The sequence below is a fragment of the Rhodococcus sp. no. 34 genome (genome assembly GCF_054589475.1).
The window spans coordinates 1-57,671 of sequence record NZ_BAAILK010000046.1 but is presented as its reverse complement, the minus strand read 5'-3'; the positions used below and the strand labels follow the sequence as shown (position 1 = coordinate 57,671).

Genomic DNA, 57,671 nt, shown 5'->3' with positions numbered 1-57,671 from the left:
CGGGCCGCTCTTCGCGGCGAGATCCAGTCAGCGCTCGACGCCGGTGGATTCTCGGAGACGAAGTGGGATCTGCGCACCACCGAGCACGACGGCGATCCGGTTACCGCGCTCGTCGACCTGGTCCACGACGCGGGTGTCGATCTCCTGATCGTCGGAACACGCCGGATGTCCCCCATCGGCAAGTTCCTCCTCGAACGCCCGCTGCAACGCCTGTTGCTCGAAGTCGAGGCTCCGATCCTCGTCGTCAAGGAGCCCCTCCCCGCCGAGTGACCGCGGTCACATCACTTTCGACTACTCGTTTGTAGGCTGGCTCCATGACTGGAACCTCGCCCGCCCGAGAACTCGACATCATCGTCTACGGAGCGAGCGGCTTCGTCGGTAAGCTTCTCGCCGACTACCTCGTCAAACATGCTCCCGAAGGCACGAAGATCGGCCTCGGTGGCCGCTCCCTCGAAAAGTTGGCAGCCACTCGCGCCGATCTGGGTACTGCCGCTGCCGATCTCCCCTTGATCATCGCCGACGCCGACGACGCAACCGCACTGAAGGCACTCGCCCAGCGAACCCGGGTCGTCGCCACCACGGTCGGCCCGTATGCCAAGTACGGCCACGCCCTTGTTCACGAATGCGCCTCCGCCGGAACTCATTACGTCGACCTGACCGGTGAGGTGCTGTTCCACCGCGAGAGCATCGACGACAACCATGAGCTGGCGGTCTCGACCGGTGCCAAGATCGTCCATTCCTGCGGATTCGATTCCATCCCTTCCGATCTCGGAGTTCACGTCCTGCACGAGAAGGTCGCCGCCGACGGCGCCGGCGAGCTCACCGACACCACCCTGGTGGTCACGGCCCTGCGCGGCGGCGTGAGCGGTGGCACCATCGATTCGCTTCGCAACCAAATCGACGTGTCGAAAGACGATGCGCGCCTGCGGAAACTTGCTGCCTCGCCGTACTCGCTGAGCCCCGATCGTGATCGGGAGCCCGAACTCGGACGCCAGAGCGACGTGAGCGTGGTCGACGGCAAGAAGATCGATCCGTCGTTGAAGGGGTGGAAAGCGCCGTTCGTGATGGCGTCGTACAACACACGAGTCGTCCGTCGCAGCAATGCGCTCCGAGAGTGGGCGTACGGCAAGAAGTTCAAGTACAGCGAGGTGATGAGTGTCGGTTCCTCGGTGGTGTCACCGGTAATCGCGGGCGGTGTCGCAGTCGGCCTCGGCGCGCTGGTCGCCGGACTCGCTCTTCCTCCAACGCGTTTCCTTCTCGACAAGGTATTGCCTGCGCCCGGCGAGGGCCCGAGCGAGAGCACCCAGAAGAAGGGGCACTTCACGCTCGATGTGTTCACCACGACCACGACCGGCGCTCGATACACCTCACGAGTGAAGGCGAAGGGCGACCCGGGATACAGCGCGACGGCGGTAATGCTCGGCGAATCTGCGTTGTCATTGGCGAAGGACCACAAGGATCTCCCCGCGGCCACCGGCGTTTTGACTCCATCGACAGCGCTCGGCGACGTCCTGGTCGAGCGTCTAACCAAGGCCGGTTTCGAGATTTCCGCGCGCAAACTCTAGACAGAACGAATTTCACTTGATCGTTTCAGCTCTTCGCGCCCGATTATCGCAGCTCAGGGCGCGGACAGCGGTGGGAATACTCCCAGGTAACATTGATGTTGGTTCATGGCATCCATATGTGATGCTCCGCTTTCGGAAAAGTGAGGCTATTCATGACTGAGCGCGTTCAGGTCGGCAGTCTTCAGGTTGCCAAGGTTCTCTACGACTTCGTGGTCGAGGAGGCTCTTCCCGGCACCGGTGTAGACGCCGAGACGTTCTGGGCCGGCGCCGACAAGGTCATCACCGAGCTCGCACCGAAGAACCGCGATTTGCTTGCCAAGCGTGACGATCTGCAGGCTCAGATCGATCAGTGGCATCGCGATCATGCCGGCGCTCCCATCGACGCCGCTGCATACAAGGCGTTCCTGCAGGCAATCGGCTACCTCCTGCCGACGCCTGCCGAATTCTCGGTCACCACCGCGAACGTCGACACCGAGATCACCTCGACGGCCGGCCCGCAGTTGGTCGTGCCGATCCTCAACGCGCGCTTCGCTCTCAACGCGTCCAACGCCCGCTGGGGTTCGTTGTACGACGCGCTGTACGGCACCAACGCCATCTCCGAGGAGAACGGCGCCGAGAAGGGTTCCGGCTACAACAAGGTCCGCGGCGACAAGGTCATCGCCTGGGCGCGTGAATTCCTCGATGCGGCAGCACCTCTCGCGTCGGGATCGCATGCAGATTCAACCAAGTACGTTGTCGACGGCAGTGAACTGAAGATCACGTTGGCAGACGGTGCGGTCACCACGCTCGCCCAGCCGGAGAAGTTCGTCGGCTACCTCGGCGAGAAGGACGCACCGACGAGCATCCTGCTGCTGAACAACGGATTGCACGCCGAGATCCAGATCGACGCCTCGTCCCCGATCGGGAGCACCGACGCCGCCGGCGTCAAGGACGTCGTTCTCGAATCCGCCGTCACCACGATCATGGACTTCGAGGACTCGGTCGCCGCTGTCGACGCCGACGACAAGGTTGTCGGCTACCGAAACTGGTTGGGTCTCAACCGCGGTGACTTGTCCGAGGAGATCAAGAAGGGCGCCAAGTCCTTCACCCGCACGCTCAACGGCGACCGTAAGTACACCGCAGTCGACGGCAGCGAACTCAGCCTGCACGGTCGTTCGCTCCTGTTCGTCCGCAACGTCGGTCACCTCATGACCAACCCCGCGATCCTCGACGCCGACGGCAACGAGGTCCCCGAGGGCATCCTCGACGCCTTGATCACCAGTGCCTGTGCAGTGCACGGCCTCTCGATCAGTGACGCCAACGGACCGCTCGACAACAGCCGCACCGGCTCGATCTACATCGTCAAGCCCAAGCAGCACGGTCCCGAGGAAGTTGCCTTCACCACCGAACTGTTCGGCCGTGTCGAGCAGGTCCTCGGGCTTCCGGAGAACACGCTCAAGGTCGGCATCATGGACGAGGAGCGTCGTACGACGGTCAACCTCGCCGCCTGCATCAAGGAAGCCAGCGACCGCGTCGTGTTCATCAACACCGGCTTCCTCGACCGCACCGGCGACGAGATCCACACCTCCATGGAAGCCGGCGCGATGGTGCGCAAGGGCGAGATGAAGAAGCAGAAGTGGATCGGCGCCTACGAGGACTGGAACGTCGACACCGGTCTGGCCTGCGGTCTGCAGGGCAAGGCCCAGATCGGCAAGGGCATGTGGGCCATGACCGAGTTGATGGCAGACATGCTCGAGCAGAAGATCGGCCACCCCAAGGCCGGCGCCAACACCGCGTGGGTTCCTTCGCCGACCGGCGCAACGCTGCACGCGACGCACTACCACCGCGTCGATGTGTTCGCAGTTCAGGACAGCCTGAAGGGCAAGCCGCGTGCGAGCGTCGACGACATCCTGACCATCCCGCTCGCTCCCAGCACCGACTGGACGGACGCGGAGAAGAAGGAAGAGCTCGACAACAACTGCCAGTCCATCCTCGGCTACGTCGTCCGCTGGATCGACGCGGGTGTCGGCTGCTCCAAGGTTCCCGACATCCACGATGTCGCGCTCATGGAGGACCGCGCCACCCTGCGCATCTCGAGCCAGCTGCTCGCCAACTGGCTGCGTCACGGCATCGTCAGCGAGAGCGACGTTGTCAGTGCACTCGAGCGCATGGCCCCGGTTGTCGACCGTCAGAACGAGGGCGACGCCGAGTACCGCAACATGGCACCTGATTTCGATTCCAACATCGCGTTCCAGGCTGCCAAGGAACTCATCCTCGAAGGCGCGAAGCAGCCCAGCGGATACACGGAGCCGATCCTGCATCGCCGCCGCCGCGAGTACAAGGCTGCCAACGCCTGATTTCACCTTCTTCGAACTCGAAGCTGAACCCGAACAGCCTCGGCACCGCTACCGGTGTCGAGGCTGTTCGCGTAGGCCCCGAAGATTCGTCACTAGACTGGCCGAGGACACAGTCCGTTCAACAGACATTCTTCGAGTGACCAAGGTAGGGCAAGGTACGTGGGCGAACATCGCGGCGGGTCAGGCGCCAGAGGTATCAGCAAGGGGCCGATTCTCGTCGTCGTGCTGATCGTCTTGATCGTTGCAGGCTTCTTCGGGTGGAAGGCCCTCAGCAACCGGATCGACGATCAGGGCCAGCAGGCAGCAGGTACGTGCGTCGAAGGCAACAAGACACTCGACGTCACCGCGGATCCGTCCATCGCCCCACAGATCGAGGAACTGGCCAAGCGGTACACCCAGACCTCTCCGGTCGTGCGCGATCACTGCATCACCGTCGTGGTGCACGGTGCGCCGTCCGCGTCGGTCTCGACGGCACTCGAAGCCGGTCCGGCGGCATCCTGGGACGACGCAGCATTGGGACCGCGTCCCTCCCTGTGGATCCCGACGAGCTCGTTCGAACTCGCGCCGCTGGCGGGCAAGGCCGTGATCAACGGTGATCCTCGCTCGCTCGCGAGTTCCCCGATCGTTCTGGCAACCGGCCCCGAGACCGCGGCAGCATTGGCCGGCGCAGCATCGAGTTGGAAGTCATTGCCTTCCGATCTGACGGTCGCCCTGCCGGTCGGAAGTACCGAAACCTCGATGGCCGCACAGGCAATCGCTGCCGACGTCGCCGATGCGGGTGCCGGTCCGGTCACGACGGATCAGGCGAAGTCCGCTCAGGTCAACGCTGCGCTCAGTGCACGGGCGTTGCAGTTCCAATCCTTGCCGACTCCCCCCTCGTCCACCGCCGAAGCCCTCGGAGCACTGAGCGCCGGAACACCGGATTCGGTGAAGGCCGTTCCGGCCACGGAACAGTCGATAGCGCAGAGCGCGAACGCGGCGATGACGACGTACTCCCCGGTTGGCGCAACGCCAGTCGCGGACTATCCGGCGGTCATCGTCTCGGGCAGCGGGATCGACGAAACCGCCTCGCGCGCAGCGGCACAGTTTGCCGATTTCATGCGTGAGCCGAATCAGTCACAGTTGTTCGTCGGCGCCGGTTTCCGGGTCGAGGGCCAAGACCTTCCCGATCTCGGAGCGGTGTCCCCGGCCAAGATCTCGTCCACGTTGAAACCGGCTTCGGCGGAGACCGCAGCGGCGCTCGGTGACATAGTCGCCAACCCTGTCTCGCCGCGTAGTGCCACCATCCTGATGGACACGTCGGCGTCGATGGGTACCGACGACGGTGGCACTACCCGCTTGGCGAACGTTGCCTCGGCGGTGAATACCCAATTGGGTCGCAGCCCTGACGCTTCGGACATCGGCCTTCGCGAGTTCAGCACGGGCACCGACGGAAAACCGTCCGAGCGCATCCTGGTTCCGGGCGGTTCACTGTCCGAGCCGAATCGGCGTGCCACGATCACCGATTTCCTCAACGGGCTTCGGGCCGGCGGAAAGACCTCCAAGTACCCGGCGCTTGCCAGCTCCTACAAATCCGCCGTGGACGGTTTCGACGCGGGACGAGTCAACTCGGTGCTGCTGATCACCTCGAGTACACCTGACGAATCCACCACGACGCGAGCCGAACTGCTCAGCGCGATCGCCGCTGCGGGCAATCCGTCGCGTCCGGTACAGGTCGACGTGATCGTCGTCGGTGCGGGCGACGACGTCTCCACACTCCAAGACGTCTCGGATCGGACGGGCGGAACATTGGTTCGGGTCGATTCGACGTCCGACCCCGCTCTCGCGGCCGCAGTGACCAAGATGCTGTCCTGATGGGGCGCGTCGCGGTTTTTGCAGTCCTTCTCGCCCTTCTGACCTGGTTCCTGCATCGCCGGCTCGTTCGCGCCACCGGCATCCCGAGGCGATGGGCTCGTCTCGCCGACACTGCGCTTGTCGTCTTGGCGGTCTCGACGCTCATCGGGGTCGGCAGCGGCGAAGTCTTTCCGACATCGTGGGCGCGACCGATCGGATTTGTCGGATGGGTCTGGCTGGCTTCGTGGCTGTATCTGATTCCCGGACTGCTCGTGATCGGCCTGTTCGCCGGGATCGGTCGACTACGTGCACGCCACACGGATACCACGACCGAAGTCGACCCAGCCAAGCGTCGTACGTTGCAGTTGGCTACAGCAGCAGTCACTCTCGCGGCGATCGGCACTGCCGGCTACGGCGTCTACGAGGCGTCGGGCCCCAAGATTTCCCGCGTCCGTGTGCCGCTCGCTCGCCTACCTGAGGGCTTCAACGGATACCGGATCGCCTTGATCACCGACCTGCACGTGGGACCGGCCCGCGGGGTCGACTTCACCCGCAAGGTGGTCGATATCGTGAACTCGCAGAATGTCGATCTGATCGCGATCGGCGGCGACCTCGTGGACGGAACCGTCGCGAAAGTTGCTCCCGATCTTGCTCCGCTCGCCGATCTTCGCGCGCCCGACGGAATCTTCGGAGTCAGCGGAAACCACGAGTTCTACGCCGATGACGGCGGCAAATGGCTCGACGTGTGGGAGACATTGGGGATCACCACACTTCGCAACAGCCGCACCTCGATCCAGCATGGCGGCGATACCATCGACATCGTGGGCATCCACGACTACACGTCGCCGGCCCCGTACGAGCCGAACCTGACTGCCGCGCTCGCAGGTCGCGATCCGAATACTTTCGCCTTGCTTCTCGCGCACGAACCGCGTCAAGCGATCGAGGCGTCCGAGATGGGTATCGATCTGCAACTGTCCGGGCACACTCACGGCGGTCAGATGTGGCCGCTGAGGTATCTTGTTCCGCTGCAGCAGCCTTCGGTGCAAGGCTTGGACAGGGTCGGAAACACAGTGCTGTACACGACGCGTGGCGCCGGGGCTTGGGGTCCGCCGGTACGCGTCGGCGCCCCGCCGGAGATCACTGTTCTCGAACTCGTACGCGAGAGGTGATGATCTCCGGCGGGCACACGCCTTAGTTGCCTGCGAACGCTTCGATCGGCGGGCAGGAGCAGACCAGGTTGCGGTCGCCATGTGCACCGTCGATACGACGCACGGACGGCCACACCTTCGGGCGAGCCTTGCCACGCGGGAAGACGGCGATCTCACGCGAGTACGGGTGATCCCACTGCGCTGCAATGCTTCCCGCAGTGTGGGGAGCACCGCGTAGCGGGTTGTCCTCCACCGTCCACTCGCCCGCTCCGACGCGATCGATTTCGCCGCGAATGGCGATCATCGCTTCGCAGAACTCGTCGATCTCTTCGAGGTTCTCGCTCTCGGTGGGCTCGACCATCAGTGTGCCGACCACGGGGAAGCTCATGGTCGGAGCATGGAAACCGTAGTCGGCCAGACGCTTTGCGACGTCGTCGACGGTGACGCCGGTGTCCTTGGTCAACCCACGGAGGTCGAGGATGCACTCGTGCGCGACCATGCCGTTCTCGCCGGTGTAGAGAACCGGGAAGTACTCGTCGAGTCGACGCGCGATGTAGTTGGCCGACGCGATGGCGGTCAGGCTGGCGCGGCGCAGGCCCGCAGCTCCCATCATCCGGATGTAGGTCCAGGTGATGGGCAGAATGGACGCACTGCCGTAGGGCGCTGCCGAGATCGTTCCTCTACCACCGAGTTCGGGCGCCATCGGGTGTCCGGGCAAAAATGGCGTCAAGTGTGAGCGCACACCGATCGGGCCGACGCCGGGTCCACCGCCGCCGTGCGGAATGCAGAAGGTCTTGTGCAGATTCAGGTGGCTGACGTCGCCGCCGAATCGGCCTGGACGGGCAAGGCCGACAAGCGCATTGAGGTTGGCGCCGTCGACGTACACCTGGCCACCGGCGTCGTGTACCGCTGCGCAGATGTCGGCGATCTCGTGCTCGTAGACACCGTGCGTGGACGGGTAGGTGATCATGATCGCGGCGAGACGCTCGGCGTGATCGGCGATCTTCGCGCGCAGATCGTCGACGTCGACGTCACCGTTGGGACGGCAGGCGACAACCTCGACGCGCATCCCGGCCATGACGGCAGAAGCCGCGTTGGTGCCGTGAGCACTCGACGGAATGAGACAGGTGTCGCGGTGGTCGTCGCCCCGGCTGAGGTGGTAGTTGCGGATCGCGAGCAAGCCCGCGTACTCCCCTTGGCTGCCGGCGTTGGGCTGGAGGCTCACGTTGTCATAGCCGGTGACCGCGACCAGCCAGTCTTCGAGATCCTTGATGATCTTCAGCAGACCGGGCGCATCCGACGTGGGCGCGAACGGGTGGATCGCGTTGAACGCGGGCCAGGTGATGGATTCCATCTCGGCGGTCGCGTTGAGCTTCATGGTGCACGAACCCAGCGGGATCATGCTGCGATCGAGCGCGATGTCCTTGTCGGACAGCGCGCGCAGGTAGCGAAGCATTGCCGTTTCCGTACGGTAACGGGTGAAGGCTTCGTGCTGCAGGTAGTCGGAGGTGCGCTCCTGAGCAGCCGGAACCGAATTGCCCTCGGCTTCGATGGCGACAACAGCATCCTCGATCCCGAACGCGTCGAGCACGGCAAGGACGTGGTCGGCGGTCGTGGCCTCGTCGCAGGAGATACCGACATGATCGGCATCGACCAGACGCAGGTTGATCCCGGATTCCTTGGCCGCAGCGACGACGTCGGCCGCCTTGCCCGGAACCTGAGCGAGCACGGTGTCGAAGAACGAATCGTGGACTACGGTCACGCCGCCTTCGCGCAGGCCGTTTGCCAACGCGTGTGCGCGGGCAGCGACGCGCAACGCAATCGCCTTGAGTCCCTCGGCGCCGTGGTAGCTCGCGTACATCGCAGCGAGGATGGCGAGGAGCACCTGAGCGGTACAGATGTTGGACGTCGCCTTCTCGCGGCGAATGTGCTGCTCACGTGTCTGCAGCGCCAGGCGGTATGCCTTGTCTCCGTCGGCGTCGATGGAGACGCCGACCAAGCGGCCGGGCAGCTGACGCGCATGCTTGGAGTGCACGGCCAGGTAACCGGCGTGCGGTCCGCCGTATCCCATGGGAACACCGAAACGCTGGGTGGTTCCGAAGCACGCATCCGCGCCGAGCTCACCGGGTGAGGTGATGAGCGTCATCGCGAGGAGGTCGGCGCCGACGGCAACCAGTGCGCCGCGCTCGTGAGCTTCCGCGATGATCGAGGTGTAATCGGCGACTCGTCCCGAGGCACCTGGGATCTGGGCGATGACGCCGAAGAAGTCACCTTCCGGAAGTCCAGCGGTGAGGTCCGCGGAGACGATCTCGATGCCGAGCGGCTCGGCGCGAGTCTCGATGACGGCGAGGGTCTGCGGGTAGAGATCGGCGTCGACGACAAATCGTGGGGACTTGCTGCGGTTCGCGCGGCGCAGGAGCGTCATGGCTTCGGCAGCGGCGGTGGCCTCGTCGAGCATCGACGAGTTTGCCAGTTCCATGCCGGAGAGATCGGCGACCATGGTCTGGAAGTTGAGGAGGGCTTCGAGACGGCCCTGGCTGATCTCCGGCTGATACGGGGTGTACGCGGTGTACCAGGCCGGGTTCTCGATGATGTTGCGCAACAACACCGGCGGCGTCAACGTGTCGAAGTAGCCGAGGCCGATCATCGACGTCGCGACGGTGTTCTGGGCTGCGAGTGCAGTCAGTTCGGCAAGTGCCTCGTGCTCTCCGACCGGAAGCGGCAGAGCGTCGAGTCCGGCAGCGATGCCGTTCGGGGCAGCGTCGAGGATGACGGAGGGAACGGCCTTGGTTGCCAGTTCGTCGAGTGAATCGACCCCGACGAGTTCGAGGATGCGCGCGAGTTCCGCGGCGTTCGGACCGACATGGCGGTCGGCAAATATACGGCTTGCAGCGTCGATCACGACAACTCCCAGACAGATCGGAGGATCAGGACACACACCGAACTGCGGTGTGTTCCTCCCCCTCTGTCGCATGCTCGATTCCCGAGCGCCTGAGAGATTCGGTAGTGATCCGCCGAAGGCGGAAGCCACAGCCTTTCCCCGTCGGCGGGTGGGTTGTCCCACCGCTTTCCAGAGGCGTCGGAGCCCGTACGGTCCTTGGTGCCTGAGAGATTGACGGGGAGGTATTGCTCCTTCGGCGCCCTGATCCCGCTCACGACTGACCTTTGAGACAAAGACTGAAACAAAGACAAGTTCGGTGAATCGGTATCCGAGGCTCTCCCGTACGCCGGCGACGCAGGCCCAGTCTAGTTGACCGAAACGCCTACCTGCACCGTGGCATCCTCCAAAGAGATGTGACGTACGTTATCCGGTTTTGCGGCTGGCGCGATTCTTGCGTCGCGAAGCCAACTCGTCTTCCGGGTTGGGATCACTTTCGCCGCCGTCGGCCCGCTCGGCGGGGAAGTCGGCGATCGTTCCGGTGAGTTCACGCATCGCGCCACTGACTGCGATGCCGAATACGCCCTGCCCACCCTGGAGGAGGTCGACGACCTCTTCGGGGGACGTGCATTCGTACACGGTGGTGCCGTCGGAGAACAGAGTGATGTTGGCAAGATCGCGGACGCCACGCTTACGGAGGTGATCGACGGCAACGCGGATGTTCTGCAGTGAGATGCCGGTATCGAGCAGACGCTTCACGATCTTCAGAACGAGAATGTCCTTGAAGGAGTACAGACGTTGGCTTCCGGATCCGGCAGCGCCACGGATCGACGGAACAACCAACGACGTCCGTGCCCAGTAGTCGAGTTGGCGGTACGTGATCCCGGCGATCTGGCACGCACTGGGTACTCGATATCCGACGAGGTCGTCGGGGATGGAATCGTCCGGGAACAAGCCCGGCTGCAGCTCTTCGGAAGACATTTCTGCAGTCGCGGCACTACCGGCTATGCCCGTCCCGCGCTCATTCGACTGTTCTTCCACTGCCGTCTCCCTCTCGCTTCGCCATCATGTAACCAACCTGTGCTATCAGCAGTCACGAGAATCCCGTGCCGACCGAACTTTCAGATGTGAATCCAAGGCAGGTAATTCCATGAGTGGACTTACCCAGAGTACGCCTCGATCGACAAGCCGAGAAGATCTCCACCGCACGCAACGGTAAGTCCAGGAGGGTGCATGGTCAACGCAACACGCCGACCGAGACTCAACCTCTACTTGAGAGTTGAAGACTAAAGTCCGCAACCAGTCAATTCAGGCTAACCATCAGTGGCTTTGAAATCGTCCGGCGAGATGGTGTCGAGGAATTCCTTGAACTTCTCGACCTCGTCTTCGCGCTCGTCGGGAATGACCAGACCGGCCTCGGCGAGAACAGCCTCCGACGCGAAGATCGGAACGCCGATGCGCAGGGCCAATGCAATCGAGTCCGACGGACGTGCCGAGACAGTGGTCTGCTCGTCGAAGACGAGATCCGCGTAGAAAGTGCCCTCTTGCAGGTCCACGATCCGAACTTCCTTGAGGCTCCGACCGAAAGATTCGATCAAGATCTTGATCAGGTCGTGAGTCAGCGGCCGCGCCGGCTCGACTCCCTGTTGTTCGAGAACAATCGCGGTAGCTTCGGTTTGCCCGATCCAGATCGGCAGGTACCGATCGCCGTCGGACTCTCGCAGCAACAGGACCGGCTGATTCTGAGGCTGCTCGACACGAACTCCGATCACACGCATTTCGCCCATCGAGCTTGCCTCCAACCTGACGTGATCCAGCCGACCGACTCCGATGCGGTCGTACTGAAATTCTATTCGAGTGTGCCCCGCTGATCGAGGAACTCAGCGATCGAGACTTCCCCGAACTGCCGATTTGACCAGACACGTGTGCAAAGTCAGTGACAGAGCGGCCAGCTCCCGCACCATTTCCTCGGCACGATCACGTGCTCCGGCGTCACGACCCTTGGCAACCGGTCCGGCGATCTGAGTCACCAGCCCCGCTTCGCGATCAGCAGCCAACTTGAACGCCCGCAGATGGCGAACCTCCAAGCCGTACTCGGACATCGCTTTAGCGGTGCGCGCCAACGTCACGGCATCCTCGTCGAAGAAGCCCGCCGCGCCGGGAACGACCAAACCGGTGCGGATCAGATCGGTCAGAAACCGATCGTCGATGTCGGCGCGCGCGAGAAGATCCTGACGACCGACTCGAACTTCGCGATCGACCCGGAACGCCTCGGGTGAGACATCGCCCGTAGCGATCGACAGGACGCGAGCACGACGAGGCGCAGGAACTTCTGCACTCACCGTCGCTGCGCCACTGTCGATCGCTTCGAGTTGTTCTTTGATCACTTTGAGCGGCAGGTACTGATCGCGTTGAGCGGTCAGCACGAAGCGAAGACGCTCGCAGTCCTCGACAGAGAATCTGCGGTATCCCGACGGTGTCCGTTGCGGGCTGATCAAGCCCTCGGACTCGAGGAAACGGATCTTCGAAATCGTCACGTCGGGAAAATCTGGACGCAACCGATCCAGCACGGAACCAATCGACATTCCGGGCTGGCTCTGCTGCCGCACTGCCGTCATTAGCTACCCGCACCTGCTGACGACTCGCCGACCTGCGAACCGCCGGCACGAGGGCCGGTGAGGAACACCAGACGGAACTTGCCGATCTGAACCTCGTCACCGTTCGCGAGAACTGCCGAATCGACAGGCTCACGGTTGACGTAGGTGCCGTTGAGGCTTCCGACGTCGACGACGTGGAAATCTGCATCTTCCTGACGGAACTCGGCGTGACGACGGCTGACGGTCACGTCGTCGAGGAAGATGTCGCTGTCCGGGTGCCGACCTGCCGACGTCGTCGGCTGATCGAGCAAGAAGCGGGATCCTGCATTCGGTCCCCGCTTGACCACCAGAAGTGCGGCTCCGGCGGGAAGGCCTTCCACGCCCGAAACCGGCTGCTCGGCGGCCGGTGCTGCAGAGGAGGTGTTGTCGAGCTCATTGAGGAAGTCCGCGCGGAAAACCGAAGTGGTCTCCGCCGGCGACTCCCCATAGCCCGCGTCGTTACCGTTCTCGCTCACTGTTTCTCCTCCTGGGTCAATCATCCAGATCATGAATCACTGGACTACGCAGTGCACTTTCTTCACGAGCATCTTTCACAGTCACGTTCGATACGGCCCTGCGCCCCGACTCGGCACATGCGTACCTAACGACCGTACCCTGCGCAGACCGCCGTGTGCAGCGAGACAGGCCGCGACACAACACGAGTTGGCCGGTCCACGCGCAGGTTTTCTACTCGGACGTGAGTCCCTTGTATGCCTCCGCGTCCAGAGTTGCCGCGAGTGCGGCGTCGAGTGTGGCCTCGTCGGCAACCTCAAGTTCGACCAACCAACCCGTGTCGTACGGGTCGGTGTTGACGAGGTCGGGCTGTCCGTCCAATTCACCGTTCGCTGCAAGAACTTTCGCAGTGAACGGAGCAAAGATGTCGGAGACGCTCTTGGTCGACTCGACCTCACCGAGCGATTCACCGGCGGTCACGTCTTCGTCGACAGCGGGAAGCTGGACGAACACGACGTCACCGAGCTGCGACTGAGCAAAGTCGGTGATACCGACTCGAACTGAGGTCGGGCCGGTTCGCTTCACCCACTCGTGCTCCGCGGTGTAGCGCAGATCGGTAGGTGTATCGAGCTCACTCACAGTGGCTTCCTTTCACAGGCCGTCCGAAAGTCGGACGCAAAAAGATCAATTTCCGGGTTGAGCGTATTGGCGCGGATTCAATTGTCGCAAGACGGAGATCGTGACCTGCTGCGATTGCTCGACGGACGACGTTCCGCCATTGCGTGCGACATTGTCGAAGACGCCTCCGGGAATGTTCAACGCTGCCGCCAATGTCGGCGGATCTCCGATCGCGGTCACAGTGTACGGCTGCTCGATCCGGGTTCCGTCCAATTCGATCTCGCCGCCGCGCCCACTCACCCACGAGTTCACGCCGATACGAATGGGTTCGCCGTTCGCACCTGCGATCGAGATGGCTTCGGCACCGGCAGCACGCAGTTCCTGGATGAGATCGAGAATCACTTCCGATCCGACGCCGCCCGCCGGATCTGTCAGGGTCATCGTCACACCCGGTCCAGTGGCCGGAGCGGTCCCCACTTGAATGGAGAGTGAGGTCAGCCGCGCCCGCGCCTCGTCCAGCGCTGCTCCCGTGTTGCCACCGGCTTCCAAAGTGGCAAGCGATTCCTGAAGATTCGCGACTTCCTGCCTCAGCGCGGCTTCGCGCCGATTCAAATTGTCGAGAACCACCAGGAGGTCGGCAGGGCGCGCGGCGTCGAGTGAATCTCCGGCCACTGTGCTGCGTACCTGTGTGGCAATCGCAACGCCGAGCACGCCCAACAGCACAGCAGCGAGGATTGCGAAGACGACGTTGGTGCGGTGTTTGGACGGTGAACGCAACTCGTGACGACCTTCACCCGCAGTGGTGACGGGAGGTTCTTCTTCCGGTTCGGTCGTGGAATGTTCCGCCATGACTCACGCTCCGAACAGTCGGCGTCGCAATGCCGCTGCGTTGCCGAAGATCCGGATACCCAACACGACGACGATCGCCGTCGAGAGTTGAGTACCGACACCCAACTGATCACCGAGCCAGACGATCAACGACGCGACGAGCACGTTGAAGACGAAGGAAACCACGAACACCTTCGCGTCGAAGATTTCGTCCAGATACGCGCGTAGTCCACCGAAGACGGCGTCGAGCGCCGCAACGACAGCGATCGGAAGATAGGGCTGGATCACGTCGGGCACCTGCGGGCTGAAAACTACGCCCAGGACGATGCCGACGACCAGTGCTGCGAGTCCGTACAGGGCGGAACCGGCCTTCATCGAACTCCTTCTGTCACTTGGGTTCTGTGGGTTCTGTTGCCACTCGGACGGCGCGAGGCGCCGCAGGCGGCAGAGTCAACGAATCGTCTTCGGCCACCGCGAAACCGACTCCGTACAGTTGCGAGACGCTAGACATTCTCACGTAGGCGTCGCTGACGACGAATTTCCGCTGCAGTGCTCGCGTGTCTCCGATCGCCTCGACGAGGTACGGGGAGAAAACAGGTTGGTTGTCGACGAGCATCGCGCCGCCCGCCTGACGAATGGTCACCGTCGGCCCGATTCGCACGCCGCCGACGGCGATCGCCTCCGCTCCCCCAGCCCACAGGGCGTTTACGACGGTCTGCAGATCGCGATCGAGGACAACTGTCTTACCGCCGACACTCCGTTGCGACGCATCCGAGAGGTTCGGGCGTCCGGCCGGGTCCGTCAACGTCACCACCAGCCCCTCCCCGTGAACAGCTTCGGCTCCTGCGCCGGATTCGACCGCTCGCAGTTGGTCGAGGACGGCGCTGCCGCGTGCATCGCCTTCGAGCGCCACGCCGCGCGCGGCGTCGACGGCTCCGCCGAGTGAATCGCGGGACGCGGCCAGTGAATCGATTCGATCCTCCGCATCACGGACCTTCGCCACCAACTCGCTTCGAACCTCTTCGGTGCCGGTCACCTGCTTCGTCGCCTGAACAGCCGAGACCGTGACGATGAACCCGATCAACAGTGCGCCGAGGGCCAGCCACGGCCCCGTCTTCGAGGATCTGTTCTTGGTGTGCTCGTGCTGGCGTTCGAATGCAGTTGCCTCATAGCCCGGGTCGAGATGTTCGGTCATGAGTGAGCGAAGCAGCGACGGTACCGGGTTACGACGGACGTCCTCCCCGGTCGACTTCATCGGGGCACGACCTCGTGGGTTCGCGCAACGTCAACGGCCTTGAGCACGTAGATCGCGGCAGTCCACACGTACAGGACGGTTCCCCAGATCAGGAAAGCGAAACCGAAGGCATGGGTGAACGGTCCGATGGCCCAGTCTCCGTGCCCGGCAAGAATCAACGGCAGAGCGAACATCAGTAGGAAGGTCGCAGCCTTGCCGAGATAAACCACCTCGGGCGGTGGCAGGCCACGCCTGCGGTAGATCGGCAGCGTCAGCGCAAGCAGAAGATCACGGCCGATGAGTATCGCTGCGACCCACCAGGGAATGAAATCGCGGGCGACGAAGGTGACCAGTGTCGTCACGACGTACAGACGATCGACCAGCGGGTCGAGAAGCGCTCCCAGACGCGAGGTCTGTCCGAGCACTCTGGCCAGCTTGCCGTCGAGCCAGTCGGTGAACCCGCTGAGCATCAGCAGCGCCAATGCCCAGCCGTCCGAGTGCGTGACGAGCAGCAGGTAGGCGAACAGCGGCAGAGCGAGTAGACGCACGATACTGAGCACGTTGGGAACAGTGAGAATCCGGTCCGTGGGGACCAGTTCTTGTTCGCCAGAGTTCACTGCACACACCTCGCGTCGTTCGATTGCCGTGCGGCCAGCTTTCCACAGCACGACGGACTATTCGCCGAGGCGCCGTAGCCTGAACTGTCCCGAGCGTGTCGAGCTGCCCTTATCTCCAGGCGAACACCGGCTGCTCGAGCTTGTCGATGCGCGTGTGCCGTCCGTTCAGCACTTCGCGGAACTGATAGATGACGGCTCCGGTCGGCGCATGGATCAGGCTCGTTCGGAACGGCCATTGGATCACCGGGTTCGGTGACTCCTCGATGGTGACGAAGCGCGAGTCCACGTCGAGCTCCTCCGACGTGACGGCATACACCTGGGCCACCTCGTCGGGATTGGGTACCAGTCCCCCGATGTCCTCGCCCGACCACATGACGAACGGCCGGATCACGAATCCCGAACGAGTGACGTAGTCGTCGAGCCGGCCGATGATCTTCGACTCGGGAACGTCGACACCCAGCTCCTCGGAAAGTTCCCGAACCGCTGCCTGTTCGGACGACTCGCCCGGGTCGACGCTTCCGCCCGGCAACGCGAATTGACCGGGGTGGGCGCGCATCTTGCTCGGCCGCTTCGTCACCGGGAACACTGGTGTTCCGTCCGCAGTCCGCATGACGACGATGACCACCGACGCCGAGCGCCTTCCGTCCAATTCGACCGACCGAGGTTCGAAAGCGGCAAGTGAGGCGACCACGTGGTCCCGATTCAGTAAATCTCCGTTCACCATGGCTCGACAGTAGCGCCACGAGACTGAGACCCTCAGCCAGTCTGGTCCATTTTGGCCGCTTCGCCTGATTATCGGTCTGTATTCCTGTCATGCTGAACAGGCAGAATCCACCGTGCGGCATGGCGAGAAGAGAACCTCGATGGCTGAGCAGTCCCAGACCCCCACCCCGCAGACCGACCGGAGCGCGCCGGGTGCGCCGAATCGGGCCTCTCGCTTTGCTTCCGACGCTCTGAGCGTCCTGCGGCGCGTGCCGTTCACTTCGATCGTCGTCCTCACCATCACCGTCGTCGGGATCGCGACCGGCGCCCTGTGGAATCACGTCCGTACCTACTCGTGGTTCGACGACATCGCCTACGGCGTTCCTGCCTTGCAGGAAGGCAAGTGGTGGACTCTCGTCACGGGGTGGTTCTTCGGATTGACACCGGGTCAGTATGTTTCGATCATCGTCGTTTTTGCCTTGGCGGTCGGCTGGTGCGAATGGCGCCTGGGAACCAAGAACGCGGCCATCGTCACGATCAGCGGTCAGTTGGCGGGCGAACTCGGTGCATCGCTCCTCCTCTGGGCGGGCAGCCACACCGACTGGGATTGGGCTCGCAACCTCGCCACCCACCGCGACGTCGGCGTGACCACCGCAATCATCGCCGCTCTCGCCGCGACCACGGCAACACTCCGCTCGCCCTGGCGAATGCGAGTGCGCGCCATTCTGTGCGCGTACATTGCGATCGCGTTCCTCTTCGAAGGCCGCCTCGCCGACGTGCAGCACCTCATCGCGGTCGCGATATTCCTGCCGGTGGGCGAGAAGTTCTTCGGCGACGGAGAGCGCGGGTTCATCCCCCGAACGCGACGCGAGATCCGCCTGCTCGGATTCATCGGCCTGCTCCTGATCGGCGTGGTCGAGATCGCCGTCTGGCTGTTCCCCGGAAGCGGACCGTTCGGGCCGACGGAAGCCGAAACCGGTTCGGGCTGGACGGCATTGATCGACGTGGTCATCGTTGCCCTGATCGCGGACCAGTTGCGACGAGGTCGCCGCTGGGCCTGGTGGGTTGCCGTGGTGTTCGGTTCACTGACGGTTTTGGCCACCGCCCTCGTCCTCGTCTCGGTCATCTTCTTCGACTACGAGAGCGCCGGCGCCGTCACGGTCGGTACCGCGCTGCTCTGGCTTCTCGAACTCATCTTGTTGATCAAGGGCCGCCACGCTTTTCACGTACCGATGCGGCGCAAGATTCGAGGCGGGCCGTTGTCCGGGAACGATCCGCGCGCCGCCGCTCGGGAACTGCTCAAACGACACGGCGGCGGAACCATGTCGTGGATGACGACGTGGGACGGCAACAGTTACTACTTCGGCGAGTCGGGTGAGAGCGTCGTTGCATTCCAACGGCATGTCGGTGTCGTCGTGGTCCTGGCGGATCCGATAGCGAGCCCCGACCGACTTGCCGCAGCGGTCGACGAATTCACGACGATGTCCGAAGCCAATGGCCTCACTCCCTGCTTGTTCTCCGTGGGGAAGGAGACAGCCGATGCCGCCGCCCGGCGTGGCTGGCGCACCGTTCAGGTCGCCGAAGACACGATCGTCGACCTACCAGAACTGCAGTTCACCGGTAAATCCTGGCAGGACATCCGCTCGGCGCTCAACAAGGCCAAGAAGGACGACATCACCTTCCGGATGACAACATTGGCTGACGAGCCGTTCTCCGTATTGGCTCAGGTGCGCGCCATCTCCGAGGAATGGGTGGGCGACAAGGGGCTACCCGAGATGGGATTCACCCTCGGAAGCGTCGAGGAGGCGCTCGACCGCGACGTCCGGGTCGGCTTGGCCGTCGACCCGACCGGAAGCATTCACGGCGTCACCTCGTGGTTGCCGGTGTACGGCGAAGGCGGCGTGGTTCAGGGTTGGACACTCGACGTCATGCGTCGACGTCCCGACGGGTTCCGTCCGGTGGTCGAGTTCCTCATCGCATCGTCGGCCCTCGAGTTCAAAGAACAAGGTGCCCAATTCGTCTCACTGTCCGGAGCACCGCTCGCACGCAGCGACGACGGCGCCGACGCCGCATCGATGGACCGCCTGCTGGACATGCTCGGAGCCGCGATGGAACCGCTGTACGGCTTCCGGTCTCTTCACGCGTTCAAGAAGAAGTTCAAGCCGAGGTACGAACCCGTTTTCCTGTGTTTCCGCGACGAGGCCGACCTGCCTCGGATCGGAATCGCACTGACGCGTGCCTACCTGCCCGACGCAACGGCTCCTCAGCTGATCAAGCTCGCCACCAGCAAGAGTTGACGCCGTGCGGTCCTGGTTCGAGCACACGGTCGTCGACACCGGCAGGCTCCCGCTGTTCTTCCTCCTACTCGCCTTTGTCCTGACGTTCCTGTTCATCCGCTTCAGCGTCCGGATGATCCGGGCCGAGGTCTCGTGGTGGCCAGGCAATGTCACGCCCGGTGGAATGCACATCCACCACATGGTTTTCGGTTTGATGATGATGCTCGTGTCCGGCTTCGCCTTCATCGCTCTGGCCGACTATCACACCCCGATCGCCAATTGTGTTCTCGCGTCGGTGTTCGGTATCGGCAGCGCGTTGGTCCTCGACGAGTACGCGCTCGTGTTGCATCTGCGCGATGTCTACTGGGCCGAGGAGGGTCGCTCGTCCATCGACGCAGTGTTCGTTGCCATCGCGATCTCGTTCCTTTTCCTTCTCGGGGTCCACCCGATCGGGTTCGCGGGAGAGTTCGACCCGTACGAGCAGGACCGCAGCCTGGCGACGTTGATCGGCGTTGTCGTCGCGATCGTGATCCAACTCGGACTCGCCGTGATCACGTTGATGAAGGGCAAACTCTGGACCGGCTTGATCGGGCTGTTCTTCACCCCACTTCTGTTGATCGGAGCAATTCGGTTGAGTCGCCCGGGTGCCCCGTGGGCGCGCTCGCGTTACCGCGACAAGCCCGCCAAGATGAGCCGGGCAGTGGCCCGTGAACAGCGTTATCGCGAGCCGATGATCCACGCGAAGATCTACGTTCAGGAAACGGTGTCGGGAAGTTTCGGTTCCACTCCCCCGCCCCCACCACCGCTCCCCGTCGTCGGCACCGCAACCCCCACGTCGAAGGTCGGATTGTCGCGGCGGCTCTCGGACAGAATTCGCTGGCGTCGAACTCGCCGAAGACTACGAACAGTCCCCGTCTGGCGTCTCCCCGTGATCCTCGTCGTCCTGTCCGTCGTCACCGCGAACATCCTCGTCGGGATCGACGGAGATCTCGTCAGCGACGGCGACGTCGGTACCATTTCCGAGGGCGTGGACGCCGGGGCCACCGCGACGCTGCTCAGCGTCATCGCCGGCGGGATGATCACTCTCACCGGTCTGGTGTTCACCGCCATCACCCTCGCAATGCAGTTCGGCGCATCGCAGATTTCGGTGCGGGTGGTCCCGATGCTTGCGCAACAGCGAGTGATGCGGTGGTCGATCGGCATGTTTCTGGCCACGTTCGTCTTCTCCTTGATCATTGCGCTCGATCTGGCGCTCGATTCGGAGAATTCCTCACCGACCATCTCCACGGCGATCGCACTGCTTCTGGCATTGGCCAGTGCGATCCTGTTCATCGCGTTGGTGGCGAAGGTCGGGTCGATTCTCAATTCCAGTCGGTTGCTGCGTTGGATAGCGGCCCAGGGCCGGAGCGCGACGATTCGTGCCTATCCGCTGTACGAGGACCTGCCCTCTGGCGCACCGAAACCCAGTCAGCCGCTCCCCCTACCCCAACCGCGCGAGTCCGAGAACTCCGAGAGCGCCGACGCACTGGTGATTCGCCTGCGCCACCTCTCACCCGACGGCCGGATTCTGCTGGCGATCGATCTCGCACGACTGCAGCGGTTGGCCGGCCGCTGGGACGTCTCGGTCGAAGTCGTCCCCAGCATCGGCGAGTTCGTCGCCCAGAACGCGCCCCTCTTCGAGGTACGCGGACCGTCGCTGAAGGTACGCCCGGACACCTTGATGTCGTGCTTGATCTTCGGTGACACGCACAGCCCGGTCGTCAGCCCCGGTGCAGCGCTTCAGTCGATCGTGGACATCGCGCTCAAGGCCCTGTCACCCGCCATCAACGACCCGGGCCGAGCCGTCCAGGCTCTCGACCACATCGAAGATCTTCTGGTACTTCTCGCCCCGCGGGTCCGCTTCGACACATCAACCTCGGATCTCACGCTGATCAGAGGGCAGCAACGCACCTGGACCGATTACGTGTCCGTCGCCACCGACGAGATCCGGCACTTCAGTACCAATTCCGCGCAGGTCCAGCGCCGTCTACGCGCGGTATTCGCGACCTTGCTCGAAGCCTGCCCGCCGGACCAGCACCCTCCGCTACTCGAGCGCGTCGACGCACTCGATGCGCAATTGACCCGAGAATGGACCGGCGCACTCGACCTTCGGCTCGCGAGTGTGGCGGATCCGCAGGGATTGGGCTCCGAAGCCGGGGCGACCGGAAGAATTCACCCGCTGATCATCGGGTCTTCGGAACTTCCGGACGATCGTTCATCCGGGCAGACCGAGTCGCGTTCCCAGCCAACCTAATTGACTCGCCAATCCAGCCGACCACACCTGGAAGCTGTGCCCTCCGTCGACCTCGGCGTACTGGACGTCCATCCCTGCGGCCTTTGCGGCTTCGTAGAGGGTTTGAAGACCTGGGCGGTAGTCGTTGTCCTGTTTGCCGACCACGAACACCCCGGCGCTGTCGGGGAACTTCTTCTCCCGGAGCAGATCCTGCGGATTCACTGCCACGAACGCGGCTTCATTGCCGCCGAACGCTGCATCGACCGTCTGCTTGCGATCGCCGAGTGTGGGTTCGATCTGACCGGACAGATCCAGGAACGTCGGATAGACCGCGGGGAAGTTCGTTGCCATCTGGAACGCGCAGGTACCGCCGTAGGAAAGTCCCCCGATCGCCCACTTCCTCGGGTCTGGATCCACCTGGAGGTTCCCGCGCACCCAGTCGGGAACATCGCGCGAAAGGTACGTCGCGACGTTCCCGAGTTGGGAATCGACGCAGAGCGGATTCGCCAGTTCCGACCCGGTCCCGTCAGCAACGACGACAACGGGAGCCAAGCCCGAATGCGCAGCGGCGTAGGCGTCCATGGTCTGGACGAGACGTCCGCCCTGTAGCCAGTCCTCGGGCGCGCCTGGTTGGCCGGCAAGCAGTACCAACACCGGCAACTCCGGTCGTGGGTTGGTGAAATACGCGGGCGGTAGGTAGATCTCGGCGTCGCGGGCGCTGAATCCGGAGACCGTCCCCGCAATCGTGACCGTGCTGACCTTGCCGGTCGACGGCATGTCCGCTGGAGCCTTCCATTGCGAAACCGGTACCGCGCCGTCCTTGCCGTCGTCCAGGTCGGCGAGTGAAACCTTCTCCGCGTCCGAGAGTCCCAGCGCTGTTCCCAACGTCGGATACGACTGGAACTGCAGATTCACGTGAGCCGCGCTCGACACGACCACCAGGAGCACGGAGACCACGGTGAGCACGCGACCGTCGATCCGCGTCGCCGCAAATACCCGCGAAACACCCAGCAGCACGCCGAGAATGCCCAACCCGATCCACACGTAGACCGGACGGGCAATCGGATCGGGGAACGGGTGCCACACCTTCTCGATCAGCCAGTACAGCACGAGAGTGATCGCGATTGCCGCGACGATGCATACCGGAATCGAGATCAGCACGTGACGCCTCGATCTCGAGAAGATCAGCCACAGAAGTGCCAGAATTCCGAGCACCGTCACCACGGGTGGAACCGGGCCCGTGACCAGCGACAGATCCGTGATCGTGTGCACGTCGTCTCCCGTCGCAGCCCTGTTTAGACAATATCCAAGAACAGGACATTTCGGAGCTGATGGCGTCAGATCACCGCGTTCGACGCCTGGGCACGTAGGTCTCGGGCCAGGTGATCCCGACGCTCGAGAACAAGCCTCCGCAGCGACGCGGGCGCCTCAGCATTGGCCTGGATCCAGGAATCGACAGCAGAGGTGTCTTCAGCTGCCGGGAAGAGTCCGTTCACCAACCGTCGGGCGATCTCGATGCTGCGTTCGGACCACCACTTCCCCAGGGACGAGAAGTACTCTGCCGCATATCCCTCGATCAACGACGGGTCCGTGCCCGAACGGAATCCGGCGATCGTCGCATCCAGGCGGTCGTTCGAGAGTGAGCCGTCAGTGGTCGCCGACGCCCAGGCAGCCGCCTTGGTCTCGGCATCGGGAATCGACGCCACAGCGCGGACGTACGCCGTTCGACCCGCTGACGTGCTGTCCTTGCTCAGCTCACCGTCGAAGTCGCTCACACTCGCATGGCCGGTCGCCGACAGGGCGATCCACAATGCCCACCGCAGATCAGGATCGAGAGCCAGTCCGACCGGCCCCGGGCAGGTGCCGTCGAGTATCGACCGCACCTCGTCGGCGCGAGCATCGTTGACCGCTGCAGCGGCCGACAGAGCCCGTGCCCATGCCAGCTGTCTTCCGGACTCCGGTTCGGCTTCGAACACCGCCTTCCAGGTCGTTTCCAACCAGCCTGCACTTACATTGGGCCGCAAGCTTTTGGGTACGTAGTGAAGAACCGCGTATTGGGCATCGGTCAGGATCGAGCTGAGAATCGCAAGATCTGTCTCCGCGGGAGCGAATCGTTCCACCATGTCGAGGTACCGGAACACCGAGAGCTGCGCATCACGCACCGAGTTCCACAGCGACGACCAGATCACCCCGCGCGCAAGCGGATCGCTCACGCGGTCCAGGGATGCCTCGACAGTGGACAGAGATTCCGCGTCCAATCGCACCTTGGCGTAGGTGAGGTCTTCGTCGTTGAGCAGTGTGAGTGCTCCGGGCGGAAGGTCGACCGACGTGCGTGATTCGGTGATGTCGAGTTCGACGCGTTCGGTGCGAACAAGGTCTCCGGACTCGTTGTAGTCGTAGATTCCGATTGCGAGCCGATGCGGCCTCGGGTCCGTCTGGACCAGGTGCGTTCCGTCGAGCGACAGCGTGGACACCCCGGTGGTCTGCAACCAGATTCGGGCCCATTCGCGCACGTCGCGCCCGGAAGTCTCCGTGAGCACGTCGAGCAGATCGACCAGCGTGGTGTTTCCGTACGCGTGTGCCTTGAAGTACCGGCGTGCCGCTTCGAAGAACGCGTCACGCCCGACGAACGCCACAAGTTGTTTGAGGACACTGGCGCCCTTGGCGTAGGTGATTCCGTCGAAGTTAAGCTTCGCAGCTTCGAGATCGACGATGTCGGCGACGATGGGATGAGTTGTCGGAAGCTGATCTTGGAGGTACGCCCACGCTTTTCGCTTGATGGCGAATGCCACCCAGGCATCGGTGAAGCGAGTAGCTTCGGCGCTGACCAGCGATCCCATGAAATCGGCAAAAGATTCCTTGAGCCACAGGTCGTCCCACCAGACCATGGTCACGAGATCGCCGAACCACATGTGCGCCATTTCGTGCAGGATCGTGTTGGCGCGGCGCTGATGCTGCTCGTCGGTTGCGGTGCCGCGGAACACGTATGCCTCGGTGAAGGTCACCAGTCCCGGGTTCTCCATGGCGCCGAGGTTGTACTCGGGGACAAAGATCTGGTCGTACTTGCCGAACGGATACGGATAGTCGAAGTACTCGGCGTAGAAGTCCAGCCCCTGACGGGTGATGTCGAAAACGTTGTCCGCATCGAGGTGTGGAGCCAACGACGCCCGGCACAGCGCACCCAACTCGACAGTGAGTTCGCCGCGACTCCACGACGACGCCACGCGGTGATACGGCCCGGCCGCGATCGCGGTGATGTAGGTCGAGATCGGCAGCGTCGGGGCGAAAGTGACGCGTTGTGCACCGTCCACGGAGAGAGTCTGGGTCGCGGGCTGATTCGACAGGACTTCCCAGCCGTCAGGTGCTGTCACCTCGAATGTGAAGGGCGCCTTGAGGTCCGGCTGCTCGAAGCAGGCGAAAACACGCCTGGCATCGGCAGGCTCGTATTGCGTGTACAGATACGTCTGATCGTCAGCGTCGTCGACAAATCGGTGCAGCCCTTCACCGGAACGGCTGTAGTTGCCGTGAGCTGCCACCCGAACGACGTTCGATCCGCCGAGTCCGCGCAGCCCGATCCGGGATCCGTCGTACTCCACCGGAATCGACGCACCGTCGACGTCCACGGAATCGACTGCAGCACCGATGAAATCGAGCCAAGTGGACTCCACCGAGGACGTCAGATCAATTGTCGTGACCGTCGAAAAGGTCTTCACGGCGGAGTCGACCGCCGATCGCAGATCCAACTCCACCCGGTAACCGGCGACGGAGATGGCTCGAGATCGTTCGGCGACTTCGCTTCGATTCAGGTTCGCAGTACTCACGCACTCGATCCTGCCAGGCCGCGCGCGGCGATGTGAGCCGCCGTGCGCCTATCCCTTGAACGCGCCCTGCCAGACGGTGTCGAACGGCGTGTGTGCCGAGACGCGGCCTTCGATGCCCGCCGTGACGAACTTCTTTGCCAGAGCGACGGCTTCTCCCACGTCGGCGCCTTTTGCCAGCTCCGCGGTCACTGCGGCGGCCAGCGTGCAACCGGCACCCGAGACGCGCTCTTCGCCGACCTTGGGGGCGGAGAGAACAGTCACGTCGGTCCCGTCGAACAACACGTCGACGGCGTCGCCACCGGCGAGTTCGACACCGCCCTTTGCGAGCACGTACTTGGGTCCGAGATCATGGATACGACGTGCGGCCTCGATGAGGTCGTCGACGCTTTCGATGCTGTCCATTCCGGCGAGGGTGCGTGCCTCGAACAGGTTGGGTGTGACGACGGTGGCGAGCGGGAGGATCGAATCACGAAGTGCTGTATCAGTATCGAGAGCCGCGCCGGGCTCCTGGCCCTTGCAGATCAGGACCGGGTCGAGGACGACGTGGCGCCAGGACTGCCGACGCAGGCCCTCTGCCACAACCTCGATGGTGGCGGGCGTGCCCAACATGCCGATCTTGACGACGTCCAGATCGTGAGCCGCAGTGGCAGCCTCGATCTGATCAGCGATCACGTCAGGAGCGATCGGTACGAAGCGATGACCCCAGTTGTTCTTGGGATCGAACGAGACGATACATGTGGTGGTCGCTACGCCGTAGACGTCCAATGCCTGAAACGTCTTCAGGTCGACCTGCAGGCCGGCACCGCCAGTCGCTTCGGACCCAGCGATGACATAGGCGAGGTCAACCACAGCACAATCTCCTTCTTCGGACTTTCGAAACGTGCGTGGATGGCCACGAACGCGGGACCCAGTTTATCAACCGTTCCGACGTCTGGTTTTCGGCTATGCGGGCACCGGAGTTCCCCACGCGACGTCGTTGTCCTCGTATCCGAACGGCGGACCGACGAACTCGCCGCCGCAGGTGATCAGCGCGAGGGTTTCGGGTCCGTCGAGGCTGTTCAATCGCTCGACCGGCAGCTCGCCGTCCTTGCTGTAGTGATCGACCGCATCGATACGGTAGTTCCAGGTCTGTCCCCCGGCGCCCGCCACGGTCACGACCGAGCCGATTTCCAGTGTCGAGAACTTCTTTCCGAAACCGTCACCCTGATAGATGTCGTTGATGTGTCCGGTGATCACCACAGTGCCCGCGCCGGAGCCGGGAAATGCCGAATCTGCCCACCATCCGATCTCACTGACATCCTCGGGCGGAATGAGCGAGCCGTCCGTCGTCGTCTTGATCGGCAGGATGTCAGCGGTGCTGTTGCCTGTGCGCAGCGTGGTCGGGACATCCGGACCGTCGACCACCGCGCGAATCTCTGGCGGCAAATCTTGTTGGCCGGTCGCGAGGACGCGGGTCGGCGAGTCACCGTCGTCGGAACATCCGCCGATCAAGAGCATTGTCGCCACTACTGCAGCGGCCCACGTTCGGCTGGCCGTGGATCCAGGTGCCGCTGTCACGGACGAGAAGTCGGGCCGGACGGAATCTGGGAAATTGGTACTCGGTTTCCGACGTCACGACCGGGAAGTGCGTCACCGGAATCCCCAACGTTGCCACCGGAACCGTCACCACCGCTGCCGTTTCCGCCACCGCTTCCATTCCCCCCGCCGCCGGGGCCGGGGCACTCACCTCCCGGATCGGTGGTGTCGCCTGCCAAGACAATCTTGACTGCCGAGAGGTTGACCGTCTGGCTCTGCGCGACTTGTCCAGGAGTTGTGACGTCGAAGGCGAGCTTGGCACGTACGGGGATGACCGAACCGTCGTCGGCATCGGTGACCGTTGATCCTGAGCGACCGAGATCTTGGGTCAACGTCATTCTGGAGATCAAATCCTGATTTCCGGTCAAGCCGGCGCCGTCGATCCGAAGGGTCCCTCGGACGGGACTTCCGTGGGCTCTGATCGTCACCGATGCGCGAAACTCGAGGATGTCTCCCGGCACTGTCCGCCACGCCTCGATCGAGTTGATTTTCGTTCCAGGCGATCCAGTCGAGATGTCGTACCAACCGTCGATCACGGCCGGATCGAGTGACATCGAATTTTCGTTGATTTCCGAGTTGCACGCGCGGGTGAGCGAAACGGGGGCAGCCGATCCCACTGCGGGGAGTGCTGTCGACACAACGGTCGCCAAGACGAAGGCCGTCGCGGTGATGCCCGCGGTACGCCTGCCGAAGATCGTCATTCTCTCGCTACCTTTTTTCCGCGGACCGTAGCTTCCGGTCAATTCAGTCAAAATACCAGTACAGCTGGACAAATAGGTCGAATTCCGTGCCGAATTCTTCTTGTTTTCTGTGAACTTCGGTTACGAGCAATTTCTCCGCACACGCGTTCGGGCAAGGGGTCCATCGGATCAACAGGGGTCAGAAGTTACATTTCGCCCGCACATCGGAGCAGATCGCACTGATTTCTCACCGCATTGGACAGGTATTTCCGTTTCATAGCGGTCAGCCGGTGGAACAACGATCACTACAACGAGCGTGCCGGGCACGTGTCCGGTCGCCCCCCACCGAATCAAGGGAAACCGTCATGTCGGATACAACATCAGTCAAGCAGGGTTTCGCGGTAGGAACATCGATCGGGGCAGCCGTCATCTTGGTGACGGTCGGCATCGTGCAGTTCTTCCAAGGACTCGCTGCCGTCGCCGAAAACGAAGTGTTCGTAGTCGGGATCGACTACGTCTATCAGTTCGACCTGACGACGTGGGGTTGGATCCATCTCGTGTTGGGCGCGCTCGTCGCTCTCGTCGGGCTTGCGCTGTTCACCGGAGCGGCCTGGGCGCGGGTGTCGGCAGTGGTGATCTGCGCGATCTCGATCATCGCGAACTTCTTGTGGCTGCCGTACTACCCCTGGTGGTCGACTCTCATCATCGCGCTGAACATCGTCGTGATCTGGGCTGTGTCGACATGGAAGCCCACCCAGACGACGCACGCCGCTACGCATGCACCGTCAACGCCGACTCGATCTGCTTGAGTTGAAAGTATGTGTAGGTGGATGGCGTATTCCGGAGAGCCGATACTGGCCCATGACTTGCTGTTCAGGCCACAGCACTCGCTGATCGACCAGAGCCTGCATTCTCAACTCGGGGCCACGACGACAAATGGCGACGGCTTCGGAATCGGCTGGTACGGGGAAGGCCCCCAACCGGCAGTTTTCAAGAGCATCGAACCCGCGTGGAACGACTCGAACCTGCGCGAAGTCACCTCCCAATTGCGCACCCCTCTGCTGTTCGCTCACATCCGCGCCTCGACGGGAACTGCAGTGCAGCGCAGCAACTGTCACCCGTTCCGGCACCGGCAATGGTTGTGGATGCACAACGGTTCACTACACGGATTCCACGACATGAAACGGGAATTGGTGACTGCCATTGATCCGTCGCTCTTTCCGGATCTCGAAGGATCGACGGACTCGGAAACCTTGTTCTTCCTCGCGCTGACGTTCGGCCTGTCCGACGATCCGTTCGAAGGTGTCGCGAGGGCCGTCGGATTCGTCGAGCACACGGCCCGCTCGCAGGGAATCGACAATCCGGTTCAGATGACCGTCGCCACGTCGGATGGCATCTCCACCTGGATCTTTCGCTATTCCAGCGAGCACCAGTCGAGGTCGTTGTTCTTCTCCACCGAGATTTCCACGTTGCGCAAGCTCCATCCTGAGGTGGATGCCCTGCACCATCTGAGTGAGGAGACCCGAATCGTCGTCTCCGAGCCTCTACGTGACCTTCCCGGCGCCTGGAACGAGGTTCCCGAATCCGCCGCAGGCGTCATCCGGCCCGGACGGGACGAGATGCGGAGCTTTGTGCCGATCCCACCAGCCTGATTGGGTCATACAACCAGGCATAGCTATGAAATAGCTTGCATTCGAAGCGCTTTCACGAAAACTGAGAAAACGGAAACTCGGCACACTAGTCACGCGAGAGGATGAGCCGGAACGCCAAGCGAGCCTTCTCCGTATCCGGAGTGCCACCAGTGAGCAAATCGTTGTAGATGAACGACTCACCCACGCGAACCAGCAGATATGCCATGTCCTCGACGGGCAGGTCTGGCCGAATCTGCTCCGGTATTTCAGCTTCGATCAGCCTTCGCACGGATTCGACCATCGTGCCCTGAATCGGCCCCAGTCCAGTTGTGAGTATGCACAACGCCTTTTGCGGTTCCCGAGTCAAATACGTCCGGAAGAATTCGGTCTCGATTGTCGCCCGTGCATGGTAGGTGAGGACGTCGACAACCCTTGACGCTCCGCTTCCACCGCACTCCTCGAGGCCCATTCGCCACGTTCGGCGCGCCAGCGAATCGAGCACGTCACCGGTAATTGTGTCGCGATTCCCTGCACGCCGGAACAAGGTGGTCCGATCCACCCCCAACTCGGTGGCCAAAGCATTCACATCGAGCGGTTTTCCGGCTGCGAACTGTCGTCGGGCGGCACTCAACGCTTCCGCGCGGATGTCACGTGTCTCGGCCATGGAGTGAATGTATCGCTGACGACGTGCTGGTCGGTAGCCGGAGGCGATCAGACGGCGCCATCGACGGCAATCGTTGCAACATTCATTGACTTTGTTGCAGGTGAGTGTTTATGGTTCCCCGGTACGTGATTCCAGTCACAACAGTTCAGTTGTTTACGGAGGAATGCGATGAACGATCACACGTGGACGACCCGACGATGAGCCCACTTCTGCAAGTACGAGACCTCACGGTTGACATTGGGACAGAATCGATTTCGAACAGACTCCTCGACCGAGTGAGCTTCGAGTTGGGGTCGGGCGAAATCACCGGCCTCGTAGGAGAGAGCGGGAGCGGAAAGACACTGACCGGACTCGCTCTGCTCGGTCTCTTGCCCCGTACGGCAACAACCAGCGGAAGCATCCGTTTGGAAGGACAGGAACTTGTGGGTCGGCCCGCCGCCGAGTTGAGGAAAATACGCGGTCGCGACGTCAGTATGGTCTTCCAGGACCCGAGTTCGGCTCTCAACCCCTCCGTCAGCATCGGTCGCCAGATCGTCGATGTGTTGAAGGCCCACCGCGACATCACGAAAGTCGATGCGGAGGACGTGGCTACAGATCTTCTCCACCAGGTCGGACTGGCCGACCCGAGCAGAACCTTGAAGTCGTACGGGTACGAGCTTTCCGGCGGGATGTGTCAGCGGGTGATGATCGCGATGGCCCTGGCATGCGGTCCGAAGTTGCTGATCGCGGACGAACCGACAACAGCGCTCGACGTCACCATCCAAGCTCAGATTGTCGATCTCCTTCGAGAACTGGCCGAACAGCGCGATCTTGCCGTGTTGTTGATCAGTCACGACCTCGCGGTTGTCGCCGAGGTCGCGGATCGAGTCATCACCATGTTTCGCGGCGAGATCGTCGACGTCGCGCCACGAGACGTGCTGCTTCGGCGGCCCGCGCATCCCTACACGTTCAGCCTTCTCGAGGCGGCACGCTCGACATTCGAAGAAGTCGCCTCCCAATCACCCAAGGCGCGAGGCGATTTCACCAGCAAAGCCCCTGCTGACGGCGTGGGTTGCCGATACGTCGCCCGGTGCAACTACTCCGAGGAGCTCTGCATATCCGATCATCCACTTCTGATCGGATCACCGGAATCGGCAACAAGATGTCACCGCAGCGACGAACTCGAGTTGCTCGGACTGGTGAGCTGATGAGCAACACCGACGTCATCGTCGACGTTCGGAATCTGGCAGTCGAGTACGGACGCGGACGCAAAGCTCTTCGCGCGGTCGACGACGTCAGCTTCTCCGTACAGAGGGGCGAAACCCTTGCGATAATCGGTGAATCAGGATCGGGAAAATCCTCGACGGCTCACGCTCTCGCGGGTCTGGTGGCTACGGCCGCAGGCTCCATCACTATGAATCTCGACGACCCGGCGTTCGGCAAGGGTGGATCTTCCCATCTCATTTTTCAAAACCCTACGTCGGCCTTGAACAATCGGATGGCCTCATGGGCTTGCGTAGCCGAGCCGATGGCGCCAGGGCGTCTGCGCATCCCACAGTCCTTGCGGCCGAAAGCCGTCGAGCTGTTGCGTCGGGTAGGTCTCGGCGCTGAGCTTGCCGACCGCCTCCCGACCCAGCTCTCCGGCGGCCAACGCCAACGCGTGACCATCGCTCGTGCACTTGCCTCCAAGGCGCCACTGATTCTCTGCGACGAACCTGTTGCCTCCCTGGATGTTTCGCTTCAGGAAGAGGTGTTGCAGCTTCTTGCCGATCTCCGAGAAGAACATGACCTCACGTACATCTTCATTTCGCACGATTTGGGTTCGGTGGCACGGATCGCCGATCGCGTCGCGGTGATGTACCTCGGCCGAATCGTCGAGATCGGACCGGTTGCCACGGTCCTGAGGACTCCATCGCACCCCTACACGCAGGCGCTTCTCGCCGCGGCCCCGCACATCGAACTCGAGCGGCGCAGTCGTCGGAAAGCATTGGTACGGGGCGAGTTACCCGACCCACGGAATCCACCCTCGGGCTGTCGATTCCGCACCCGCTGCCCGTTTGCGATGGATCGCTGTGCGTCGGAAGCGCCGTCACTTCGCGCGGCCTCGAATTCCGCACACAGCTCCGCCTGCCATCTATCGTCCCCGGCCACATCGACCGGAATCTCCAACCCGCCGCAGTAAATGCGTGCCGCGTCAGTCTCCCCCTACCGAGAAGACCAAAGCGAAAGTCCACCATATGAATCCGCGTCTGTCTTTGCGATCCCGATATCCGATCACACACTTCCAGAATCATGGGAAAAGTGGCCCACGTGTGCTGGTAGCTGCGTTTGCACTTTCTGCTCTTGTGCTCAGCGGCTGTTCGAGCAGCGCCACCGGTACCGCCGGCGATACCGGACCTGCCGATCCGAACGCCGAACTCAAGGTCGCGACATCGCACGTGCCCGCCTCGCTCGACCCGTGTGCGGGAAACATCGGATACGACATCGACTACTTACAGTTGATGTATGCACCACTGATCGATGCGGAACCTGCCACCCAGAAGTTGCGGCCCGGAATCGCCAGCGAGTGGGGCTTCTCCGGACCGGACAACCTGACGTTCGAGATGACGTTGCAGAACGGCTTGACCTTCCACGACGGTACAGCTGTCGATGCAGCAGCCGTCAAGGCAAGCATGGAACACTGCTTGAGTCTCGGAATCGTTTCCGTCCCGACGATCAAGAGCATCGAAGCAACGTCCCCAGATCACGTCACGATCTCGTTGAGTTCACCTACCTCCGGTTTACCAGGCTGGCTCAACGGCAGATTGGGAATGGTGGTCTCCCCCACTGCGCTGGCAGCAGCAGGGGCAGACTTCGCCAACAAGCCTGTAGGCGCAGGGCCGTACACATTCACCAGCGCAGTCCCGAACAGTTCATACACATTCAGTCGATTCGACGATTACAAACCGGCAGGTCCACCCAGCCCCCAGCTCGCCAAGATCCAGATCCAGGTGATCTCCAATCCCACAGCGCTGACAAATGCCCTGACATCGAACGCTGCGGATTTTGCATACGGGCTCACACCGTCGAGTGCTCCGATCCTCGAACGGAATCCCAACCTGAACGTCAGTCACGACCCGAGACTCGGAGTTGCGCTCGTCGTGATCAACAACAAGAACCCTGTGGTTAACGACGTCCGGGTTCGTCTGGCGATGCAGTATGCGCTCGACCGCAAGGCAATTGCGCGAGCCGCGCTGGACAGCTCGGAAGGAACTGCGGCGTTCGGTCAATATCCTCCCGGTTCGCAGTTCTACGACGAGGAAACCGAAGATGCATGGCCGTACGACCCGGAGAAGGCCAAATCGCTGCTAGCGGAGGCGAGGTATCCGAATGGGGTCACCGTGCGCGGACTAGCAGGCAACCTACCGCCGTACTCGACCAACGCGGTCCTTGTCGGAGAACAATGGGAGAAAGTCGGCATCAAGGTCGACTTCGTCGAAATGAGTGGACCTCAGGCGATTACGGAGTTCGTCGCACACAACAGCGCGGACGTCTTCAGCGTGGGATGGCCCACGCGAGCATCCGCACCGCTCAATTTCGAAGCCTCTCTGGGTTCGCGATCGTACTTCCGGCAGAATTCCGTCCCCAACGAGGAGTTGGAGAAGCTGATCGCACTGCTGAACAACACGTATGACGAAACCGCTCAGCTCGACATCGTCAAACAGATCAATCAAGTCGTGATCAAGTCCGCTGAGTACGTACCGTTGTACTTCACTCCCGACGTGGTCGCCTACACGAAGAACGTCCACGGGGCCGTTCCCGCACTGAACGGCTCCCCCAATCTGACGTACCTCTCGAAGTCATGACGACGACCGTTGTATCGCAAGAGAATTCGTTGGCCCCCGAGCCTGAGAGCGTTCCGACCCGAAACCCTCACCGATCGCCGGTGAATCCTTACATACGGATGATCGGCGTCCGGTTCGCACAAATAATTCCTACCGCGATCATCGCTAGTTTCATAACCTTTGCCCTTATCCGGATAATCCCCGGTGGACCAGCCGAGGCACTTCTCGGTCCGAACGGCAGCGATGAAGCGATCGCGGCACTCAACGAGCGCCTCGGATTGAATCAACCTCTGCTGGTCCAGTACTGGAACTGGGTGGTGTCGGCTCTGCACGGAGATCTGGGAACGTCGCTACAGAACAGCGCCCCCGTCGGCCCACAGATCCTTGCGCGCCTGCCGGCGAGCGCCGAGCTCGTTGTACTCGCACTGTTACTGTCCGCCGTCGTCGCCATACCGCTCGGTGTGTGGACCGCGACGCGGCAGGGACGACGCAGCGATGGTCTGACCCGCACGGTTTCGGGGATCGGACTCGCGGTACCGGACTTCTTCCTCGCTATCGTGCTGGTCGATGTCTTCGCCCTCGGTTTCGGAGTTCTACCGGTGCTCGGCTGGGTTCCTCTCGAGAACAGTGTGATCGACAACCTGAGCCATTTGGTCCTACCAGCAACGGCGCTCGCTGCCGGCGCAGCATCGATTGCGGTTCGGCAGACCAGGGCTGCGATGATCGAGACACTGTCAAGTGACTACGTACGAACTGCGCGTGCGATGGGTATCGACGAGCGGAAGATCGTGTGGCGCTACGCGCTACGAAACATCGTTCCCACGATTGTCACTGTCTATGGATTGCTCGCCGTGGCGATGCTGGGTGCGACGGTCATTCTCGAGCAGATCTTCGTGCTGCCGGGCCTCGGGAGCGCTCTCGTCATTGCGATCGACACGCGAGATTATCCGATGCTTCAAGGCATTGTGTTGCTGTTCGTCGTGATCGTGCTTCTCGTGAACATCCTGGTCGACGTCGTCAACAACATGATCAGCCCACAATTGAGGAAGGGAACGATCTCGTGAGCCAACTCGCGCTGACCACCGCAGGCGAGACCCGCTCCAAGTGGGCTCTCCCTCGACTGCACCCCGGATTATGGCTCAGCTACTGCTTTCTCGGAACGCTGATAGCGGCGTCCGTCTTGGCTTCGTTCGTGGCTCCGCACAGTCCGACCGATCAGAACCTGACCAACACGTTCGCCGGTCCGAGTGCACAGCACCTCCTTGGCACTGACGGCTTCGGTCGTGACGTGCTCAGTCGATTGATCTGGGGAGGACGCTCCGCCTTCTTCGGCGTCGCGATCGCTGTCGCTGTCAGTCTGCTGTTGGGAATTCCGTGGGGGTTGATCGCCGGATATTGGCCACGCTGGATCGGCGCGTCACTCCTCCGGGTGGCTGACGCATTGCTGGCATTCCCAGGTTTGGTTCTCGCAGTGGCTATTACCGGTGTTCTGGGGCCGAGCCTGATCACGTCGATGTCAGCGCTCGGAGTCGTCTATGCACCCACAATTGCAAGAATTCTGGCTGCCGGGGTCAGCGAAACGAGGAACCGAGACTTCGTTCTGAGCGCGCGACTCTCAGGATGCCCGCCGCACGTAGTGCTCCTGCGTCATCTTCTTCCGCACGCAATCGGGCCGGTTGTCGTTCAGGTGACCGTGCTCACCGGCCTGACTTTTCTCGCGCAGGCGGCACTCTCATTCCTGGGGTTGGGAATACAGCCCCCCACTCCGAGTTGGGGCGGTGACCTATCCGATGCGTACCTGCACATCTTGAGTGCACCACAACAGATTCTCCCCTCCGGCATTCTGATTTCATTGGTCGTCCTGGCCGTCTACCGAGTGGGTGATGCCGTCCGGGACCGCATGTATGTCAGAGGGAGATAGCCGGCGTAGAACAACCATCCGACTCGACTGTTCGAAGACCACACCACCAGCATGAAGGACTATCGATGACCTCGATCGCACCAGAAACCGCGCGCCGCGTCTTCCGTGGAGCCGAACCAATACACGGCATGATCTACTTCACCCCTTTCGGCGCGGAAGCATATGCCGCACTGGGCTTTACACACCCTCGAATGGGCTACTTCGCTTCGCGGTCTGCGCCCATGGGCGCAGTAGCGGCTGAAGTCACCATCGCTACGTTCTTCAACTTCAACCCCGAACTGGTACACGCGGTGCTGCCGGAAGCCTGGACAATCGCCACCCCCGAACAGATCCTCACCGCTCGACTCGACGCTGTCGACCGTTCGCTGCGCAAGGCCTGGGGAGAACATGTCGACGGCACCGAAGTTCGCGAAGCTGCCGAACTCGCACGTCGAGCCGCGGAACGCGCCTGCAACAGACCACAAGGGCGACCCCTGTTCGGTGGGCACGCATCATTGCCGTGGCCTGAGGAGCCTCATCTCGTGTTGTGGCATGCCCAATCCTTGCTCCGGGAGTTTCGCGGAGATTCTCATGTCGCACTTCTTCACGCCGAGGGACTCAACGGTGTCGAAGCGTTGGTAGTCCACGCCGCAACCGGTGATGTTCCTGCTGCTGCTCTGCAAATGAGCCGGGCATGGGACAACGATCAGTGGGCGGAAGGCGTCGAAGGTGTGCGGGCGCGTGGATGGCTCGAAGACGGCCCCGAGCTTCACCTGAACGAGGTGGGTCGCGATCGCCGGAAGCGGGTTGAGCATCAGACCGATGTGCTGGGGTCGTACCCGTACGAGGCGATCGGAGAGACCGGATGCAGTCGACTGATCGAAATCTCGGAACGTCTCTCCGGTGAAGTGATCGATGCAGATCTCGGATTTCCGGCAGCACTGGCAGCACGTCGCCGATTGCGTGCGTGACAGCAGGTCGTGAGTGTCGAACGTGGCTGGTGGTGATACGACGAGGGTGTCACCACCAGCCCCTTCACACAATTATCGCCGAAGTCGGCTGCGCCCCCAATCTGCACAGTGAGAAGGCATCCGGATGAGACTGCCGTTGTGCCGAATTCTCCCGCGGGATGGGTCAAGATGGCTAGATGTGGAAACAGGCACTCGGGTTTGCTTTGTTCGGTGCGACCGTTGCCATCGTCACGGCGGCGCTGACACAGGGATCGGCACAGGCGTCCGCCACGATCACCCTCTTTTCGGGTGGCACCACAATCTCGGGCTTCGCGGGTGAATCGCAATGGACCTGGCCCATCGATGCTGCGGTGATCGGCGCCCTTCTGGGCGCGCTGACCGGGTTCGTGCTCCGCCTCGCGGGCGTGCGAATCTCCGGAAGCCAAGACAATCGACTGGTTCGAACTGTGGTGGCAGGCATCGCAGGCGTCACGCTTGGGCTGACGCCCCTGTTGGTCTTGATCGGAATGGCATTCACCGGGTCGGTTGATATGGGATGGTCCCCGCTCCTGGTCTACGCCGTCAGCGGTCTTCTGGCCTATGGCCTTTCGGTCGCCGCCGTGTTCGGAGTTCTTCGCGCTGCCGGGGATCGACTTACTGTTCGCACGACGCGAGCGGTCGCGGCGATGCTTCCGGTAGGGGCGTTGGCGGCGACTGCTGCGGGTGTCGGTACTGCGTGGAAGCTGGGCTTTTCCACCGCCGCTCCCACCTGGATTGCAGTCGTACTGCTGGTGGTGCTCGTATTGGCCGTGACGTTCGTTGCGGCCCGGGCGTGGGCACTACGGATGCAGGCTCGTGACTTTCCAGAAGTGGCATAGGCGGTGGAACGATTGATTCCGACGGGCGCATCGAGATGAGGGGCGAGCGAATCTTCGCGGGACTCGTCGTCGGCCTCCTACTGGGGCTGTTCGGCTACCTGCCATTGGTACTCCTGTGGCAACATTTCGCAGATGTCCCGCAGCCGCAGCTTTATCCGAACCGTTCGTTCACGTCGTTCGGCCCCAACCCGCCACCGCTCACCTACTGGATAAGTTGGGCGGCGCCTGCCGCCGTGTTCGTCATTCTCGGACTTATGACTATTCCCAGCCGCACCGGCAGGCAATTCGCGTTGCCATTGGTGCTCGCGTTCCTTTCTGTGGCGGCAATGGTGGCGTGGTTCTGGATCTCGATGGAACTGTTCTTCAGCCCCGACTGATCACTCACTCGGCTGCGTATCGCGAACCCCACTGCGCGCACGCGCAATGGCGCCCTTGTTGCGCAATGCGATCCCCTGATGCACCGCAGCAAGTACCAATGCCAGCACTGCAGCAGGGAGGCTCCCCACCATCGACAGCAGAGAAGGCATACCAGAGCTGAAAGCGGTAAAGAAACCCAGTACTGCAGCGCAAAGCATTGTCGCCGAGACGATCCAGGAAACTAATGGTCGTGGGATCACGGCTGGAATAACGCACAGAGCCACCGGCAACGCCAGCACCAAGAAGAGCTCCCGCCCGAAATAGTCGTGAATCGAGCGGTAACAATCGGCAGAACTGAGCGGGCCGAGGCCTATTTCGCAATCGGTGATCTCGTACAGCGGCCACTGTGCCGTCGCGGATCCCAGAATCCCGGTGGCGACCGCCAATACAACCCACGCGATCCGAATCCCAATCATACGAAGAGATCATGCCAGTAGGCGAAATTGCGCTCCGGAGAAGAAAGCAATTACGACTCGAACTGCGTGGAAGGGCGATACCGTCAACGCTAATCAAAGAATGGATCAAACTATGTTGATCGCATGGGGAGCACTGGCGCTTGCCACTGGTGCCCATATCTATGGCGCTCGCCTCGCAACTCACGGCGACTACGGGCGGAGATTACCTCTCTCGGCAGGACCGACCTCCTCGCGAGCGGCACAACATGTCCGACGTGCTCAACTCACGGGCTGGGTATCGAGCTTGATCGGGGCATCTGCCATCGTCGACAACTATTGGGAGACAGCACCTCTCTTGAGTGCGGGTATCGCAGTCGCTGTACTCGGGGTAGTTAACGGCCTACCGAGTTTGATTGTCACCCTGATGCACAATCGACGGCCGCAACAGGGTTGAGTTCTCAACTATATTTTGTGGAAGGGTGCTTGCATGGCAACACAACCGCATGGCCAGTCCATAACCCCGGCGTGGAAAGTATTCACGGCCATCGGTTTTGCAGGTGTTGTGGGCGCTGCCGTGACGTACTTCCGAGACGGGTGCACTTTGGCGATCATTGGCGGGATGGTCATCCTCGCGATTGGTCTGCCGCTTACTGTCTGGTCCATCCTGCGAATGCTGCGTGAGAATCGAGGACATCGCCTTCATTGGCGGAGAACACCGCCGGTCAATCCGAGGAACGTCGACCTGTCTCGTGCTGTCGGCATTCCGACTACAATTTTCGGTGCACTGACCATCTGGCTGAATACAGCAGGTTCGGCGCCGTGGTGGTTGGCAGCAATCTTTACCGCCATTCTGATCGCGCTCTTCGGAGTAACCGTTGCCGTTCACAATATTCGCCTCAGTCAGCGAACCTGAGCTAGCCTTCCGCGCATGCCGGTTTCCGCGAGTGTCCGTGCGCGCCTTCGCTCCCACTTGCATCCAGACGACGAGATCCACTACGCGTTTCCAGCAGAAGTTCTGATGAGCGCGAAACCGAGTGTGTTTGTCGTGGTGAGCCGAAAGGCGATCACCGTCTTCTCGACGAGCTTTCGGTCCAGAAAAGTACCGAGGTCGATCCTCACCCAGTTTCCAAGAATGACCGTCCTCGGCCCGGTCGATACTGCGTCCACGCCGCACTTCACTGCGGCGGGCATAACGTACGAGATCGACGAAGAATATGTTGCAGTCGTGAACGCTGCCGACGCGGAGATCACGTCAGCGCAGGACTTCCCGCATGATCCGTTGCCGAACCATTGAAGGCACAAACAAAAAGGCAGTTTCTCATTTCTGAGAAACTGCCTTTTGATCTAACTTCGGTCGGGCTGACAGGATTTGAACCTGCGACCACTTGACCCCCAGTCAAGTGCGCTACCAAGCTGCGCCACAGCCCGTCCCACGCCCTTGTTTCGGGCGCTTGGAAAGATTACATCAGGGACGGGCCGAAGTACCAATCGGCTGGTCAGAGCCGTTTCAGTACCGAATTGGACGCAGAATCAGCGGCCCTTACGGTCACGCTTCTCGCGCACTCGGACGGATACGCGGATCGGGCTGCCGTCGAAGTTGAACTCTTCACGCAGACGCCGCTCGATGAAGCGGCGGTAGCCGGCCTCGAGGAAGCCCGTGGTGAAGAGAACGAATGTAGGCGGGCGCGTGCTTGCCTGCGTCGCGAACATGATGCGAGGAAGGCGACCACCACGCATCGGAGGCGGCGTTGCTGCCACAACTTCCTTGAGCCAGGTGTTCAGGCGACCCGTGGGGATGCGCTTGTCCCAGGACTCCAGAGCCGTGTCGAGAGCCGGCACGAGCTTCGCCACGGCGCGACCGGTGTGGGCGGAGATGTTGACTCGCTGAGCCCACGGAACGCGGACCAGATCGCGGTCCACTTCCTTGTCCAGCATGAGTCGACGGTCCTCGTCCACGAGGTCCCACTTGTTGAATGCGATCACCAATGCACGTCCCGTGTCGGCCACCATGCTCAGAACACGCAGGTCCTGCTCGGTGATCGGCTCGTGTGCGTCGATGAGCAGGATCGCGACCTCAGCGGCCTCGATCGCGCTCTTCGTACGCAGCGACGCATAGAACTCGGCACCGCTGGCATGGCTGACACGCTTGCGCAGACCAGCCGTGTCGACGAAACGCCAAGGGCGCCCGCCGAGTTCGACGATGGAGTCGACGGGGTCGACGGTGGTGCCGGCAACATTGTGCACGACGGACCGCTCGTCACCGGACAGCTTGTTGAGCAAGCTGGACTTTCCGACATTCGGCTTTCCGACGAGAGCAACACGACGCGGACCGCCGCCGGGGATACCTTCACGCGGGGTTTCCGGCAGCTTCTCGAGAACCTCGTCGAGCAGGTCGCCGGTGCCGCGGCCGTGGGTCGCACTCACGGAGTACGGCTGACCGAGGCCCAACGACCACAGCGCTGCAACCTCGGACTCGGTGCGTCCGTCGTCTACCTTGTTGGCAACGAGGATGACCGGAGTCTTCGAGCGGCGAAGCACGCGAGCCACAGCTTCGTCCGTCGCCGTAGCGCCGACAACAGCGTCGACGACCAGGAGAATGGCATCAGCCGTTCCCATGGCCAACTCGGCCTGCCGGGCAACGGCCTGCTGAAGACCCTTTGCGTCGGGCTCCCATCCGCCGGTGTCCTGGACGAGGAAGCGTCGTCCGGCCCAGTTCGCCTCGTACGAGACACGGTCACGGGTAACGCCGGGGATGTCCTCGACTACCGCTTCACGACGGCCGATGATGCGGTTGACGAGCGTCGACTTGCCGACGTTCGGTCGACCGACAACAGCCAAGGTCGGGACGGCAATGTGCGCTTCGCCTTCGCCGTCCGCTTCGAGATCGGCGTAATCCCACTCCGATTCCTCGGACCAAGTTCCGTCACCGGCATATTCGGTTACCAGATCGTCGCTCACTGCACTGCTCCAGTTCTGTCGCTGACCACCAACAGCAACTTGGCGATCACATCTTCAATTCCCAATTCGCTCGTATCCACCAGAATGGAGTCGTCGGCAGGGCGCAACGGCGACACTGCCCGAGTCGAATCGAGATGGTCACGGCGCTGCACATCAGCCAGCACCGCTTCGTAATTGTCTTCACGGCCTTGGCCGATGTTCTGCGTATTGCGCCGTGCCGCACGGGTTTCCGCCGATGCGGTCAAGAAGATCTTGACGTCTGCATCGGGGAGTACGACGGTTCCGATGTCGCGACCTTCCACGACGATCCGCTCCGCACCCGCCGCCAGCTCACGCTGAGTGGCGACCAGCAGGTCGCGAACCTCGGGCACAGCCGAGACCGCGGAGACAGCCTTGGTGACCGCGTCGCCGCGGATCTCCTCACTGACGTCCGCGCCGTCGAGATGCACCTGCTCACTGCTTGGATCGGTACCGATGGACCACGGCAATGCCGCAACGGCAGCGGTGATCGCGGCGGAATCAGCCAGATCGATTCCCTGACGAAGCACGTGCAGGGTCGCGATCCGGTAAATGGCTCCGGTGTCGAGGTAGCGAGCACCCAAACGCTGCGCCAACGCGCGAGAGACGCTGGACTTGCCGGTTCCGGACGGTCCGTCCATAGCGACTACCAGCGGCATGGACGAATCGGTCACAGGCCGACCGCCTCGTACAGTCCACCGACCTCGCTACGTCCGAGGACGCGCTGCGTTCCCGGACGCTGATCGCCGAGGGCGACAACTCCGACGTTGGTGCGAACCAGACGGACAACGGGGTGACCGACGGCATCGAGGAGGCGACGCACGATGTGCTTACGACCCTCGTGCAGAACCAGCTTGACGAGCGTCTTGCCCTCGTTGATCTCGAGCACGGTGAACGCGTCCACCTTGGCCGGACCGTCGTCGAGGGTGACACCGTCGCGCAACTGCTTGCCGGTGCTGCGCTCGACAACGCCGTGAACCGTGGCGAGGTACGTCTTCGGAACCTCGAACGACGGGTGCATCAGGCGGTGAGCCAGATCGCCGTCGTTGGTGAAGAGGAGCAAGCCTTCGGTGTCGGCGTCGAGGCGGCCGACGTGGAAGAGTCGCTGACCCGACTGAACGCGCTCGGAGACGATGTCGCCGACGCACGGACGACCGAGATCGTCGGACATGGTGCACTGCCAGCCACGCGGCTTGTTCATCGCGAGGTAGACGAGGTCCTTCTGCACGACGACGCGGACGCCGTCGACACGAACCACTGCGTTCTCGGGGTCGACACGCAGACCCTGTTCGACCACGATGCGGCCGTCGACCTCGACGCGACCCTGGTCGATCAGCTCTTCAGCTGCACGGCGTGATGCGACGCCGGCCTGAGCCAGCACCTTCTGCAAGCGGACGCCGTCGCCCTTCGGCGGGCCGTCGTGCTTGGTGATCTCGGCATGCTGGTGACGCGCCGGCTTGGCGTTGGAGACCAACGGGTTCTGAGAGACGACACGCTGCGGCTTCTCGGTCTTCGGCTTGCCACGCTTGTTGGTCGCCGGCGGTGTGGGAGCTGCCGGGCGCTTGCGCGGAGGTCCGTCGAACTTGGATCCACGAGGTGCGTTCGACCATGCGCCGCCACGAGGAGCGTCGGGGCGTGCGCCGCGCTGATCGTCACTACGACGGTCGGCGCCGCCACGCGGTGCGCGACGGGCGTCGACGTGGGGGGTACGGCGGTCATCGCTGCGGGGTCCGCGGCGGTCGTCAGTGCGCGGTCCGCGACGGTCGTCGTTGTAGCCACCACGACGGTCGTCCGTACGTGCGGGGCGACGGTCATCGCTGCGCGGCGGGCGACGGTCATCACTGCGCGGCGGGCGACGGTCATCATTGAATCCACCGCGACGGTCGTCCGTGCGGGGACGGTCGGATCCGGCGTTGCGGTCGTATCCAGAGGTACTGCGGGAAGTGTTGCTGCGTCCACCACGGGGCGCTTCGCTACGTGCGCCGCGGGGGGCGTCGCTGCGACCACCACGGGGGGCATCGCTGCGTGCGCCGCGGTTGTCGCGGGAGTTGTTACGGTCCGGTGTGCCATCTCGGCGAGCGGGATTGTTCACTTTTTTCCTGTCAGTTTTCTACTGTTTCCCGAGCGTGGTCGGGTCTTTCTCGGTGCTGACGAGCGCCGGGATTCCGGTCAGTCGTCGACTTCGGTGTCCACTACGTCAGCGGGCACGTCTGCCTTGTTCATTCTCGCAAATCGCGGATCGGATTCCAGGCTTTCGCTGATGTCGTCGATGAGATCGACATCAGGCAAGAGCGGGGCCAACTCCGGGAGCTCGCTCAGCGAGGCCAGGCCGAGCCGTTCGAGGAACAGTTCGGTCGTGGAGTACCGTGTCGCGTTGGTGTCCGGGTCAGGCCCGGCTTCCGCGATCAGTCCGCGGGCAAGGAGGGTGCGTACCACCCCGTCCACGTTGACGCCTCGTACCGCACTGATCCGCGCACGAGTCAACGGTTGACGGTATGCGACTACGGCCAAAGTTTCCAATGCCGCCCTGGTCAATTTGGTGCGTGCGCCGTCCAATAGCAGCTTTTCCACGTACGGGGCAAACTCTTGTCGCGTGTACAGACGCCATCCGTCGCCCGCGTAGCGAAGGTCCATTCCGCTGCCGCGAGCGGTCAATGCGGCCGACATCAACGTCAGACGTTGTTCGACGCGCTCCGGTGCGGTACCGGTGACAGATGCGAGTTGGTTCACTTCGGCCGGTGAGTCCACGACGAGCAGAAGCGACTCCAGCACTGCGTCGAGTTGATCGTCGTCGAGGTCGAAATCGGGGGCAGAATCTTCGGAAACCGCGGCGTCGTCAGTAGGCTCGATCATCTCGTCTAGCTGCGAAGATTCCGATTCCGTCGGCTCGGCGTTCATCCGTAGTCCTCCTCTGTGACCGGCGCGGCCGGGTCGTCTCCGGTCCAACTCACCATCAGCGGTCCGAGGGCTTCGGGTTGCTCGAACACGATGACCTGCCGGCGATACAGCTCGAGCAACGCGAGAAATCTTGCGACTATCTCGACGGTGATCTCACACTCGGCAACGAGGTCCCCGAAGGGTGTCCACTCCCCTATGCCTCGCTCGCGCAGCAACTCGAGAATTCGCTCGGCCTGCTCGGGTATCGAGATATTGGACACATGGAGGTGATCGAGGCCCACCGTCGGCACCGGACGCGGTGTGAACACCGTCGCCGCGATCTCCGCAAAACGCTGAGGGTCGACGCCCAACAACACCTCGGGCAGGAGTTCGGTGAACTGATCCTCGACGGCAACCGACCGCGGATAGCGCCGCAGTGCGGCTTCCTCCAACTCACCGAACAGCGCCGCAACTTGTTTGTACGCCCGGTACTGCAGCAGTCGCGCGAAGAGAAGGTCGCGGGCTTCGAGAAGCGCCAGATCCTCGGCGTCCTCGACCTGCCCGGCGGGCAACAGCCTTGCGGCTTTCAGGTCCAGAAGCGTGGCCGCGACGACCAGAAACTCTGTCGTCTGATCGAGGCCCATCGCACTGCCGAGTTCCTTGGTGTACGCGATGAAATCGTCCGTGACGGTGTGAAGGGCGACTTCGGTGACATCGAGTTGCCGTTGATTGATCAGGTTCAACAGCAGATCGAACGGGCCTTCGAAGTTCCTGAGAGTGACTCGGAAACCGGCAGCCTTGGCTGCGGTCTGAGCGTCGGTCGGCACGTTCGGGTCGATCGAATCCGGCTCGACTTCGACCGGATCTTCTTGCGATGCAATCAGTTCCACTAACGACCAGACCGGTGAATGACCTCGCGGGCCAATGCTCGATATGCCTCGGCCCCAGCCGATTTCGGCGCCCACGTCGTGATCGGCTCACCGGCGACGCTGGTTTCGGGGAATCGAACGGTGCGGTTGATCACCGTGTCGTAGACGACGTCGCCGAACACCTCGACGACGCGCGCCATCACCTCACGAGCGTGCAGGGTCCGAGCGTCGAACATCGTGACGACGATGCCGGCCAACTCGAGCTTCGGATTGAGACGGTCGTGCACCTTTTCGACGGTGTCGTTGAGCAGTGCCAGGCCGCGCAGGCTGAAGTACTCGCATTCCATCGGAATGATGACCGAATCGGCGCAGGCCAGCGCATTCACGGTGAGCAGGCCAAGCGACGGCTGGCAGTCGATGAGCACGTAGTCGTACCGATCGAGAACAGGGTGCAACACGCGCCCCAAGGTCTGCTCACGCCCGACCTCGGTGACCAATTGGATCTCGGCGGCCGAAAGGTCGATGTTGCTGGGGAGCAGGTCGAGGCCGTCTACCCGGGTTCGCATCAACACATCGTCGATGGACACACGTGGTTCGACCAGAAGGTTATGGACGGTCAGTTCCAGGTCATGATGCTGAACGCCCAGTCCGGCGGACAACGCGCCTTGGGGATCGAGATCCACCAGGAGCACTCGACGACCGTATTCGGCCAACGATGCACCCAGGTTGATGGTCGACGTCGTCTTGCCGACGCCGCCCTTCTGGTTGCACATCGCGATGATCATCGCGGGTCCGTGGTGCGCCAACGGTGTCGGTTGCGGCACCTCGCGGACCGGTCGGCCTGTCGGGCCGAGTTCTTCCGCGGAAACGGTCAGGGTTTCCGCAGGTGGAGAGGCTACTGGCGTCGTATCTATTTCGAACATCGCCTCTGGTTCGGAGGGTACAGCTGGTGCTGATTCGTTCACGCGCTCGAAGAGTTGGGCATTGACATGCGGCGGCGCGGACTCCGCCGCTGGTGGCTGCGATGTCGACACGGTCCGATGCTCCCCTACTCTTTCGGCGGTTGCTCTCGGCGCCGGCAAACCCCCGAAACTGCGGTGGAGGCCGCTCGCGCTCCTTGAACGCTACCGCTTACATCACCGAATGGTCTCGCAGACACGCATGAGCCAACCAACCCCTAACGGGCACGCGGGTGTGCCTGAGCCCACACTTCGCGCAACGCGGTGACGGTGACCAGTGTGTAGATCTGCGTGGTGGTTACCGAAGCGTGGCCAAGGAGTTCCTGCACGACACGTACGTCCGCGCCGCCGTCCAGCAGGTGTGTGGCAAACGAGTGCCTGAGCGTGTGGGGTGAGACGTCCGCCTTGATTCCCGCCGACGCCGCCGCATCCTGAAGAATCTGCCACGCGCTTTGACGCGAAAGGCGGCCCCCGCGGGCGTTGAGAAACAGGGCAGGAACACCGCGCGTCGCCAGGCTGGGGCGCCCACGGACGAGATACGCGTCTACGGCGGCGATCGCAGGCCTGCCGACGGGGACGATCCGTTGCTTTCCGCCCTTGCCTTTGAGGAGCACGGAACGGGTTTCGGTATCGATGTCGTCGACGTCCAGATCGATCGCCTCTGTGATTCGCGCACCGGTCGAGTACAGGAGCTCGAGCAGAGCGCGATCCCGCAGGTCGCGGGGCCCGTCACCGGCCGCACCGCCACCCGAAGCGTCGAGCAGGGCGATCACGTCGTCGAGAGGCAGGGCCTTGGGCAGCTTGCGTCCGGGCGTCGGCGGCTTGACCGTTCGGGCCACGTCAACGCTGACCAGACCTTCGGCGGCGGAGAACTTGTGGAATCCGCGAACCGCGATCAGGGTGCGTGCCGCCGAACTGGCCGCCAACGGTACGACGCCGGCCTCGGAGTCACCGAGCCGCAGATGTGTCACGAATTCGGTGACGTCGTTTTCCGCCACGCCCGCGACGTCGTCGATGCCGCGTCCGTTCAGGTACTCCGCATACCGATTCAGGTCACGGCGATAGGAAAGTAGAGTGTTGCGCGCCGATCCTCGCTCGACCGCTAGATGGTCGAGATACGAGTCCACCTGTCGGGCAAGCACTTCAGGCTCGCGACTTGCGTTCTCCGAATGCGCGCGGACGATCGGGCCACGGTGCGTCGGCGGGGCGCAGCGGCTTTCCCGTCGCACGTGCGGTGGCGATCGCGAGTATGCCCGATACCGCTGTGGCATTGACGATGTCGCCGCGTAGCGCCATGTCGACGGCGTCGGCGAGCGGAACCCGCGAAATCTCGAGATCGGCTTCTTCGTGTTCGGGATCGTCGCGCTCCACCTCGTGCAGCCCCTCGGCGAGGAAGACGCGAACCGCCTCGTCCGTGAACCCGGGTGAGAGAGCGACATCGACCAGCACCGACCATCGATCGGCGCCGAGTCCGGTTTCTTCGCCCAGCTCGCGCGCTGCCGCCTCGACCGGGCTCTCCCCCGGAGCGTCGAGCAGACCGGCAGGGATTTCCCACAACCGGTGCCCGAGCGGGTGACGGTACTGGTGAATCAGCACCAGGTTGTTGTGCTCGTCCAGTGCCACGACGGCAACGGCGCCGTGATGCTCGACGACTTCCCGATCGGCACGCTGACCACCAGGCATCGCAACGGTGTCGACGCGCAACGCGATGATCGCGCCGGTGTAGACCGTCTTGGAGCCGAGGGTGTCGAATTCGTGCCGACCGGGATCGCTCATGTGTGGCTAGACCTTTTCCACGTTCTCGACTGCAGCGTCGAGCGCCGTCTCGGTGGCGGCGGTGTCGATCTTCTCGTCACCGTGGACGTCGACGGGCAGGCGCTCTTCGAGCTTGTACGTCAACGCTGCTTCGACGAAGGCGGCGAACAGCGGATGCGGGCGTGTCGGGCGGCTCTTGAGCTCCGGGTGTGCCTGGGTGGCAACGAAGAACGGATGCTGCTCACGCGGGTACTCGACGAACTCGACCAGATGACCGTCCGGTGAGGTTCCGCTGAACTGCAAGCCGGACTTGGCAATCCGGTCGCGGTAGGTGTTGTTGACCTCGTAGCGGTGACGGTGACGCTCGGAGACGTCCTCGGTTCCGTAGGCCTGAGCGACGACGGAACCCTTGGTCAGCACGGCCGGGTAAGCACCCAGACGCATGGTGCCACCGAGGTCGGCGTCACCGGCAATGACGTCTTCCTGATCAGCCATCGTGGAGATGACCGGATGCTTGGTGTCCGGCTCGAACTCGGCCGAGTTGGCATCGTCGAGGCCGACGCTACGAGCAGCTTCGATGACGACGCACTGCAGACCCAGGCACAGACCCAGCAGCGGCAGCTTGCGCGAACGTGCGAAACGGATCGCGCCGAGCTTGCCTTCGATGCCGCGGATGCCGAAGCCACCGGGGATCAGAACACCGTCGACGTCACCGAGAGCGGCCTGCGCTCCGGCTTCGGTCTCACAGGCGTCCGACGGGACCCAGGAGATCTCGACCTTGGACCGGTTCGCGAATCCACCGGCGCGCAGTGCCTCGGTGACGGATAGGTATGCGTCGGGCAGGTCGACGTACTTGCCGACCAACGCGACCCGCACGGTCTCACGCGGCTGGTGAACACGATCGAGGAGGTTGCCCCACACGGTCCAGTCGACGTCGCGGAACGGGAGACCGAGCTGGCGAACGACGTAAGCGTCGAGGCCCTCACGGTGCAGAACCTTCGGGATGTCGTAGATCGAGGGAGCGTCGGGCGTCGAGATGCAGGCGTCGACGTCCACGTCGCACATCAGGGCGATCTTGTTCTTGAGGCCCTGCGGAACGTCACGATCGCAACGAAGGATCAGCGCGTCGGGCTGAATGCCGATGCTGCGCAACGACGCAACCGAGTGCTGCGTGGGCTTGGTCTTGAGCTCTCCGGAGGGGCCGAGGTACGGCACGAGGGAGACGTGCAGGAAGAAGACGTTGTCGCGGCCGACGTCGTGGCGGACCTGGCGAGCGGCTTCGAGGAAGGGCTGCGATTCGATGTCGCCGACGGTGCCACCGATTTCGGTGATCACGACGTCCGGGCGGTGTCCCTGCAGATCCGGACCGCTCATCTCGAGGATACGACGCTTGATCTCGTCGGTGATGTGCGGGATGACCTGAACGGTGTCGCCGAGGTACTCGCCGCGGCGTTCCTTGGCGATGACCGTCGAGTAAACCTGGCCGGTGGTGACGTTCGCCTGGCCGGAGAGGTCACGGTCGAGGAACCGCTCGTAGTGTCCGACGTCGAGGTCGGTCTCGGCACCGTCTTCGGTGACGAAGACCTCGCCGTGCTGGAAGGGGTTCATGGTGCCCGGATCCACATTGAGATAGGGATCGAGCTTCTGCATGGTCACGCGCATTCCCCGCGCGGTCAACAACTGTCCCAGGCTCGAGGCGGTCAAACCTTTGCCGAGCGAGGAAGCTACACCTCCGCTGACGAAGATGTGCTTGGTGGCGGTACGCGTGTTAGTGCGTGACTGTGGCAAAGGGGCTCCCGTGACGACTGTGCAGGGCTTGGTCTGATGAAGCATGCTGGGGCCTGCCGACCCACGGGATTTCACGGTAACACCTATCGGGGGTCGGTGCCTACAACGCGCCGACTTTCCGCCCCCGATGTGACCGGCGTATCAATACCGGGGTGTTCAGTTGGTGGGTGCGCCGACGGTGACCGCCGCCGCTCCCGGTCCCGTGCCGTAGCGGCCGGCGCCGCCGTTCAACTGTTCCTGCAGCGCCAACGGCGTGGTGATCTTGCCCGACTCCCGATCGATGTTGTCGATGGTCGTCAAGCCCGCTGAGAGCGCCGCGTCCGCACGAGCGACGGCAACCGGACCACTGCCCTCGGCCGAGCCAGGCCGGCCCGCGAGAATCGTTCCTGCGCCACGTCCGTCGAGAGCACCGGCGAACCGGGCGATGACGGCGCCGCGGTTACCCGTGGCTGCGTCGGAATCACTCTTGTTGTCGCCGGTGAGAACCACGGCGAGCTGAGCCGGCTTGACCGCTCCGTCGTCGTAGCTGATGAAACCGGCGCTACGCAGCGAGTCGAGCGCGAGATTCATCTCGTCCGGAGTGCTCTGCGGCTCGCTGTTCTGCCCGTTGAGAAGCAGAACCGAACCGAGCAGATCACCCGCGAGACTGCCCTGATCGACCGCACCGGTCTTGAGGGTGATCCCCGCAGGGATGACATTGGTGACGACGGTCCGCAAGCGGTCACCACCGGTGGCGTCGACAAACGAATCGGTGAGCGAGACGCGTCCGGTCACGGCACCGCCGGCGGCAGTGACGAGTCGGTTGACACCGTCGAGATCACTGGGATCCGCGTCCGGTGCCGTGATGACGACGACGGTGCGACCAGCGAGACTGTCACGCACGACGCGACCGCCGACAGCAGCATCGAAGCCGTCCGCGGAATTGAGTTGCTGCTGAAGCTGATTGGACTGTTGATTGAGGTCTTCGATCTCGTTCTGCAGGTCCGCCTTGTCGTCGCGCAGACCCGAAAGCAATCCACTGGACAGCATTCCGGAACCGAGCACCACGCCGATCGCGAGTGCCAGGAAGATTGCCGCTATGGAAATTGCATGTTGACGCATCGAAATCACTTGAAGAGCCCCTGAACCCACAGCGCGAAGCTGTTCCACGTTGCGATTGCCCAGTCGAGAACTTCACTACCGGCATTGGACACGACCAGGGCGACGATCACTGCCACCAGGGCGGCGAGCACCAGGAGCGCGATCGCGCCGCCGGACACTCGACTTCGATACAGCGTTGCCACAGCCTTGGCGTCGACCAGTTTCGGTCCCACCTTGAGCCGTGTCATGAACGCCGACGGATTGCTTTCACGACGCCCACGGTCGAAGAACTCGTCCAATGACACCACGTTGCCGACCGTCACGATCAGTGAAGCTCCGTGGTGATCGGCGAGCAGCAGCGCAAGGTCGGTCGGTGAGCAGGTCGCCGGGAACGTCATCGCCCCGATCCCGAGATCCTGGATTCGGGAAAGCCCCGCCGCATGACCGTCCTGGTCTGCGGGCAGAACAACTTCCGCGCCGGACTTGAGGGTGGAACTGGTGATCTCTTCCGGGTCGCCCACGATCAGATCGGGGCGGTATCCGGCCTTGCTCAACACGTCCGCACCTGCGCCGACACCGATCAGGATCGGCGAATACTCCTTGATGAAGGGCTTGAGGTTCTTCAGATCGGCCTCGTGTTCGGGTCCGTCGGAGACGACCACGACGTGGCGATCCTTCAAGTCGATGTCGATGTCCGGAACACCGATTCCGTCGATCAGCAAAGGACTTTCGGTGCGGATGAACTCGATGGTGTTACCCGAGAACGCTTCCAGGTGATCGACCAGGCCGGTCTTGGCCTCGATCATCCGATCGGAGATCTCGGCCTCGGTCTGCTCTTCGCCCTTGACGAGGCTCTTCTCGCCGTTGAAGATCTCGCCCTCGTGCAGGCGGATCTTGCTGCCGTCCTTGACGTTCTTGAAGACGTCACCGTCTACGGCATCGATCAGAACGATGTCGTTGGCGACGATCACTTCCGGTCCGAGGTTGGGGTACCGCCCCGAAATCGACGGCGACGCGTTGACCACGGCCATGACTCCGGCTTTCACCAGAGCATCGGCGGTCCGGCGATCGATGTCGACTTCGTCGAGGATCACGATGTCTCCAGGACCGACGCGGCGTAGAAGCTTCGCCGTGTTCCGATCGGCCCTGGCGATGCCACTGATCCCAGGCAAGGATTCGGTGTTACGTGAGAGCAATCCGGGCATCTTCATGGCTTCGATGATGAACCTGAAACCGCGTTGACCGGTGGAGGCGCGCCGACAACTACCACATCAGTCACACCAACACCACAGAACCTTCAATCTGTGACGCGGGCCGCATTCGCGATCTCGAGCAGTTCTTCGGCGTGCGCACGACCGGTCTCGGTGTCGTCCAGCCCTGCCAACATACGGGCCAATTCGACCACCCGATCCGAATCCGACAAGGTCCGCACGCCACTGCTCACCACTCCGCCTTTGTCGTCGACCTTGTCCACCACGAGGTGGGTGTCGGCAAACGCAGCAACCTGCGGAAGGTGGGTGACGACGATAACCTGATGCGTACGAGCAAGTTTCGCCAATCGGCGGCCGATCTCGACAGCAGCGCGACCACCGACCCCCGCGTCCACTTCGTCGAAAACCATCGTCGCGCCGGTGTCGCTACCAGCGAGAACAACCTCGAGCGCCAGCATGACGCGTGACAGCTCGCCACCGGAAGCGCTCTTGCTGATCGGAAGTGACGGTGCCCCGCTGTGCGCAGACAGACGAAATTCCACCTCGTCGACGCCGGCAGACCCGGCATGAAGGTCTACTCCCCCGACACTGAGCGGCGCCGAGTCCTGCGGGCCCGCAGGCTGAGAACGGACGGTCACCTCGAGGCCCGCACGTCCCATCGCCAGACCGGCGAGTTCCGCGCTGACGGCTTTGGCGAGCTTTGCCGCTGCCTTGACTCTGGCGGCGCTCAGCTTTGTGGCGGCTTCCGCGGTGAGGCCAGCCGTCTCCTCGACCTGCTTGGCCAACAGCGACAACGCATCCGACGACACGTCGAGTTTGGACAGACGAGCGCGAGCGGTATCTGCCCATTCGAGAACACCGTCGACATCGGCGGCGTACTTGCGAGTCAGAGTCTTCAGTTCCGATTGCCGCGACAGCAGCGAGTCCAGAGCACCCGGGTCTGCGGGCAGCCCGGACAGATAGGTGTTCAGGTCACCGGCAACATCGGTGACGACGGCAATAGCGTCGGCCAAACGGGAACCGAGGCCGTCCAGATCTGCGTCGGTGACCGACTCGATACGCGCCCGCGCTTCGGACATCAGGTCTAGCGCCGGCATGACCCCGACGTCGCCGCTGGCCATGTCGTCACTACCGGCGAGCGCAGCGTGCGCCTCTTCCGCAGCCGAGCGGAGCGAATCGAGTTCACTGAGTCGTCGAACTTCGGCAACGATTGCCGTGTCCTCGCCTGGCTCGGGTGCCACGCCGTCGATTTCGTTGAGCGCGAAGGTCAACTGATCTGCTTCTTGCGCCAGTTCACGAGCCTTCGACGTGCGTTCGATCAACTCCGAACGAGCATCGAGCCATTCACGACGGTGTTTGCGGTACCTCGTCAGCAGCGTTCCGATTGCCTTGTCCCCGAAGCGGTCCAGCGCATTGCGTTGCTGGTCGGGACGAAGCAATCGCAGCTGATCGTTCTGTCCGTGGACAGTCAGAAGTGGGTCCGTGAATTCGGAGAGAACTCCCGCCGGCACGCTTCGTCCGCCGAGATGAGCCCGTGAGCGGCCGTCGCTGCCGACTGTCCGGACGGCGATGATGGTCCCGTCCTCGTCGCGCTCGGCGCCGGACGATTCCAGGATTCGGACGATCTCACGCTCGGTGGCCGGTGAGACGTCGTCGGCGATGAATCGTCCTTCGACGACGGCTCGCGACGCGCCCAACCGCACCCGACCGGCATCGGCTCGCGCTCCGCTGAGGAGGTGCAAGCTGGTGACGACCATCGTTTTACCTGCGCCGGTTTCACCGGTCAGGACAGTCAGGCCCTCGTGGAACTGGGCGCTGGCCTCGGAGATCACACCAAGACTGTCGATACGGATCTCTGCGAGCACGATTAGGGCTTCCTTCCTCGCCATCCGGTAACCGGAAGCTCGAACTTGCGAACCATCCGATCAGCGAAGGGCGCAGAGTCCAACCGGACCCACTTGACGGGAGTGGCGCCGCGAACGATCTCGACGCGAGCGCCGGCAGGCAGTTCCAACGTACGACGCCCGTCGCAGAAGACCAGGCCGTCGTGGCTACCGGCGACGGTCTCCACCGCGATGATCGAATTCGGGCTGGTGACCAACGGCCGCGCGAACAGCGCATGCGCGTTGCTGGGTACGACGAGCAAAGCTTCGAGTTCGGGCCACACGACAGGGCCGCCTGCGGAAAATGCGTAAGCAGTCGAGCCTGTAGGAGTGGACACGAGAACACCGTCGCAACCGAAGGCAGACACCGGTCGGCCGTCGACTTCGAGGACAACTTCGAGAACTCCCAAACGCGAACGGTTCTCGATGCTGGCCTCGTTGAGCGCCCACCCGCGGTCGATGATCTCGTCGTCCACCCGAATCACGACGTCGAGTGTCATACGGGACTCGACGCGATATTCCTTGCGAACTACCTGTGCGAGAGCCTCGTCGAGATGCTCGGCCTCGGTCTCTGCCAGAAATCCGATCCGTCCGAGGTTGATGCCCAGTACCGGAATGGACGCTTCTTGAGCGAGTTCGGCGGCGCGCAGAAATGTGCCGTCACCACCGAGAACCAGAACCAACTCGCATCCGACGGCAGCATCAGGGCCGGGATGAACAACCGTGACGTCGAGACCCGGCGCAGAGAAGCCCGCGGGTTCCGTCATTGCTTCGATGCGCGAGCTGTCTGCTTCGTCGACGAGGACTCGCAGCCCGATTCCCGCCCGTTCGAAAATCTTCCCGACTCGCTTGGCGGTTTCCGTGATGTCACGTCGACCAGGGTGTGCGACAAGAAGGATCTCGCGCGACTCGCCGTTCGTGACCGCGTTCACTGGGGCCCTTCCTCTACAGCCTTGCGAATCATGTCCTCCACCGAAGGAATTCCCTCGGTGTCCGGCTCGTGATCACCGGGCGAACCTGTCTTTCGAAGCCACAGGAAATACTCGACATTTCCCGACGGACCGGGCAATGGGCTGGCCACAACACCTAACGTCCGCAGACCTACCTTTGCAGCAGCCTCCGACACGTCGAGCACAGCCGAGATTCGCAATTCCGGATCTCGTACGACGCCACCGGCACCGACGCGGTCCTTGCCCACCTCGAACTGAGGCTTCACCATCGGAACCAGGTCCGCGCCGTCAGCAGTACAGGCGACAAACGCCCCGAGTACAAGTTTGAGAGAAATGAACGACAAGTCCGCGACAACGAGATCGACAGTTCCGCCGATGGTCTCCGCATCAATTGCACGAACATTGGTTCGGTCGATGACGTGCACCCGGTCGTCGGACTGCAGCCGCCACACCAGTTGTCCGTAACCGACGTCGACTGCGACAACTTCTTTCGCACCACGCGTCAGCAGAACATCGGTGAACCCACCGGTGGATGCGCCGGCGTCGAGGCAGCGTCGGCCTTCGACCGTCAATCCTTCGGACCCGAAAGCGTCTAGGGCGCCGATCAATTTATGCGCCCCTCGCGAGGCCCATGAGACTTCCTGTTCCACCTCGACGACCCGAAGCGGAGTACCGGCTTCGATCGCCGTCGCAGGCTTGGTCGCAACGGCTCCCGAGATGAGAACTCGCCCGGCGGAAATCAGTTCTTGCGCATGATCTCGTGACCGTGCGAGTCCGCGACGGACAAGTTCGGCGTCCACCCGTGCTCTACGTGCCACGTCAAGCCCTGTCCACAGAGGCGAGTGCCTGGACGAGCACCTCGTGTGCCTGTTCCAAAATATGTGCCTTCTGCGGAATCACACCTGCTCCGTGCTGATCGTTCGGATCCTGTTCGATGCCGCCGAGGCGCGCCAGCAAACCGTCGACGTCAGAACGTATGCGTTCCGGATCGACGGAAGGGCGTGGCCCGGGCAACGGAGATCCGTTACTCGTGTTTCCGGGGTGCGGTGTCGGCGTGCTCATCGGGCACAACGTTAGTGCATGACTCTCGGTTACGCATACACCCACACCCCCGCGAGTCGAACACATTTGCGAGAGATCAGACGAGCCAGGATGCAAACAGATCCGCCACGCCGGCATCCGACGCTTCCAGGGTCCGGAACGACGGATTAGCCCATGCGACAGGCGCAACCGCGCGTAGAAGCGACATCTCGTCCCCGACAACCGGGCCGTCGACAACCAGCGCCGACCCGTTCACTGAAACAGACCACTTGGAGTCCGCACCGACCAGCGATTCGACGGCCGGCTGATTGAGCGAATCCAGAGTTGCTGCAATGTAGGTGGGGCGCTGCTCAATCGGAGCCCGTAGTACGTCGCCCGGCGTGCTCACACCGGTGAGAACCAACAACGAGTCGATCGAAACAGCGTGTGCGCCTTCGATATCGGTGTCCAAACGATCACCGACCACCAGCGGACGTGAGCACCCACTGCGAGCGAGCGCGTCCTCCATCAGCGGTGCAGCAGGCTTACCTGCCACCAACGGTTCCCGCTTGGTCGCAGCGCGTAGAGCTGCCACCATCGAGCCGTTGCCCAGCACCAAACCCCGCTCCGACGGCAGCGTTGTGTCCAGGTTTGCCGCTACCCACAGCGCACCGGCCCGGATCGCCAAGCACGCCTCGGCAAGGATCGACCAGTTGGTCTCCGTCGAATGTCCTTGAACGACAGCAACCGGAGAATCCGCGAATTCGCGCACCGGAAGCAACCCGACGCGCGTCACCTCGTCGGCCAATGCGTCGGTACCGACGACGAGCACAGCGGCACCGGGTTCGAGACGCTCCGCCAACAGACGCACCGCCGTCTGAGAACTGGTGACGACACGATCGTCTTCGGAATCGAAACCGAGTTCGGTCAGATGCGCCGACACTGCCGAAGGTGAGCGACTCGCATTGTTGGTCACGTAGTACAAGGCCTGCGTGCCCTGACCGAGAGCTGCCTGGGTGCCGGGAATCGCATGAGCTCCGGCGTACAGCGTGCCGTCGAGATCGAGCAAAAGTACGTCGTACTGAGTACGAAGCACGGTCACTGATCTTCTCCGGTCAACTCGGCCACCCGTTCTTCAGCATCCGTGTCACCCTCGAGGTCAGCAGCTGCAGCGTTGAGGAACCACTTCAGTCCGTCTTCGACACGACCAGCTGCAACGAGGGCATCGGCGTAGGCGTAGAACAGCCGAGCCGCAGCTTCACCGGTACGCGCTGCGTCCAGATCCTTGGTCTGCAGTGTGACAACTGCCTGATCGAACTGACCGAGATCCATGCGGGCGCCTGCGACGACGATCCTCAACTCAGACGCCTCGTCGCCCGAAAGCAGGGCAGCCTCGTCGCTACGGCCGAGCTCGATCGCGCGTTCTGGTCGACCCAAACCGCGTTCGCAGTCGGCCATGACAGCGATCAGACCCGGTCCACCAGCCATTCGACGGGCAGCACGAAGCTCGGAGAGAGCTTCAGCCCATTCACCGGCGTGGTACGCGGTGATTCCGGCAGCTTCACGAACGACCGCAATTCGGCCGGCGCGCTGACGCGCAGCGCGAGCGTGGAGCAGTGCGAGTTCCGGATCTTCGTCGACGAGCTTGCCCGCCATGACGAGGTGACGCGCAACTGTGTTGGCGTTGTCCTTGTCGAGGCTGAGCAGATCCCGACGAACGGCCGGGTCCAACTCGGTGGGCTCTACGTTGTCGGGCAAATCCGGTTCGTCAGGTCGTGCTTGCTGACGGTTGCGGTCGCCGTCGCGTCCACGAGGGGTGAACCCACCCTCGCCGCCGCGACGCTGTCCGCCGTTGAATCCGCCGCCGCGGTTACTGTTTCCAGCACCGCCACGGTTGTTGTCTCCGGCACCTCCGCGGCGGTCTCCGCCTGCAGCGCCGCGTGATCCACGCCCGTCGTTGTCACGACGGGGGCCACCTGATCGAGGCGCTCCTCCCCCACGGAAGGACCGACGCTCGTCGCCATTCTCCGACACAGTCATTCCTCTCATACAACGCACGAAAGGGGACCCAATATGTTGGGTCCCCTTTCGGTTAACGGGTGTTCGGCGGTGTCCTACTCTCCCACACCCTGTCGAGTGCAGTACCATCGGCGCTGAAGGGCTTAGCTTCCGGGTTCGGAATGGGACCGGGCG

54 protein-coding genes, 1 tRNA gene, 1 rRNA gene and 1 riboswitch (1 of these 57 running past the window's edge) are annotated in these 57,671 nt (G+C 62.6%); of the genes, 19 read left to right on the top strand and 37 right to left on the bottom strand.

All coding sequences use genetic code 11. The features are described 5' to 3' along the window. From ACYP01_RS21520 to ACYP01_RS21500, 5 genes are all read left to right on the top strand, one after another. Positions 1 to 270, top strand: the 3' portion of a protein-coding gene (locus ACYP01_RS21520) for a universal stress protein (protein WP_003946198.1). The gene continues 162 nt to the left of window position 1, outside the view; only the last 270 of its 432 coding nucleotides appear in the window; its start codon lies beyond the left edge, outside the window; the stop codon is at positions 268 to 270. Between the two features lie 44 nt (positions 271 to 314). After that, positions 315 to 1,565: a saccharopine dehydrogenase family protein gene (locus tag ACYP01_RS21515; RefSeq protein ID WP_459682319.1), complete on the top strand. Its 1,251-nt coding sequence runs from the start codon at positions 315 to 317 to the stop codon at positions 1,563 to 1,565. A 152-nt stretch (positions 1,566 to 1,717) separates the two neighbouring features. Then, positions 1,718 to 3,901 (top strand): malate synthase G, encoded by a 2,184-nt coding sequence (locus ACYP01_RS21510; RefSeq protein ID WP_459682317.1) that lies wholly within the window; start codon positions 1,718 to 1,720, stop codon positions 3,899 to 3,901. A gap of 159 nt (positions 3,902 to 4,060) precedes the next feature. Next, on the top strand, positions 4,061 to 5,755 hold the full coding sequence (locus tag ACYP01_RS21505; RefSeq protein ID WP_459682315.1) for a VWA domain-containing protein: 1,695 nt from the start codon (positions 4,061 to 4,063) through the stop codon (positions 5,753 to 5,755). Further along, positions 5,755 to 6,903, top strand: a complete 1,149-nt coding sequence (locus tag ACYP01_RS21500) for a metallophosphoesterase (RefSeq protein ID WP_047270501.1) — start codon at positions 5,755 to 5,757, stop codon at positions 6,901 to 6,903. The genes ACYP01_RS21505 and ACYP01_RS21500 overlap by 1 nt, the downstream gene beginning before the upstream one ends. A gap of 22 nt (positions 6,904 to 6,925) precedes the next feature. On the opposite strand, the gene gcvP is transcribed toward ACYP01_RS21500, so the two are convergent. From gcvP to ACYP01_RS21445, 11 genes are all read right to left on the bottom strand, one after another. Then, entirely contained in the window at positions 6,926 to 9,784 is a 2,859-nt protein-coding gene (gene gcvP, locus ACYP01_RS21495; RefSeq protein ID WP_459682312.1) for an aminomethyl-transferring glycine dehydrogenase, read from the bottom strand. Between the two features lie 53 nt (positions 9,785 to 9,837). Continuing rightward, positions 9,838 to 9,966: riboswitch (glycine riboswitch) on the bottom strand. 220 nt (positions 9,967 to 10,186) lie between these two features. After that, the gene (locus ACYP01_RS21490; RefSeq protein WP_021344354.1) at positions 10,187 to 10,741 is read right to left on the bottom strand and encodes a MerR family transcriptional regulator; all 555 of its coding nucleotides are present in this window, start codon (positions 10,739 to 10,741) and stop codon (positions 10,187 to 10,189) included. Positions 10,742 to 11,073: 332 nt separating this feature from the next. Continuing rightward, positions 11,074 to 11,547: a bifunctional nuclease family protein gene (locus ACYP01_RS21485; RefSeq protein ID WP_003946194.1), complete on the bottom strand. Its 474-nt coding sequence runs from the start codon at positions 11,545 to 11,547 to the stop codon at positions 11,074 to 11,076. A gap of 93 nt (positions 11,548 to 11,640) precedes the next feature. Further along, entirely contained in the window at positions 11,641 to 12,378 is a 738-nt protein-coding gene (ftsR, locus tag ACYP01_RS21480) for a transcriptional regulator FtsR (protein WP_003946161.1), read from the bottom strand. After that, positions 12,378 to 12,872, bottom strand: coding sequence for a glycogen accumulation regulator GarA (gene garA / locus ACYP01_RS21475; protein WP_003946166.1), 495 nt, complete (start codon positions 12,870 to 12,872; stop codon positions 12,378 to 12,380). The genes ftsR and garA overlap by 1 nt, the downstream gene beginning before the upstream one ends. A 211-nt stretch (positions 12,873 to 13,083) precedes the next feature. Next, on the bottom strand, positions 13,084 to 13,488 hold the full coding sequence (gcvH, locus tag ACYP01_RS21470; protein ID WP_003946160.1) for a glycine cleavage system protein GcvH: 405 nt from the start codon (positions 13,486 to 13,488) through the stop codon (positions 13,084 to 13,086). A 45-nt stretch (positions 13,489 to 13,533) separates the two neighbouring features. After that, positions 13,534 to 14,316 (bottom strand): DUF881 domain-containing protein, encoded by a 783-nt coding sequence (locus ACYP01_RS21465; RefSeq protein ID WP_007731994.1) that lies wholly within the window; start codon positions 14,314 to 14,316, stop codon positions 13,534 to 13,536. A gap of 3 nt (positions 14,317 to 14,319) precedes the next feature. Beyond that, positions 14,320 to 14,670, bottom strand: a complete 351-nt coding sequence (locus ACYP01_RS21460; RefSeq protein WP_003946178.1) for a small basic family protein — start codon at positions 14,668 to 14,670, stop codon at positions 14,320 to 14,322. Positions 14,671 to 14,683: 13 nt separating this feature from the next. Further along, positions 14,684 to 15,550 (bottom strand): DUF881 domain-containing protein, encoded by an 867-nt coding sequence (locus tag ACYP01_RS21455; RefSeq protein WP_003946177.1) that lies wholly within the window; start codon positions 15,548 to 15,550, stop codon positions 14,684 to 14,686. Beyond that, positions 15,547 to 16,146, bottom strand: a complete 600-nt coding sequence (locus tag ACYP01_RS21450) for a CDP-alcohol phosphatidyltransferase family protein (RefSeq protein ID WP_218749277.1) — start codon at positions 16,144 to 16,146, stop codon at positions 15,547 to 15,549. Before ACYP01_RS21450 ends, ACYP01_RS21455 begins: the two co-directional genes overlap by 4 nt. A gap of 109 nt (positions 16,147 to 16,255) precedes the next feature. Beyond that, on the bottom strand, positions 16,256 to 16,870 hold the full coding sequence (locus ACYP01_RS21445; protein WP_003946186.1) for an NUDIX hydrolase: 615 nt from the start codon (positions 16,868 to 16,870) through the stop codon (positions 16,256 to 16,258). 139 nt (positions 16,871 to 17,009) lie between these two features. Between ACYP01_RS21445 and ACYP01_RS21440 the strand changes: the two genes are divergently transcribed. Then, positions 17,010 to 19,145: a bifunctional lysylphosphatidylglycerol flippase/synthetase MprF gene (locus ACYP01_RS21440; protein ID WP_459682306.1), complete on the top strand. Its 2,136-nt coding sequence runs from the start codon at positions 17,010 to 17,012 to the stop codon at positions 19,143 to 19,145. Positions 19,146 to 19,149: 4 nt separating this feature from the next. Then, the gene (locus ACYP01_RS21435; protein ID WP_211920128.1) at positions 19,150 to 21,417 is read left to right on the top strand and encodes a DUF2254 family protein; all 2,268 of its coding nucleotides are present in this window, start codon (positions 19,150 to 19,152) and stop codon (positions 21,415 to 21,417) included. Here the strand turns inward: ACYP01_RS21435 and ACYP01_RS21430 are convergent. The 5 genes from ACYP01_RS21430 to ACYP01_RS21410 form a co-directional block, all read right to left on the bottom strand. Next, positions 21,379 to 22,668, bottom strand: coding sequence for an alpha/beta hydrolase (locus ACYP01_RS21430; protein WP_084324767.1), 1,290 nt, complete (start codon positions 22,666 to 22,668; stop codon positions 21,379 to 21,381). The genes ACYP01_RS21435 and ACYP01_RS21430 overlap by 39 nt on opposite strands. Positions 22,669 to 22,733: 65 nt before the next feature. Next, positions 22,734 to 25,217 (bottom strand): aminopeptidase N, encoded by a 2,484-nt coding sequence (gene pepN, locus ACYP01_RS21425; protein ID WP_459682303.1) that lies wholly within the window; start codon positions 25,215 to 25,217, stop codon positions 22,734 to 22,736. 48 nt (positions 25,218 to 25,265) lie between these two features. Further along, positions 25,266 to 26,066, bottom strand: coding sequence for a bifunctional hydroxymethylpyrimidine kinase/phosphomethylpyrimidine kinase (gene thiD / locus ACYP01_RS21420; protein WP_003946192.1), 801 nt, complete (start codon positions 26,064 to 26,066; stop codon positions 25,266 to 25,268). Between the two features lie 93 nt (positions 26,067 to 26,159). Beyond that, positions 26,160 to 26,774 carry a class F sortase gene (locus tag ACYP01_RS21415; protein ID WP_231783390.1) on the bottom strand — a complete coding sequence of 205 codons (615 nt, stop codon included), beginning with the start codon at positions 26,772 to 26,774 and terminating at the stop codon, positions 26,160 to 26,162. Further along, a complete protein-coding gene (locus tag ACYP01_RS21410) occupies positions 26,771 to 27,493 on the bottom strand; it encodes a hypothetical protein (protein WP_459682300.1) in 723 nt (240 codons plus the stop codon). Before ACYP01_RS21410 ends, ACYP01_RS21415 begins: the two co-directional genes overlap by 4 nt. A 344-nt stretch (positions 27,494 to 27,837) precedes the next feature. Between ACYP01_RS21410 and ACYP01_RS21405 the strand changes: the two genes are divergently transcribed. Next, positions 27,838 to 28,281, top strand: coding sequence for a DUF7144 family membrane protein (locus tag ACYP01_RS21405; protein WP_042451026.1), 444 nt, complete (start codon positions 27,838 to 27,840; stop codon positions 28,279 to 28,281). Between the two features lie 21 nt (positions 28,282 to 28,302). Continuing rightward, positions 28,303 to 29,124 carry a class II glutamine amidotransferase gene (locus ACYP01_RS21400; protein ID WP_118603843.1) on the top strand — a complete coding sequence of 274 codons (822 nt, stop codon included), beginning with the start codon at positions 28,303 to 28,305 and terminating at the stop codon, positions 29,122 to 29,124. A gap of 85 nt (positions 29,125 to 29,209) precedes the next feature. Here ACYP01_RS21400 and ACYP01_RS21395 read toward each other — a convergent pair whose 3' ends face one another. Further along, the gene (locus tag ACYP01_RS21395) at positions 29,210 to 29,767 is read right to left on the bottom strand and encodes a QsdR family transcriptional regulator (protein WP_021333511.1); all 558 of its coding nucleotides are present in this window, start codon (positions 29,765 to 29,767) and stop codon (positions 29,210 to 29,212) included. 275 nt (positions 29,768 to 30,042) lie between these two features. Here ACYP01_RS21395 and ACYP01_RS21390 point away from each other — a divergent pair, with 275 nt between their 5' ends. From ACYP01_RS21390 to ACYP01_RS21355, 8 genes are all read left to right on the top strand, one after another. Next, complete coding sequence (locus tag ACYP01_RS21390) at positions 30,043 to 30,954, top strand: ABC transporter ATP-binding protein (protein ID WP_459682296.1); 912 nt, start codon at positions 30,043 to 30,045, stop codon at positions 30,952 to 30,954. Continuing rightward, positions 30,954 to 31,928, top strand: a complete 975-nt coding sequence (locus ACYP01_RS21385; RefSeq protein ID WP_021333513.1) for an oligopeptide/dipeptide ABC transporter ATP-binding protein — start codon at positions 30,954 to 30,956, stop codon at positions 31,926 to 31,928. Before ACYP01_RS21390 ends, ACYP01_RS21385 begins: the two co-directional genes overlap by 1 nt. Positions 31,929 to 32,058: 130 nt before the next feature. Further along, complete coding sequence (locus ACYP01_RS21380; protein ID WP_459682293.1) at positions 32,059 to 33,591, top strand: ABC transporter substrate-binding protein; 1,533 nt, start codon at positions 32,059 to 32,061, stop codon at positions 33,589 to 33,591. Positions 33,592 to 33,671: 80 nt separating this feature from the next. Then, positions 33,672 to 34,634: an ABC transporter permease gene (locus ACYP01_RS21375; protein ID WP_459682291.1), complete on the top strand. Its 963-nt coding sequence runs from the start codon at positions 33,672 to 33,674 to the stop codon at positions 34,632 to 34,634. Then, positions 34,631 to 35,491, top strand: a complete 861-nt coding sequence (locus ACYP01_RS21370) for an ABC transporter permease (protein ID WP_020969703.1) — start codon at positions 34,631 to 34,633, stop codon at positions 35,489 to 35,491. The genes ACYP01_RS21375 and ACYP01_RS21370 overlap by 4 nt, the downstream gene beginning before the upstream one ends. A gap of 65 nt (positions 35,492 to 35,556) precedes the next feature. After that, positions 35,557 to 36,441 (top strand): SCO6745 family protein, encoded by an 885-nt coding sequence (locus tag ACYP01_RS21365; RefSeq protein WP_063316365.1) that lies wholly within the window; start codon positions 35,557 to 35,559, stop codon positions 36,439 to 36,441. A 176-nt stretch (positions 36,442 to 36,617) separates the two neighbouring features. Continuing rightward, positions 36,618 to 37,298 carry a hypothetical protein gene (locus tag ACYP01_RS21360; protein ID WP_459682287.1) on the top strand — a complete coding sequence of 227 codons (681 nt, stop codon included), beginning with the start codon at positions 36,618 to 36,620 and terminating at the stop codon, positions 37,296 to 37,298. Positions 37,299 to 37,333: 35 nt separating this feature from the next. Beyond that, a complete protein-coding gene (locus ACYP01_RS21355; RefSeq protein ID WP_042451032.1) occupies positions 37,334 to 37,675 on the top strand; it encodes a hypothetical protein in 342 nt (113 codons plus the stop codon). Here ACYP01_RS21355 and ACYP01_RS21350 read toward each other — a convergent pair whose 3' ends face one another. Then, a complete protein-coding gene (locus ACYP01_RS21350; protein WP_021333520.1) occupies positions 37,676 to 38,131 on the bottom strand; it encodes a hypothetical protein in 456 nt (151 codons plus the stop codon). It abuts the gene before it with no gap. Positions 38,132 to 38,597: 466 nt separating this feature from the next. On the opposite strand from ACYP01_RS21350, the gene ACYP01_RS21345 reads away from it, so the two are divergent. Together ACYP01_RS21345 and ACYP01_RS21340 are read left to right on the top strand one after the other, a co-directional pair. Then, on the top strand, positions 38,598 to 39,023 hold the full coding sequence (locus ACYP01_RS21345) for a hypothetical protein (RefSeq protein WP_064444631.1): 426 nt from the start codon (positions 38,598 to 38,600) through the stop codon (positions 39,021 to 39,023). Between the two features lie 219 nt (positions 39,024 to 39,242). Further along, a complete protein-coding gene (locus ACYP01_RS21340; protein ID WP_459682282.1) occupies positions 39,243 to 39,404 on the top strand; it encodes a hypothetical protein in 162 nt (53 codons plus the stop codon). A 60-nt stretch (positions 39,405 to 39,464) separates the two neighbouring features. Here ACYP01_RS21340 and ACYP01_RS21335 read toward each other — a convergent pair. From ACYP01_RS21335 to rrf, 19 genes are all read right to left on the bottom strand, one after another. Beyond that, positions 39,465 to 39,538, bottom strand: a tRNA-Pro gene (locus tag ACYP01_RS21335). 102 nt (positions 39,539 to 39,640) lie between these two features. Beyond that, complete coding sequence (der, locus tag ACYP01_RS21330; protein WP_003946199.1) at positions 39,641 to 41,068, bottom strand: ribosome biogenesis GTPase Der; 1,428 nt, start codon at positions 41,066 to 41,068, stop codon at positions 39,641 to 39,643. Beyond that, on the bottom strand, positions 41,065 to 41,745 hold the full coding sequence (gene cmk / locus ACYP01_RS21325; protein WP_170320421.1) for a (d)CMP kinase: 681 nt from the start codon (positions 41,743 to 41,745) through the stop codon (positions 41,065 to 41,067). The genes der and cmk overlap by 4 nt, the downstream gene beginning before the upstream one ends. An 11-nt stretch (positions 41,746 to 41,756) precedes the next feature. Next, positions 41,757 to 43,178, bottom strand: coding sequence for a pseudouridine synthase (locus tag ACYP01_RS21320; protein WP_019748584.1), 1,422 nt, complete (start codon positions 43,176 to 43,178; stop codon positions 41,757 to 41,759). A gap of 77 nt (positions 43,179 to 43,255) precedes the next feature. Further along, positions 43,256 to 43,984 carry an SMC-Scp complex subunit ScpB gene (gene scpB / locus ACYP01_RS21315; protein ID WP_378446103.1) on the bottom strand — a complete coding sequence of 243 codons (729 nt, stop codon included), beginning with the start codon at positions 43,982 to 43,984 and terminating at the stop codon, positions 43,256 to 43,258. Then, the gene (locus ACYP01_RS21310) at positions 43,981 to 44,853 is read right to left on the bottom strand and encodes a segregation and condensation protein A (RefSeq protein WP_019748586.1); all 873 of its coding nucleotides are present in this window, start codon (positions 44,851 to 44,853) and stop codon (positions 43,981 to 43,983) included. The genes scpB and ACYP01_RS21310 overlap by 4 nt, the downstream gene beginning before the upstream one ends. Further along, positions 44,853 to 45,866 carry a ParA family protein gene (locus ACYP01_RS21305; protein WP_003946138.1) on the bottom strand — a complete coding sequence of 338 codons (1,014 nt, stop codon included), beginning with the start codon at positions 45,864 to 45,866 and terminating at the stop codon, positions 44,853 to 44,855. Before ACYP01_RS21305 ends, ACYP01_RS21310 begins: the two co-directional genes overlap by 1 nt. A 143-nt stretch (positions 45,867 to 46,009) precedes the next feature. Further along, positions 46,010 to 46,933 (bottom strand): site-specific tyrosine recombinase XerD, encoded by a 924-nt coding sequence (gene xerD / locus ACYP01_RS21300; protein ID WP_459682276.1) that lies wholly within the window; start codon positions 46,931 to 46,933, stop codon positions 46,010 to 46,012. Between the two features lies 1 nt (position 46,934). After that, complete coding sequence (locus ACYP01_RS21295; RefSeq protein ID WP_276116973.1) at positions 46,935 to 47,567, bottom strand: NUDIX domain-containing protein; 633 nt, start codon at positions 47,565 to 47,567, stop codon at positions 46,935 to 46,937. Positions 47,568 to 47,573: 6 nt separating this feature from the next. Further along, positions 47,574 to 49,334: a CTP synthase gene (locus ACYP01_RS21290; protein ID WP_003946139.1), complete on the bottom strand. Its 1,761-nt coding sequence runs from the start codon at positions 49,332 to 49,334 to the stop codon at positions 47,574 to 47,576. Positions 49,335 to 49,490: 156 nt separating this feature from the next. After that, positions 49,491 to 50,444: a copper transporter gene (locus ACYP01_RS21285; protein WP_459682273.1), complete on the bottom strand. Its 954-nt coding sequence runs from the start codon at positions 50,442 to 50,444 to the stop codon at positions 49,491 to 49,493. Beyond that, positions 50,441 to 51,625 carry a putative cytokinetic ring protein SteA gene (gene steA, locus ACYP01_RS21280; protein WP_007731902.1) on the bottom strand — a complete coding sequence of 395 codons (1,185 nt, stop codon included), beginning with the start codon at positions 51,623 to 51,625 and terminating at the stop codon, positions 50,441 to 50,443. The genes ACYP01_RS21285 and steA overlap by 4 nt, the downstream gene beginning before the upstream one ends. A gap of 86 nt (positions 51,626 to 51,711) precedes the next feature. Beyond that, complete coding sequence (gene recN, locus ACYP01_RS21275) at positions 51,712 to 53,490, bottom strand: DNA repair protein RecN (protein ID WP_003946143.1); 1,779 nt, start codon at positions 53,488 to 53,490, stop codon at positions 51,712 to 51,714. A gap of 2 nt (positions 53,491 to 53,492) precedes the next feature. After that, positions 53,493 to 54,440 (bottom strand): NAD kinase, encoded by a 948-nt coding sequence (locus ACYP01_RS21270; RefSeq protein ID WP_003946132.1) that lies wholly within the window; start codon positions 54,438 to 54,440, stop codon positions 53,493 to 53,495. Continuing rightward, positions 54,437 to 55,276 carry a TlyA family RNA methyltransferase gene (locus tag ACYP01_RS21265; protein ID WP_054782208.1) on the bottom strand — a complete coding sequence of 280 codons (840 nt, stop codon included), beginning with the start codon at positions 55,274 to 55,276 and terminating at the stop codon, positions 54,437 to 54,439. Before ACYP01_RS21265 ends, ACYP01_RS21270 begins: the two co-directional genes overlap by 4 nt. A gap of 1 nt (position 55,277) precedes the next feature. Then, the gene (locus ACYP01_RS21260) at positions 55,278 to 55,520 is read right to left on the bottom strand and encodes a hypothetical protein (protein ID WP_003946140.1); all 243 of its coding nucleotides are present in this window, start codon (positions 55,518 to 55,520) and stop codon (positions 55,278 to 55,280) included. 76 nt (positions 55,521 to 55,596) lie between these two features. Continuing rightward, positions 55,597 to 56,580: an HAD-IIA family hydrolase gene (locus ACYP01_RS21255; protein ID WP_192712365.1), complete on the bottom strand. Its 984-nt coding sequence runs from the start codon at positions 56,578 to 56,580 to the stop codon at positions 55,597 to 55,599. Beyond that, on the bottom strand, positions 56,577 to 57,518 hold the full coding sequence (locus ACYP01_RS21250; RefSeq protein ID WP_073513327.1) for a tetratricopeptide repeat protein: 942 nt from the start codon (positions 57,516 to 57,518) through the stop codon (positions 56,577 to 56,579). Before ACYP01_RS21250 ends, ACYP01_RS21255 begins: the two co-directional genes overlap by 4 nt. 61 nt (positions 57,519 to 57,579) lie before the next feature. Then, positions 57,580 to 57,671 (bottom strand): 5S ribosomal RNA (rrf, locus tag ACYP01_RS21245); the annotation flags it as partial.

Bases quoted from the DNA above. Each gene is read 5' to 3' on its own strand.
- ACYP01_RS21455 (WP_003946177.1), bottom strand. From the start codon at position 15,550: ATGAAGTCGACCGGGGAGGACGTCCGTCGTAACCCGGTACCGTCGCTG.
- ACYP01_RS21360 (WP_459682287.1), top strand. From the start codon at position 36,618: ATGTGGAAACAGGCACTCGGGTTTGCTTTGTTCGGTGCGACCGTTGCC.
- ACYP01_RS21410 (WP_459682300.1), bottom strand. From the start codon at position 27,493: ATGACGATCTTCGGCAGGCGTACCGCGGGCATCACCGCGACGGCCTTC.
- ACYP01_RS21400 (WP_118603843.1), top strand. From the start codon at position 28,303: ATGGCGTATTCCGGAGAGCCGATACTGGCCCATGACTTGCTGTTCAGG.
- ACYP01_RS21515 (WP_459682319.1), top strand. From the start codon at position 315: ATGACTGGAACCTCGCCCGCCCGAGAACTCGACATCATCGTCTACGGA.
- ACYP01_RS21340 (WP_459682282.1), top strand. From the start codon at position 39,243: ATGACCGTCCTCGGCCCGGTCGATACTGCGTCCACGCCGCACTTCACT.
- ACYP01_RS21295 (WP_276116973.1), bottom strand. From the start codon at position 47,567: ATGAGCGATCCCGGTCGGCACGAATTCGACACCCTCGGCTCCAAGACG.
- ACYP01_RS21405 (WP_042451026.1), top strand. From the start codon at position 27,838: ATGTCGGATACAACATCAGTCAAGCAGGGTTTCGCGGTAGGAACATCG.
- ACYP01_RS21465 (WP_007731994.1), bottom strand. From the start codon at position 14,316: ATGGCGGAACATTCCACGACCGAACCGGAAGAAGAACCTCCCGTCACC.
- cmk (WP_170320421.1), bottom strand. From the start codon at position 41,745: ATGCCGCTGGTAGTCGCTATGGACGGACCGTCCGGAACCGGCAAGTCC.
- ACYP01_RS21345 (WP_064444631.1), top strand. From the start codon at position 38,598: ATGGCAACACAACCGCATGGCCAGTCCATAACCCCGGCGTGGAAAGTA.
- ACYP01_RS21485 (WP_003946194.1), bottom strand. From the start codon at position 11,547: ATGGGCGAAATGCGTGTGATCGGAGTTCGTGTCGAGCAGCCTCAGAAT.
- ACYP01_RS21395 (WP_021333511.1), bottom strand. From the start codon at position 29,767: ATGGCCGAGACACGTGACATCCGCGCGGAAGCGTTGAGTGCCGCCCGA.
- ACYP01_RS21440 (WP_459682306.1), top strand. From the start codon at position 17,010: ATGGCTGAGCAGTCCCAGACCCCCACCCCGCAGACCGACCGGAGCGCG.
- ACYP01_RS21460 (WP_003946178.1), bottom strand. From the start codon at position 14,670: ATGAAGGCCGGTTCCGCCCTGTACGGACTCGCAGCACTGGTCGTCGGC.
- ACYP01_RS21260 (WP_003946140.1), bottom strand. From the start codon at position 55,520: ATGAGCACGCCGACACCGCACCCCGGAAACACGAGTAACGGATCTCCG.
- ACYP01_RS21350 (WP_021333520.1), bottom strand. From the start codon at position 38,131: ATGATTGGGATTCGGATCGCGTGGGTTGTATTGGCGGTCGCCACCGGG.
- ACYP01_RS21500 (WP_047270501.1), top strand. From the start codon at position 5,755: ATGGGGCGCGTCGCGGTTTTTGCAGTCCTTCTCGCCCTTCTGACCTGG.
- scpB (WP_378446103.1), bottom strand. From the start codon at position 43,984: ATGAACGCCGAGCCGACGGAATCGGAATCTTCGCAGCTAGACGAGATG.
- ACYP01_RS21490 (WP_021344354.1), bottom strand. From the start codon at position 10,741: ATGTCTTCCGAAGAGCTGCAGCCGGGCTTGTTCCCGGACGATTCCATC.
- ACYP01_RS21510 (WP_459682317.1), top strand. From the start codon at position 1,718: ATGACTGAGCGCGTTCAGGTCGGCAGTCTTCAGGTTGCCAAGGTTCTC.
- ACYP01_RS21365 (WP_063316365.1), top strand. From the start codon at position 35,557: ATGACCTCGATCGCACCAGAAACCGCGCGCCGCGTCTTCCGTGGAGCC.
- ftsR (WP_003946161.1), bottom strand. From the start codon at position 12,378: ATGACGGCAGTGCGGCAGCAGAGCCAGCCCGGAATGTCGATTGGTTCC.
- ACYP01_RS21445 (WP_003946186.1), bottom strand. From the start codon at position 16,870: ATGGTGAACGGAGATTTACTGAATCGGGACCACGTGGTCGCCTCACTT.
- ACYP01_RS21250 (WP_073513327.1), bottom strand. From the start codon at position 57,518: ATGACTGTGTCGGAGAATGGCGACGAGCGTCGGTCCTTCCGTGGGGGA.
- ACYP01_RS21355 (WP_042451032.1), top strand. From the start codon at position 37,334: ATGAGGGGCGAGCGAATCTTCGCGGGACTCGTCGTCGGCCTCCTACTG.
- ACYP01_RS21385 (WP_021333513.1), top strand. From the start codon at position 30,954: ATGAGCAACACCGACGTCATCGTCGACGTTCGGAATCTGGCAGTCGAG.
- steA (WP_007731902.1), bottom strand. From the start codon at position 51,625: ATGAAGATGCCCGGATTGCTCTCACGTAACACCGAATCCTTGCCTGGG.